This is a genomic window from Streptomyces sp. NPDC096176, assembly GCF_044763255.1.
Lineage (GTDB): Bacteria > Actinomycetota > Actinomycetes > Streptomycetales > Streptomycetaceae > Streptomyces.
On record NZ_JBIWFV010000003.1, the window covers coordinates 596,036 to 650,454 of the forward strand.

Here is a 54,419-nt window from a genome sequence, read left to right on the forward strand (position 1 = left end):
TCGTGCCTCCTGCGTCGGCTCCTTGAACAGAGGGATCCAGGAGCGCAAGCCGGAGGTGTGCGTCAGCAGTTGGCGCACCGTGATGCCCTGCTTGCCCGCGCCCGCGAACTCGGGCACGTACGACGCGACCGCCGCCTCCAGCTCCAGCGCGCCCCGCTCGATCTGCTGCACCGCGAGGATCGAGGTGAACAGCTTGGAGACGGACGCCAGGTCGAACACGGTGTCCTCGACCATGTCGATCTGCTGGTCCGCGGGGAGCTCGACGGCGGTGTCGGTCTTCTCGTCGTACGCCGAGTAGCGCAGCGCTTTGCCGATCGCCCGGTGCAGCGCGACCGTGCCGCCGCGGCCGGCGAGCAGCACGGCCCCCGCGTACCAGGGGTGTTTGGGGGAGGGGGCCAGGAACTTCGCGGCGTCGGTGACCAGTTGGTCGAGAGGGCGAGGGAGCAGACCCGCCCGCTGGGGAGTGCCGTGCCGCAGGGTCGGCCGGTGTCCGGCGCCGCCGCCAGAGCTGCTGACGGCACTCGAGCCCCCCGCGGCCGGGCCGTCGTGAGGCTCGGCCGCCGCCGCGAAGGGGATCGGCGCGAGGGCGAGCGCGCCCCCCAGTGCCAGCATCCCGCCGCCCAGTCTCCGTCTGCTGATCCCTCTGCCCGCCGAGTCGTCGGTCATTCGGACCCCTCTCTGCGCGTCTTTGAAAGTATCTTTCGGATCTTCCACGGCAGGTGAAACTTTCTTGCCGCGTGAGAGGCCTGTCAACCACCGCAAAGAATCTGACGCAGCATCAGAAAATGTCTTCCCTCGTCCGGCGCCCTGCGGCATCCTGCCGCCCATGGAGACGGAGCTGAGCAGACAACTGGGCATCGAACACGCCATCTTCGGCTTCACACCGTTCCCCGCGGTGGCCGCCGCCATCACCCGTGCGGGCGGATTCGGCGTGCTCGGAGCCGTCCGCTACACCGCGCCGGACGATCTGAAGCGCGACCTGGACTGGATGCAGGACCACACCGACGGCAGGCCGTACGGACTCGACGTCGTCATGCCCGCCAAGAAGGTCGAAGGCGTCACCGAGGCGGACATCGAGGCGATGATCCCCGAGGGGCACCGCAGGTTCGTGACCGACACCCTCGCCAAACACGGCGTCCCCGAACTCGCAGAGGGCGAGGCCTCCGGCTGGCGCATCACCGGCTGGATGGAACAAGTCGCCCGCAGCCAGCTCGACGTCGCCTTCGACTACCCCGTCGGGCTCCTCGCCAACGCCCTCGGCCCACCGCCCGCCGATGTCGTCGCGCGCGCCCACGACCAGGGCATTCTGGTCGCTGCCCTCGCTGGAAGCGCCAAGCACGCCCGACGCCACGCCGAGGCGGGCATCGACGTCGTCGTCGCCCAGGGGTACGAGGCGGGCGGCCACACCGGCGAGATCGCCTCCATGGTGCTCACACCCGAAGTCGTCGACGCCGTCGCGCCCCTGCCCGTCCTCGCCGCCGGAGGCATCGGCAGCGGCGAACAGATCGCCGCCGGGCTCGCACTCGGCGCACAGGGCGTCTGGCTCGGCTCCCTGTGGCTCACCACCACGGAGGCGTCCCTCGGCTCTCGTACGCTCACCGCCAAACTGCTGGCCGCCGGCTCCGGCGACACCGTCCGCTCCCGCGCCCTCACCGGCAAACCCGCCCGCCAGCTGCGCACCGAGTGGACCGACGCCTGGGACGACCCGGCGGGGCCCGGCACCCTTCCCATGCCACTGCAAGGACTTCTTGTCGCGGAGGCCGTCTCCCGCATCCAGCGGCACGAGGTCGGACCGCTGCTCGGCACGCCCGTCGGCCAGATCGTCGGCCGGATGAACAGCGAACGCAGCGTTCGCGAGGTCTTCGACGACCTGACCCGCGGCTTCGAGCAGGCCGTGCACCGGATCAACCGCATCGCCGGAAGGAACGGCTCATGACCACCGACCCCACCGCCGGCGGCTTCTGGGCCCAAGCCGCCGCAGACCCCAGCCGTACGGTTCTGACCTGCCCCGACGGTACGCAGTGGACCGCCGGACGGCTGCACGCCGACGTCAACGCGCTCGTCCACGGCCTGCGCGCCGCCGGCCTCGAGCGCGGGGACGCCTTCGCCGTCGTCCTGCCCAACTGCGCGGAACTGATCACCGCCTACCTCGCCGCTGCCCAGGCCGGTTATTACCTCGTCCCGGTCAACCACCACCTCGTCGGGCCCGAGATCGCCTGGATCGTCTCCGACTCAGGAGCCAAGGCGCTCATCGCGCACGAACGCTTCGCCGCCGCGGCCACCCTCGCCGCCGACGAGGCGGGCCTGCCTCCGAGCCACCGCTACGCCGTCGGGACGATGGCCGGATTCCGCCCGTACGGCGACCTCCTCGACGGGCAGCCGGAGACCCCGCCCGAGGGCCGCACGCTCGGCTGGGTCATGAACTACACCTCCGGCACGACCGGCCGGCCCCGGGGTATCCGCCGCCCTCTGCCCGGCAAGCCACCCGAGGAGACCCACCTGGGCGGCTTCCTCGGCATCTTCGGCATCCGGCCCCACGAGGGGAACGTCCACCTCGTCTGCTCGCCGCTCTACCACACGGCTGTGCTGCAATTCGCGGCCGCGGCCCTGCACATCGGCCACCCCCTCGTCCTCATGGACAAGTGGACGCCGCAGGAGATGCTGCGCTTCATCGACACCCACCGGTGCACGCACACCCACATGGTGCCGACCCAGTTCCACCGGCTGCTCGCCCTCCCGGACGAGATCAGGAAGCGCTACGACGTCTCCTCGATGCGGCACGCCATCCACGGCGCCGCCCCCTGCCCCGACCACATCAAACGAGCCATGATCGACTGGTGGGGCAGCTGCGTCGAGGAGTACTACGCGGCCAGCGAAGGCGGCGGCGCGTTCGCGACCGCCGACGAATGGCTGAAGAAGCCCGGCACGGTCGGCAGAGCCTGGCCCATCAGCGAACTCGCCGTCTTCGACGACGAAGGCCGCCGGCTGCCGGCCGGGGAGATCGGCACCGTCTACATGAGGATGTCGACGGGCGGCTTCAGCTACCACAAGGACGAGACCAAGACCAGGAACAACCGCATCGGCGACTTCTTCACCGTCGGCGACCTCGGCCATCTCGACGAGGAGGGCTACCTCTTCCTGCACGACCGCAAAATCGACATGATCATCTCGGGCGGGGTCAACATCTACCCGGCCGAGATCGAGGCCGCCCTGCTCACCCACCCGGCCGTCGCCGACGCCGCCGCCTTCGGCATCCCGCACGCCGACTGGGGCGAGGAGGTCAAGGCCGTGGTGGAACCGGCGGAGGGTCATGCGGCAGGAGACGCCCTCGCGGCCGCGATCCTCACCCACTGCGAACGGCACCTGGCCGCCTACAAGCGCCCGAAGTCCCTCGACTTCATCGCCTCGATGCCGCGCGACCCCAACGGCAAGCTCTACAAGCGACGACTGCGCGCGCCGTACTGGGAGGGACACGACCGCGTCATGTGACCGACCAGCCCGGCGCCCGCGGGGCCGCTCATCGCGGGCGGGCCGTCCGCGGGCCCCTTATCGCGCGAGAGCCGCCCGCCACTGGCAGCCTGGTCCGTATGAGCGCGGTGAACATCAAGTCGATCCTGAGACGGTGGACCGTCTGGGTGCCGCTGGTCGCGGTCGTCGCCCTGGTGTTCAGCTGGGGCCGCGCCCTGCCGCCGTTCGCGGTCGTGGTCGTCGCGCTCTGCCTCGCCGGCGCCGTGCTCGCGGCGGTGCACCACGCCGAGATCGTCGCGTACCGGGTGGGGGAGCCCTTCGGGTCGCTGGTCCTCGCCGTCGCCGTGACCGTCATCGAGGTGGCACTCATCGTCACCCTGATGGTCGACGGGGGAGCGAAGTCGGCGTCCCTGGCCAGGGACACCGTCTTCGCCGCCGTCATGATCACCTGCAACGGGATCGTCGGACTGTCTCTCCTGGTGGCCGCGCTGCGCAACCGGGTGGCCGTCTTCAACGCGGAGGGATCGGGCGCCGCCCTCGCCACCGTCGCGACGCTCGCCACCCTCAGCCTGGTGCTCCCGACCTTCACCACCAGCAAACCCGGCCCCCAGTTCTCCTCGGCTCAGCTGACCTTCGCGGCCGTCGCCTCCTTGGGCCTGTACGGACTGTTCGTCGCGGTGCAGACCGTACGCCACAGGGATTACTTCGTCTCCGTCACCCACGACGGCGACATCAGGGACGAGGTCGACGACGAGCCCGCGCACGCCCCCGGCCGCTCGGCCGCTGTGCTCAGCCTCGTCATGCTGCTCGTCGCCCTGATCGCCGTCGTGGGCGACGCCAAGGCGGTGTCGCCCACCATCGAGTCCGGCGTCGAGTCGGCGGGTTTGCCGCACGCCGTCGTCGGCGTTGTCATCGCCCTGCTCGTCCTGCTGCCGGAGACGCTGGCCGCCGTGCGGGCTGCCCGTCGGGACCGGGTGCAGACGAGCCTGAACCTCGCGCTCGGCTCCGCCATGGCCAGCATCGGACTGACGATCCCGGCGATCGCGCTGGCCACCATCTGGCTGGAGGGACCGCTGCTGCTCGGCCTCAGCGCGACCCATATGGTGCTGCTCGCGCTCACCGTCGTCGTCGGCGCCCTGACCGTGGTGCCCGGTCGGGCCACGCTGCTCCAAGGCGGAGTGCATCTCGCGATCTTCGCCGCCTTCGTCTTCCTCGCGGTGAGCCCGTAGCCCACGAGCCCGTAAGCGCCTGAGCGTGGAACGGTCCCGGGCAACCGTCCGGTGGGTATCCAGAGTCTTGACGTTCCGTCACAGGCCGCACAGGATCACGTCATGACAGGCGCACACAGCAACACGGTCGACGCCGTCGTACGCCGCAGTGCCCGGCGCACACCCGGCCGTACCGCCGTGCGGTACGCCGACCGTACATGGACCTACGCCGAACTCGACGCGGCCGTCTCCACCGCGGCGGCCGTCCTCATGGAGCACGGCCTGCAACCGGGCGAACGGGTCGCCGCCTACGGCCACAACTCCGACGCCTACCTGATCGCCTTTCTCGCCTGCGCACGGGCCGGACTGGTCCACGTACCCGTCAACCACAACCTGACCGGTGACGACCTCGCCTACATTCTCGACCAGTCGGGAAGCTCCCTCGTCCTCGCCGACCCGGACCTCGCACCCCGGGTGGAGGGCAGGGCCCCGGTACGCGCGCTGCGCGGCAGCGACGACTCCCTGCTCGTGGAGCTCGCCCGTCCCCGCCCGTTCACCCAGGACCGGGAGCCTGCGGCCGAGGACCTTGTGCAGCTGCTGTACACCTCCGGCACGACCGCCCTGCCCAAGGGCGCGATGATGACTCACCGCGCGCTCGTCCACGAGTACGTCAGCGCCGTCACCGCCCTCGGTCTGCACGCCGCCGACCGGCCCGTCCACTCGCTGCCGCTCTACCACTCGGCCCAGATGCACGTCTTCCTGCTGCCCTACCTCGCGGTCGGCGCGGAGAACACCATCCTCGACGCGCCCGACGCCGGACAGATCTTCGACCTCGTCGAGGCGGGCCGCGCCGACAGCCTCTTCGCCCCGCCGACCGTCTGGATCGGCCTGGCCAACCACCCCGACTTCCCCACCCGCGACCTCAGCGCGCTGCGCAAGGCGTACTACGGCGCGTCGATCATGCCGGTGCCCGTGTTGGAACGGCTGCGTGCGCGCCTGCCGGGGCTCGCCTTCTACAACTGCTTCGGCCAGTCGGAGATCGGCCCCCTCGCCACCGTCCTCGGACCCGACGAGCACGAGGGCAGGATGGAGTCCTGCGGCCGGCCGGTGCTCTTCGTCGAGGCGAAGGTCGTCGACGAGAACGGCAAGGAGGTGGCGGACGGCACGCCGGGCGAGGTCGTCTACCGCTCACCGCAGCTGTGCGAGGGCTACTGGGACAAACCGGAGGAGACCGAAGAAGCCTTCCGCGACGGCTGGTTCCACTCCGGTGACCTCGCCGTCCGAGACAGCGAGGGCTACTTCACCGTCGTCGACCGGGTGAAGGACGTCATCAACTCCGGGGGAGTGCTGGTGGCCTCCCGGCAGGTCGAGGACGTCCTCTACACGCATCCGGCGGTGGCAGAGACCGCGGTCGTCGGCCTGCCGGACGAGCGTTGGATCGAGGCCGTCACCGCGGTCGTGGTGGCGCGTGGGGAGGTCACCGAGGCCGAACTGATCGCCCACGCACGGGACAGGCTCGCCCACCTCAAGGCCCCGAAGAAGGTCCTGTTCGTGGAGGGCCTCCCGCGCAACGCGAGCGGCAAGATCCTCAAGCGCGAGCTGCGGGACCGCTTCAGTGGCCCTGCTGCTTCCTGAGGTCGACGATCCGCTTGATCTTGCCGACCGACCGCTCCAGCGTTCCGGGGTCGACCACCTCCACTCCGACCGACACCCCGACCCCGTCCTTGACGGCTGCCGCGATGGCCCGCTCCGCCGCCGCCCGCTGCTCCCCGGTGGCCTCCCCGCGAGCCTCCGCGCGCACAGTGAGCGCGTCCAGGCGGCCCTCGCGGGACAGCCGGAGCTGGAAGTGCGGTGCGACATGCTCGGTGCGCAGCACGATCTCCTCGATCTGGGTCGGGAAGAGGTTCACCCCGCGCAGAATCACCATGTCGTCGCTGCGGCCGGTCACCTTCTCCATCCGCCGGAAGACACGCGCGGTGCCGGGCAGCAGACGCGTCAAGTCCCTTGTGCGGTAACGGATCACGGGCATGGCTTCCTTGGTGAGCGAGGTGAACACCAGCTCACCCCCCTGGCCGTCCGGCAGCACCTCACCGGTGAACGGGTCGACGATCTCCGGAAGGAAGTGGTCCTCCCAGATATGGAGGCCGTCCTTGGTCTCGACGCACTCCTGCGCCACACCCGGGCCCATCACCTCCGAGAGCCCGTATATGTCCACGGCGTCGATCGCGAACCGTTCCTCGATCTCGCGGCGCATCTCCTCGGTCCACGGCTCCGCGCCGAAGATTCCCACCTTGAGTGACGTCGTGCGCGGATCGACGCCCTGGCGCTCGAACTCGTCGAGGATGGTGAGCATGTACGAGGGGGTGACCATGATGATCTCGGGCCGGAAGTCGGTGATCAGCTGCACCTGGCGGGCCGTCATGCCGCCGGACGCGGGAATGACCGTGCAGCCGAGCCGCTCGGCCCCGTAGTGCGCGCCGAGGCCGCCGGTGAACAGGCCGTAGCCGTAGGCGACATGTACCTTGTGGCCGGGGCGCGCACCGGCGGCGCGCAGGGAGCGCGCCACCACGTCGGCCCAGGTGTCCAGGTCCCGCTGCGTGTAACCGACGATGGTGGGCCGGCCCGTCGTACCGCTGGAGGCATGGATACGGCGGACCTGCGACTGGTCGACGGCGAACATCCCGAACGGGTAGTGATCGCGCAGGTCGGTCTTGGCGGTGAAGGGGAAGCGGGCCAGGTCCGAGAGCGTACGGCAGTCCTCCGGCCGCAGGCCCGCCTTGTCGAAGGATTCGCGGTAGAAGGCGACGTTCTCGTACGCGTGGCACAGGGTCGCGCGCAGCCGCTCCAGCTGCAGGGCCTCCAACTCCTCGCGGCCGAGCCGCTCAGCCGCGTCCAACAGGTCCGTCATCCGCGTACTCCCGTCCCGCACCGCACATCCCGAACATCCCGAACCGGACGACCGATCATTCGGTCGACCCGTTCGGGATCAGTAATTCAGCCCCTCCCGCCGTCCGTCAAGGCATCGAGGGAAGGGCATTCCCCCTGTGCCGCCGACACGCTGCCACGACCGTGGGGCAGCGCGATCCGCTGGGAACAGGGAAGATGCGGGACAGCAGTTGAAACCCGCAATCAAAATCCGTGAAGGAGCCGCGATGCCCCAGCCCGAGGGAGCAGAGCTAGAGGCCGTACGCGCCCGCCGCGAGGAGCTGCGCAGGCGCTACCTGCGGGACCCGGGCGACCGGCCCAGGACGACGGCGCGAGGCGTCCACCACGTGGCCTTCATCTGCCGTGACGTGGAGGAAACCGTCCGCTTCTACCAGGAGTTCCTGGGATTTCCGTTGGTGGAGATCGTGGAGAACCGGGACTACCGCGGTTCCACCCACTTCTTCTTCGACATCGGCAACGGCAATCTGCTCGGCTTCTTCGACTTCCCCGGTCACGACCATCCGCCGGCGAAGGAGACGATCGGCGGCGTCCAGCACCTGGCCCTGTCGGTGGACGCCGAGCAGTTCGTCGCGGCCCGCAAGGCGCTGGACGAGGCCGGCGTGGAGTACGTCGGCCCGGACCGGGGTGTCGAGGACAGCCTCTACATCCCCGACCCGAACGGTGTGCCGCTGGAGCTGTACCGCGAGCGGCTCGGCGTCTTCAACGGCGAGCGGATCCTGCCGAATGAGTGAGCTGATCCGGCCTTGGGGACCAACGGGACAGCCAGTAACGCTAAGCACTTGATCATGGATGGCCGATAGGGCGTGACGGTCCTTCAGCGCCGCACTCTCCGGCCCCGCGCCGCAAGGCGGATCACGGCTGGCGTACGCGCGCATGAACAACGCCTTCCTCTTCTGGCACAAGATCAGCGACTAGGGAATGCAGCCCCATGAGCCACACCACCGAAACTCCGGCCACCGCGCAGCCGCGTTACTTCACCAAACCCGGAGAAGGCATCCAGGTCGTCCACAACCTCAAGGACCCCACCCCCTACACCGACCTCGGCTACGAAGAGGTGGACGAGGCCGCCTACGAGGCCACTCAGCCCGACCTCGGCCAGCCGCCCGAACTCGGCACGCCCTGCGCCCCGGCCGACTGACCCTGCCGAACCCGGACTGCCCCAGGCAACGCGTCCACGCCCTGTCCCCAGTCCGAGCGAACAGTGCACCGCGAACCGGTGAACCGTCCCCTGTCCGTCAAGAGACACGTCAGGAACACCGAGAACACCGGGAGAACCCCTTGCGGAAGATCCTCACCTCCATCGGCACGCTGGCCGCCGCCGGCCTGCTCACCGTCGGGCTGACCACACCGGCGAGCGCGGCCACGGGAACCCTGTACATCACCCAGAACGGCCAGACGACGGCCCACACCAACCCGACCGGCCGCACCTGCTACGCCAGCGACTCCACCAAGGGAGACGTCACCTTCTCCAACAGGACGGACCAGCCGTCCTACGTGACCGACAACAAATGCAGGAATCTCATCGCCGGAGACCACTTCCTGCGCAGCGGCCAGACCCGCACCCTGCCCGCCGGAACCGCGGTGGTATGGCCGTCCTGAAGATTCAGATGAAGATCTTGAGGGTCTGGCCCTGCCGCACGAGCGGCAGGGCCAGACCCGTTCTGCCGCGATGGACGAGTGGGGTGGGACGACCGTCGGACCGGACGTGCGGGATACCTGTCGGGGTTCGATCCCGAATGAAGCGTGTCCGCGTTCCTGACCGAGCATCGGAAAGCGTCGAGCGTAAGGGCATCGAGGCCGCGCAGCGCCTCCATCGACACGGCCGGACGCTCGATCGGACCATGGCCCGGCTCCACGGCTGTCACCGTCTCGACCGCCGCCTGCTACCGCAGCCCGCCAAACGGGAGGCCTCCTCGGGCGCCGGGGAGCGCCACTCGTGCGGTGCTTGGGCGCCGGTGCCAGCCGATCACTCGCGGCCGGTGTCGGCCTTCCCGCGCGGGCCAAAGGCACGAGCGTTCCTGCGGTGCCGTGGTTTCGAGCGGGCGTTCCTACTGCGTGGTGTCGTCGACGCAAACGGCGTAGGCCTGGACGGTGCCCTCGATGTCGCCTTCGTTCACGGCACGCGCGAGCCACGTATCGGGCAGGTTGGGGTCGGGGTAGGTGATCTCGTTGGTGAAGCTGGCGTCGCTGGGAAGGGTGACGATGCCTCCGCCGGTGGTCACTTTGCCTTCCGGGCAGGTGGCGATGGCGTTGACGGTATTGCCGGGAACCGCGGTCACAGGGTTTCCCACCACGACCTCGCGGCCCGTCACAGTCCCCGGTCCTGTGGCCCCGGTTGCACCCGTCGCACCCGTGTCGCCAGTCGGGCCCGTCGGACCGGTTGCCCCGGTCGGTCCGGTGTCGCCGGTCGGTCCGGCGTCCCCCGCAGGTACGGGGGGCCCTGTGGGGCCGGTTGCTCCGGTGGGGCCGACCGCACCGTCTTGGCATCTGTCGTCGTCGCCCGCTGCCTCGAGGAGGGCCTTGGGGTGGTCGGGCCGTTCCTGGCATTCGTCGTCGGCGCTTGAGGGGCCTGCTGCGGCGGCCGTGTTTGTCGCGGTGCTGTGGCTAGTGGCGATGGCGGGTGTTGCGATGCCGGTGAGGACGAGGGCGAGGGATGCGATGGCGCCGCCGGTCCTGACGTGCCGTCTGGGGATGGGGCCGAGGAAAGTTCTGGGCCTGTTCTCGGGTGTCACGCGCTGCTCCTTGTGAGGCCGGTTCGAGTGAAGCGCCGGAAGCCGGTGGAGGCCTCCTCGGGCGCCGGGGAGCGCCACTCGGGCGGTGCTTGGGCGCCGGTGCCAGCCGATCACTCGCGGCCGGTGTCGGCCTTCCCACGAGGGCCAAAGGAGCGAGCGGTCTCCCCTCGCGCAGGCGATCGGCGACCGGGCTCCGTACGTACCGCGAGTCGGAGTCGGACGGCCTCGCACCCGGCCCGACCGTGTCCTGGCGGACAAGGCCTACACGTCGCGGAGGAACCGCCGTTACCTGCGACGACGCGGAATCGGGCACACCATCCCCGAGCGTCTCGACCAGCGCAGACACCGGCAGAATCGAGGCTCCCGAGGCGGTCGGCCCACCGGTTTCGACAGCGAGCGCTACAAGAAGCGCAACACCGTCGAACGGGCCATCAACCGGTTGAAGGGCTTCCGCGCCGTCGCCACCCGCTACGAGAAACGCGCCTACATCTACCTCGGCACCGTCACCCTCGAGGCCCTCACGATCTGGCTCCGCACATGATCCGAGAAACAGCGCCAATACACCTAGAGCGCTCAGGGGCCAAGTAAAACGCTCATGCACACCACCGAGGGCCCCTTCCGTACGGAGGATCGGACCCTATCTGTCGTCAAACCCTGTCAGCAATCGCCATCGGATCTGATTGGATTCGGGCCGCCGCGAACCCCCGGATTGCGCGGGTTCATTGGACGTCCGCCCCCCTGTCGTCAAACGATGGCGGGAAGCGGCGGGCGGAAGGACAGCGGGATGCTGACCGTCCAGCATCGGGGGCGGGGGCGGTCGTTGTACTTCAAGATCGGGTGGTTTGCCTGTGAATGGAGAGCACAGCACTGAGTGCGGTGGCACCGTCGAGGAGGGCTTTGGATCGAGCAGTGATGTTGACGTCCCTGGCAGCCAGAGCCGAAACGACATCCTCCGATCGGCGGGTGCGCCGCAACTCCGGCATGAGGGCCCGAAGGGGCGTGATGCGGTATCCGGCCTTGCGCAGTTGGTGAACGATCCGCGCATCCCGCACCTGAGTCGGTGTGTATCGTCGCGTTCCGCGCACGGCGTCGCGGTCCGGGATGACGAGAGCCTCCGCATGCCAGTGCCGCAACGTCGAAGGGCGCACACCGAGGGCGGCGGCGAGTTCGGAGACGCTCATCGAGTCCGACGCACGCACGTCCTCGATCGGCTCGCGGGAGATCGCGTGGGCGGCCTCCTGGGCCTGCCTCAGTTTCGCGCGCTCTGCGTCGAGCCGAGCGTGCGCCGCATCGAGAAGGGCAAGCGCCTGCGAGGTGGGGAACTGGTGGAAGGCCCGAACGATCCTCTTGGCCTCAATCGGCCCCACGCCCGCGGCGAGGGCTCGGTAGGCCAGTGCGGACTGCAGATGTACCTCCCCGTAGAGCCGGTAGCCCGTGGCCGTGCGCGTCGCGGGCGGAAGCACACCGTCACGCTCAAGATTGCGAACTTGCTGAACGGAGTACCCGACGCGCCGCGCGACATCAGCGGTACGCATATCCCCTGATTTGAGACCTGGCATCCCGACATCCCTCTATCTCCGCCTCAAAGTCTCCACAAGCACTTCAATGCAACGCTAGAGCACATGACCATCGACGAGATCATCAGCTTCGTGGGCGGCCTCGACGGCGTCCTGACCACGAGGCCCGCGCCCGGCGACGGCACGCCGGAAATCAGCTGGGGCGACACGTTCTTCTACTACGCACCTGACGGCGCCACTCCGGCAACGGCCCAACCGTTCGCGACTGTCGTAACCAAGAACTACCCTGGCGACGAGGCATCGCGTCTGGACCGGCCGGACACCTTCCGTGTGAATATCGCCGCCGGGAAGGAAGCGTTCATCCAGTGGACCGGTCACGCACCACGTGAACCAGCTTCCGTCGAGGTCGACCCCAGCGCCACCGACACCGTGATCGCGCACCCCGTCTACGGCACCGCCAGCTGGCTGGCAGTGGTGAACCCGGGCGAGCGCACTGAAGCGTCAACACGTGAGCTGCTGCGTGCGGCCCATCACCTCGCACGCTCACGCCATGAGCGACGCGCTGAATCAACAACGCGATGAAGGATCTACGGTCCGCGGCGGGAGCGGGCCGAGAAGGCGAAGACGGAGCCGACCACCCCCGCGCAGGCTGAAGTACCCGGCCACACTCGTGGAGAAGGTCAGCAAGCAGCGGTTCGACGCCGAGTTCGCCAAAGCGGTCATGGGCGCCGGCATCGAGCCGCGTGCTCCCCGGGAGCGGATTGCGACCGACGCGAAGCGGTTGAGCGAGGCGGCGGCGCGCAAGCTTGTTACGCGCGACCGTCTCCAGCGGCCCGTACCCGCCGGCCGCTTCGGCGCCGGGCATCTGGGCCTTCCAGAACCGCTGATCTTCGAGGTCCATGAAGCGCGGGGAGAAGCGGTAGCCGAACATCTTGAAGATGCCGAAGACCATGTCGGAGTAGGAGGCGTTGTCGGTGGCGACCATCTCCGGCTTCACGCCGCCCAGGTTGAGCAGGGCGTCCAGGATGAACGGGGAGTCGCGCGGGGTGCCGGGCACCGCCATCTGCCGATGCCGATGACCTGGTCGTTGATGGCGTTCGGCCAGGTGATGCCGGTTTTCTTCGCGAAGTACTTGGGGCTCGGGGCGGCGTTGATGGTGCGGATGGGGAGGACAAAGCGCGGGCCGTCGACGGAGGCGAGCAGGCACTGCCCCGTGTGGACGATGGGCACCTGGGCCTGGGCCTCGATCAGGGCGGCGTTCCCCGCGGCGGTGATGTCGCTACGCAGGTAACGCCTTTGGAGCGGAGCTCCGGATCCGCGCCGCCGCGTGTCGCGGCCGACCGGGCCCCGCCGCCGCTCAGGCCGGATCCCGGCGCTCCGCCGCCACCGTTCGCGCCCAGCGGTAGTCCGCCTTGCCGCTCGGGGAACGCTGGATCTCGTCGGTGATCACCAGTCGGCGGGGGATCTTGTAGCCGGCGAGGCGCGTGCGGCAGTGGGACTGGATGCCTTCCAGGGTTGGCGCCTCGGCGCCTCCGCGGAGCTGGACCACGGCCGCCACCTGGTAGCCCCACCTGCCGTCCGGCACGCCCGCCACCAGTGCGTCGTACACGTCGGGGTGGGACTTGAGCGCCTGCTCGACCTCCTCCGGATACACCTTCTCCCCACCGGTGTTGATGCACTGCGAGCCGCGACCGAGCACCGTGACGATGCCGTCCTCGTCCACTGTTGCCATGTCGCCGAGCAGCACCCACCGTTCGCCGTCGCGCCGGAAGAAGGTCTCCGCCGACTTGGCCGGGTCGTTGTAGTAGCCGAGCGGGACGTGGCCGCGCTGGGCGACGCGGCCCGGCTCGCCCGGCTTCACCGGCTCGTGCGTTGCCGGGTCAACCACGGTCGTACGGGCGTTCACGCGCAGCCGGAAGCCGCGGTCGGGGCCGGAGTCGTCGGTCGCGGTGCCGTTGAAGCCGGACTCGGAGGATCCGAAGTTGTTCAGCAGCAGCACGTTGGGCGCCAGGGCGGCGAACTGGGCGCGGACGGTTTCCGACATGATCGCCCCCGAGCTGGAGACGCTGAACAGCTTGGACAGGTCGCAGCCCTTCAACGGGCCGTTCAGCGCGTCTATCAGGGGGCGCAGCATCGCGTCGCCGACCAGCGAGACGCTGGTGACCTTCTCCCGTTCGATGGTGCGCAGCACCTCGAGCGGCACGAACTTGCGGTGAACGACGACCCGCTGGCCGAAATTGAATCCGATGAAGGCCGTGAGCGTCGACGTGCCGTGCATGAGCGGGGGAGTGGGGAAGAAGGTGATCCCGTCGCCGCCCGCGGCCACCCGCTCGGCCAGCTCCTGAGGTGAGGTCACCGGCTCGCCGGTCGGCGCGCCGCCGCCGAGCCCGGCGAAGAACAGGTCTTCCTGGCGCCACATCACGCCCTTGGGCATGCCCGTGGTGCCGCCGGTGTAGATGATGAACAGGTCGTCGCCCGATCGCGGGGCGAAGCCGCGGCGCGGTGAGCCGGCGGCCTCGGCCCGGGTGAAGTCCACGGCGTCGAGGTGCGGTGCTCCCTCGGGCAGTGTGCCGACCCGCAGCAGATACCGCAGTTTCTCGGTGCGTGGAAGTGCCGCGGCGACGCGCTCCGTGAACTCCGCGTCGAAGACGAGCGCGGCCATGTCGGCGTCACGGTACAGGTGGACCAGTTCCTGCTCCACGTACCGGTAGTTGACGTTCACCGGGACGATGCGGGCCTTCAGGCAGGCCAGCACGGTCTGTAGGTATTCCACGCCGTTGTAGAGATGAAGGCCCAGGTGCTCGCCGGCCCGGATGCCGGCGTCGAGCAGATGGTGGGCGATCCGGTTGGCCGCGGCGTCGAGTTCCGCGTAGGTGAGCCGTCGTTCCTCGCCCGTGCCCGGATGGTCGAGGTAGACGAGTGCCTCGCGGTCGGGTACGACATCGACCACCGATTCGAACAGGTCGGCAAGGTTGTACTCCACCGCTCCTCCTGACCCCGGTGAGAACCCGGCTTGCGCCCGGCGGCCGTCCGACGAACCTTCCGGTGAAGCCCGCCGGATCCCTGCGGATCCCGACGCGCTTCGGCCCGGCCCTCGTCGGCATGGCCCTCGTCGGCATGGCGGTCATTAGAGCGCCGGTCGGCACAACTGGGAAGAGCCCGTGACAGGAAATCTGACTGCCTGTCAGAAAACTATTGAACTGGCCGCCCGGCTACTGCAACCTGTTCCAGATCTGGGGACGGGAGGTTCCGCACATGGAACGACGCAACGGCCACACGGGCACCGAACACCTCACCGTGACACGCGAGGGAGCCACGCTGGTGCTCACCCTGAACAGACCGGAGGCGAAGAACGCCCTTTCGATCGCGATGCTCGTCGGTCTGTACGACGCCTGGCTCGAGGCCGACGCGGACAACACCGTCCGGTCCGTCGTGCTCACCGGAGCCGGCGGCTCCTTCTGCGCCGGCATGGACCTCAAGGCACTCGCGGGCAGGGGAATGGACGGCGAGCAGTACCGCGAGAGGATGAAGGCCGACCCCGACCTGCACTGGAAGGCGATGCTGCGCCATCACCGGCCGCGAAAACCGGTGATCGCCGCCGTCGAGGGGCACTGCGTCGCCGGGGGAACCGAGATCCTGCAGGGCACCGACATCCGGGTCGCGGGCGAGAGTGCCACCTTCGGACTCTTCGAGGTCCGGCACGGACTCTTCCCGATCGGAGGCTCGACCGTACGGCTGCCGCGCCAGATCCCGCGCACCCACGCACTGGAGATGCTGCTCACCGGCCGCCCCTACAGCGCGACGGAGGCCGAACGCATCGGCCTCGTCGGCAGTGTCGTCCCCGCCGGCACCGCCCTCGAAGCAGCGCTCGGCATCGCGGAACGGATCAACGCCTGTGGTCCGCTCGCTGTCGAAGCGGTCAAGGCGTCGGTGTACGAGACGGCCGAGATGACCGAGACCGAAGGACTCGCCGCCGAACTGAAGCGTGGCTGGCCCGTATTCGACACCGCCGACGCCAAGGAAGGCGCCCGTGCCTTCGCGGAGAAGCGCGACCCCGTCTACCGACGCGCCTGACAAGGAGAGCCCCATGCCCGAAGTGCTCCGTGCTCCGCTGGTCGTCGAGTTCCCCTTCACCCGTTCCCTCGGGCCCGTGCAGAGCGCCTTCCTGACCGGCCTGCGCGAGAGGACCGTGCTGGGCGTGCGTACCGGCGACGGCAAGATCCTCGTACCGCCCGTGGAGTACGACCCCGTCACGGCCGACGAGATCCGCGATCTCGTCGAGGTCGGCGTCACCGGCACGGTCACCACGTGGGCGTGGAACCAGCACCCGCGTCGCCATCAGCCGCTCGCCACACCCTTCGCCTGGGCGCTGGTACGGCTCGACGGAGCCGACAGCTCCCTGCTCCACGTTCTCGACACCCCCGGACCCGACGCCGTGCGCACCGGGATGCGGGTGCGTATCCGCTGGGCGGCAGAGCGAACCGGCGCGATCACCGACATCGCCTGCTTCGAACCGTACGAGAGCGAGCCCGCCGGCCCGGGCACCGCACACACGGGCGACTTCCCGCAGCCGGTGACCGGCATCGTGGCCCCTGCCCGGCTCGACTACACCTACTCGCCCGGCCGCGCCCAGAGCACCCACCTCGCGGCACTCGCGCAGCGCAGGACGGTCGGCGAGCGATGCCCCTCCTGCCGCAAGGTCTACGTCCCGCCCCGCGGCGCCTGCCCCACCTGTGGCGTGGCCACCGACGAGCGGGTCGAGGTCGGCCCGCGCGGCACAGTCACCACGTACTGCATCGTCAACATCAAGGCGCGGGGCCTGGACATCGAGGTGCCGTATGTCTACGCCCACATCGCGCTCGACGGCGCCGACCTCGCCCTCCACGGACGTATCGGCGGCATCCCGTACGACCAGGTGCGCATGGGGCTGCGCGTCGAACCGGTGTGGACCGAAGGGGCCCGCCATCCCGACCACTACCGGCCCACCGGCGAGCCCGACGCCGACTACGACACCTACAAGGAGCTGCTGTGATGCGAGACGTGGCGATCGTCGCCTTCGCGCAGACCGACCACCGGCGCCGCAGCGACGAGCTCTCCGAGGTCGAGATGGTGATGCCGGTCCTGCACCAGGTCCTCGCCCGCACCGGACTGCAGACCGGAGACATCGGCTTCACCTGCTCGGGATCCAGCGACTATCTCGCCGGCCGGGCCTTCTCCTTCACCATGACACTCGACGGCGTCGGGGCATGGCCGCCGATCTCCGAGTCCCATGTGGAGATGGACGGTGCGTGGGCGCTGTACGAGGCATGGGTGACGCTGCTGACCGGCGAGGCCGACACCGCGCTCGTATACGCCTACGGAAAGGCGTCGCCCGGTGAAGTAAGAGACGTACTGACCCGCCAGCTCGACCCGTACTACACGGCCCCGCTCTGGCCGGACTCCGTCGCCCTCGCGGCCCTCCAGGCCCAGGCGCTCATCGACGCGGGCGAGGCCGACGAACCCGCCTTCGCCGGCGTCGCCGCCAGAAGCCGCCGCGACGCAGCGTCCAACCCGCATGCTCAACTGAAGGGAGAGACACCGCGCGGCGACCACCTCGTCCGGCCGCTGAGAGTCTCCGACTGCCCGCCCGTGAGCGACGGTGCGGCCGCGGTGATCCTCGCCGCCGGGGAACGGGCCCGTGAACTGTGCGAACGACCTGCATGGATCCGCGGCATGGACCACCGGATCGAGGCCCACGGCCTCGGCGTGCGGGACCTGACCCGCTCGCCCTCCACCCTGCTCGCGGCCGAACACGCGGGCGCATTCGACCGGCCCGTCGACACAGCGGAGCTCCACGCTCCCTTCAGCTCCCAGGAGCTCGTCCTGCGCCGGACTCTCGACCTCGACGACAGCGTGAGGGTCAACCCGTCCGGCGGGGCGCTCGCCGCCAATCCGATGATGGCTGCGGGACTCGTCCGGATCGGCGAGGCCGCCGCGCGCATCCATCGTGGCAAGTCCGACCGCGCGCTCGCGCACGCGACCTCCGGGCCCTGTCTGCAGCAGAACCTGGTCGCTGTTCTCGAGGGCGAAGGCGAGGGCCCAGGCGGACGACGAGTCCGAGGCCCGCACCGAGGCGAAGGAGAAGCGCATGTCCGATAAGAGGCGCGTGTCCAAGCAGCCCGTGGCCGTCGTCGGCATCGGGCAGACCAAGCACGTCGCCGCCCGCCGCGACGTCTCGATCGCCGGACTGGTCCGCGAGGCAGCCCTGCGAGCCCTCGACGAAGCCGGGCTGACCTGGTCCGACATCGACGCCGTCGTCATCGGCAAGGCCCCCGACTTCTTCGAGGGCGTGATGATGCCGGAGCTGTACCTCGCCGACGCGCTCGGCGCGGTGGGCAAGCCGATGATGCGCGTCCACACCGCGGGCTCGGTGGGCGGATCCACCGCCCTCGTCGCCGCCAACCTCGTGGCCGCCCGCCGCCACTCGACGGTGCTCACGCTGGCCTTCGAGAAGCAGTCCGAGTCCAATGCCATGTGGGGTCTGTCGCTGCCGATCCCGTTCCAGCAGCCGCTGCTCGCCGGCGCGGGAGGCTTTTTCGCCCCGCACGTCCGCGCCTACATGCGGCGCACCGGCGCGCCCGACAGCGTCGGCTCCCTCGTCGCCTACAAGGACCGCCGCAACGCTTTGAAGAACCCCTACGCGCACCTCCACGAGCACGACCTCACCCTCGAGAAGGTCCAGGCCTCGCCGATGCTCTGGGACCCGATCCGCTACTCGGAGACCTGCCCCTCCTCCGACGGCGCGTGTGCGATGGTCCTCACCGGCCCAGCCGGCGCGGCACGTTCACCGCACCCGCCCGCGTGGGTGCACGGCGGCGCTATGCGCAGCGAACCCACTATGTTCGCGGGCAAGGACTTCGTCTCTCCGCAGGCCGGCAAGGACTGCGCGGCGGACGTCTACCGGCAGGCGGGCATCACGGACCCGCGCCGCGAGATCGACGCCGTGGAGATGTACGTGCCGTTCTCCTGGTACGAGCCCATGTGGCTGGAGAACCTGGGCTTCGCCGCCGAGGGCGAGGGCTGGAAGCTCACCGAGTCCGGAGTCACCGAGCTCGGCGGCGAACTGCCCGTCAACCCGTCCGGCGGCGTGCTGTCGACCAACCCCATCGGGGCCTCCGGCATGATCCGTTTCGCGGAGGCCGCCCTCCAGGTCCGAGGGCAGGCGGGCGAACACCAGGTCGACGGAGCACGCCGGGCACTCGGTCACGCCTACGGCGGCGGGGCACAGTTCTTCTCCATGTGGCTGGTGGGTGCCGAGCCGCCGGCGACATGATTCGGGACACCCCGTCACGTGCGGCGCTCTGTCCGTGACGGGGTGTCGTCGCTAGGCTGACCCGGGAGACGACTCGGGAGGAGCAGGGACGTGGCCGAGAGCACCACCACTACCGCGCAGATGTTTTCGGGGTGGGAGAAGCCGGACTTGGACCTGAGCCGGGCGGACTGGCAGCCCGGTGCCCAGGGGGCGGGAGATGTGCAGATCGCGTTCGTCGAAGGGTTCATCGCGATGCGCAACGGCGGCAAACCGGAGGGCCCGTCACTGATCTTCACCCCGGCCGAGTGGCGTGCCTTCGTGGTCAACGCGCGCGAGGGGGAGTTCGACCTCACCTGACACCGGCCGCGCCCCCTCCCGTCGGCGCGGGAGGGGGAGACGCCGGCTGTCCGTCTCAGGCGGAGGTCTGCGACACGTCCCGGCCGAGCCCCGTCGTTCCGTTGATCTTCTCGATGGCCTGCCGGGCGTGCTCGCCGGGCGTACGGGCGGTGAGCGAGGAGACGGACGACGCAGCCGGCGGCAGCTGCTGGCTCCCGGCTGGAGCGGTCGGCGGCGCGGTCGCCGGTTTGGAGTGGCCGGCGGACCGGGTTCGGAGCCGGTGTCCCGCGGCCTCGTCGAGACTCACGGGCCGCTGCATCTGTGCGGCCAGCCGGCCCGCCTCCTGCCCGAGACGGGCGACGTCCTCCCAGTGGAGACGGACCACCAGACGGAGTTCCGCCTCGCCGTCGGGCAGAGCCTGCAGGGGAGGAGTGATGGGGTCGTTCATGGACTGATCCTCACGTCGGTACGGAATCTCGCGGACGCTGCTCCTCACAGACGTCAATGCCATGGGCACCCGTCTTCACAGGGATACGGCGACCGGAGCCGGTGCGTTCAAAAGGGCTAAGGCCCTGGCTCCGACGAGGTGGGCCGTACCCGTACCATTGCGGTTATGTCCTTCCTCCGCCGCCGCAGCGCCGCCACACCCGCGGGCCCGGACTTCGATGTCCTGGCCATGGACCCGGGCGACTGGCCCGGCAATCTCGGCGCCGGCCTGCTGCCTGCCCCGGACGGCAGCTGCCAGGGAGTCTTCCTCCGCTACGACCTGTTCGGCGGCCGCGGCCCCGCGATGATCATCGGAAATCTGCCGGAGGGCTCGCCCGCCCGCGAGGTGGAGGAGGGGGAGATTCCCTTCGAGGTGGGTCAGCTGCTCGTCGCCTTGGAGAACGAGGAGCCGGTCCATGTGGTCGGCGCCGAGGACACGCCGGTCATGCAGGGAGACAATCTGCTGATCGTGCGCCGGCTGAAGCTTTCGGAAAGCCGTATCTCCTGCGTGCAGTTCGACCGCAGCGACAATGTGCTCGTCACGATTGCCAGCTGGGACCGACCGATCACCGACGACCTCTACGCGCTGCTGAAGCCCCTGCCCGCGGAGCTGTTCCAGCAGGGCTGAGGGGCCCCGCCACCGACCGACTGCCCGGGATCGCTCCCGGGCAGCGCTCGACATCACCCTGGGCTGGTGGCACGGCCCGCCGCGATCGTCCTCACGGCGGGCCGCGTCGTCCTCACCGGGCACCGGCCGACCGACCCTGGGCTCCACGAAGCGCTCCACGATCTTCCGTGGCGGCGAAGGGTGCTCAGGGGCAGTGCCGGGGCAGCGCTACACCCTGACGGCCGACCGCTGGGCCGGCAGCGACAGTGACAGCCTGGCCGCCGACGTGCCGAGCCCCGTAGGGGCACCGAGCCGCCGCGGGGCAGCACCGCCCCGCAGATCCTCCTCTTTGTAACGACGCACCTTGCGATGCCAGTTGAGGATGCCCGCCAGCCAGTCCTCGAGCTCCCTCACATAGGTGTCGAGCGTCGCCCCGGCCTCGCCGTCGAGGTCGAACTCCGCGCACACCAGCGGCAGTTCATGCTCCTTCACATGCAGAAACTGTTGCAGCCTCGACCTCATCAGGTCGTCGGTCATCGCTGCGGCCGTCGGATAGTCGCAGTCGAAGAACGTCTGCACGACCAGTACCGCGTTGTGCACCTCGCCCTCGAACTCGATCTCCTTCTGGTATGAGAAGAGATCATTGAGCAGACACGCGTAGTCCATGGCCGCGTTCTCCAGGGCGCGCACCGAGCCGCTCGCGTACACCTCCGGCGGGAGTTCGCCCTCGTGGCGCAGCCGGCACAGGCTTATCGTGAGATCCGAGCCGAAGGTCAGCCGACGCATCTCCATGTAGTCGACCGGATCGGGAACCCGGTGCTGGGCCTGGTTGTGCAACTCCCACAGCCAGCTGTCGATCATGACGTCGATGGCGTTGCGCAACGACCGGCGGGCGTACGCCGACATCGGCCCCGCCGTGCGCGCCCACAGGTCGGCGAGGCTGCGCTCCAGGGGCGCGACGGCGACGGCCGCACCGGCCTCGGGGCCGTCCACCGGCATGCAGGCCTTGAGGCGCTCGTTGCAGAGCCTGGCTCCCGCCAGATCGCGCGGAGCTCCGAAGACGACCGGGTAGTAGTCGTCGCCGTACGTACCCCAGGTCAGCCACTCGGCGTTGAGTTCCAGCTCCTCCGGTGTGGCGTCGGGATCGAGCCCCGCCGCGCACAGCGCCAGGTCGAAGCCCGTCAACTTCGCTTCGTCCCAGATGTCGTTCAACAGACCCATGCGGCCCGCCCAGGCGATCGACTTCGTACGCGCGTCGTCCAGGTGCGGGCTCAGCGACAACGGGAACGGAAGGTTGAACTCCGGGAGCAGGGACGGTCCCACCGGACGCGGCCGGTGCGTCAGCGTGCGCAGCCGTGCGGCAGCCGGGCGGCCGAACAGGGTACGGATGTCGAGCGCCGACGTGCCCAGCACACCGGCAACGGACGACGACGCGTCGTCCGCCCGCGCGCCTTCGTTCATGTAGCGGCTGGAGCGCATGTGCCATTCGTGACCGCCGGACTGCCAGTCCTGAAGTCCCTTCGTGTAGGCGGCGACCGCCGCGCACTCCGCCGGCGTCAGTCCCTTCTCCAGGCACAGCGCGGGCACTTCCGTGAGCGCGGTGTTCTCGAACTGCTGGACTCGTGACGTCAGCAGGTCGTTGACCGCTTCGGCCGCCTCCTGCGTCGAACAGCCCAGGAACCGCTCGAGAACCAGCACGCCGTTGCTGTTCTCGCCCTCGTCCTCCACCTCGCGCTGGTACGAGAACAGGTCGTTGCGCAGATGAACGGCGTCCGAGAAGGAGTCGCGAAGCACCCGCAGCGGGCGGGACCCGGCGACCGACTCGGGCACCTCCGCCCGAGCCGCGTACTCCACCAGACCGGCGGACCAGGGGGCGCCGCCGACCTTCCGCCGCATCTCGATGTACTCGAGCGGGTTGGCGACCCGGCCCGCGTCGATGTTGACGAGCTCCCACATCGACTCGTTGAGCAGGTTCTCCGTGGCCTCCGTGAACCGGGCACGCCACGTCGGGGACATGCTCGGCACCGTCCGCGCCCACAGGTCGGCGAGCCCTGCCTCGACCGGGTTCGTCGGCTCGGGCGTTCCCTGCGAGAGGTCCATCGGCATGAACGCCGGCAGCCGGTCCAGATAAGCCTTGCCTCCCACCAGGTCCTGGCTGCGCTTGAAGACCTCCAGGAAGTGGTCGTCGAAGAAGAAGACCCACACGTACCAGTCGGTGACGAGACCAAGGGCATCCGCGTCGCAGTCCGGGTGGGTGTACGCGCACAACAAGGCATAGTCGTGCGCCTCGAGATCGCTCTCCTCCCAGATGCCGGACCCCTCCAGCATCCCCATCCGGCGAGCCCATTCTCTGGTGTGCCGCCGTGCCTCTTCGACGTGCGGGTTGAGGCGTGCCGGATAGGCAACGTAGAAGTCCGGCAGTACGAAGGGCTGTGCCATGTGCGCCAAGGCCTTTCGGTGAGCAGCCGCGCACGCGGGCGCGGAGGATCATGACGGCCCAGCCCTACCCCTCGCCCGTACGGCCCACTCATTCCGCCAATTAGTCGCATAAGCGGATGGAAGAGGCGGGGTGCCACCGGACCCCACGACCGGTGGCACCCCGCAGCCTGATCCACACGAGAGTCCCTACTTCAGCACCCGCACATCGGACGCCTTCACGAACGCCACCCGGTGCCCGAACTGGATCTCGTAGTACATCTCCTCGCCCCGCACCACTTGGTGGCGCGAGGTGTCGAACGTCGTCGCGTAGAGGTACTCACCCGGTACGTGGTCACCGACCACGTACTTCTGTCCCGCGAGCAGCTTGTACGGCAGCGGCGAGACCGCCTGCACAGGTACGCCCGCAGGGTACGCAGAGGCCTCCGGGTACGCCCTGCCGTAGACCGGCACTTCCGCGAGACCCTCCCGCGGCGTCAGCACCGGCTCCCGCGCGCTCACCGCGGTGGGCTGCGTACGGGGGTTGTGGAACCATGCCTTCTGGCCCAGGTACCAGATCGCCGTCCACTCGCCCCGGCGCTCGGCCACGGCGTACTGCTGACCCGTCGACGCACGCGCCCCCGTGTCGTTCACTCCCGTCGTCGAGTCCTCGCCCCCCGGCCGCAGACCCATGTCCTTGACGAGCGGAGCGTCCTCGCTCGGCGCCGTGTGCAACCGCACCGCACCGGAACCGTGCGGCGCACACGCCTCCCCTGCCTTCACGCAGCCCGTGTAGAGCGGCTGGTGCTCGGAGTAGTCGGGACGGATGGTGACCGCAGCGCACTGCGGGTCGGCATGCGGGGTGAACGGCTTGCCGAGGAGCCGGAAGTAGTGCGCCCAGTCCCAGTACGGACCCGGGTCCGTGTGCATCCCGCGGATCGTGGCCGTCGTCGTACCCGGCACGTTGTCGTGGCCCAGCACATGCTGACGGTCCAGCGGAATGTCGAACCGCTTGGCCAGGTACTTCACCAGCCGCGCCGACGTGCGGTACATCGCCTCCGTGTACCAGGCATCCGGTGACACCAGGAAGCCCTCGTGCTCCAGACCCACCGACTTGGCGTTCACGAACCAGTTGCCCGCGTGCCAGGCGACGTCGTCGAGCGGCACATGCTGGGCGATGTGACCGTCCGACGAGCGCAGCGAGTACTGCCAGGACACATACGTCGGGTCCTGTACCAGCTGCAACGTGGTGTCCCAGGACGCCTCCGTGTCATGGACGACGATGTAGTCCACCGACGGGGACGCCGGGCGGTCGGCCTTGTCGTGGTTGCCGTAGTCACCCTCGCCGAACTCCTTGTACGGCGCAGGGATCCACTCGCACGCCACCGTCAGCGGGCACTCGGTCCTGCCCGCGTCCGCAGTGCGCAGCCCCAGCCGGCGGACCTGCGACCGCTCCGGAGAAAGTGTCGGGTCCGCGGCGAGCTCCACGCGCTGACCGCTGTCCGTCGTGCGGGACTGGCCGGTGCGGATGACGTCGAACACATCGTCGGCGTACGTCGTCGCCGTCGCCACGTCGTCCGCGCCGGAGAACTTGGCGACCGCGCCGTACCAGTCCGCCGGGTCCTCGCTCGCCGGCCCGCCCAGCTCCCGCTGCGCCGCGGCGAGCAGGGCCGCACCGCCCCGTACGTTGGCCGCGGCGTTGTCACGCAGCTGCTCCGAGCCGATACCGGACACCTTCGCCGCCTGCTCCAGCGTCCGCAGCCGCGGCGGCAGTGCACGGGGCTCGGGCAGCGGTGCCCCGGTCACCGTACGTGCGGGGCGCGTGTCGTCGCCGCGGGCGTCCTCCGTCCCGTGCGCATGGTGGGGCGCCTCCGCCAGCGCGGTCCGCGCGTCCGTCAGATGCATCGGACCGTAACCACCGGTGACGCTTGCCGCGCCACCGTGCGCGTCCCAGCGGGACTGCAGATAGGAGACACCGAGCAGCACACTCTGAGGCACGCGGTACTCGGCGGCCGCCGCGGCGAAATCCCGCTGCAGCGTATCGGCCGACGCCCGTTCCGCGGTGGCGGACGGCCCGGCCGAGACCAGCGGAAGCAACAGGGCGGCGCACGCCACCGCGCCCCCGGCCGTCCATGCGCGACGGCGGGCGCTTCTCGAACGTGCGGGAGTGAATCCTTGCAATGCAGCCTCCAGTGACGGGTGATGCGCGACGGGACCTGCGGGCCGGGACACGACCCATGGGTATCGGCTTCCGGACGATCCGTCAATCATGCTTCGGGCGCGGAAGTTTGCACGTCAACGTGCATATGGAGGCGTTTCGCGGCAGCGGCGCCCGGGCCTGCGGCGCGTCAGTGGCGTGGACCAATCTCCGAACTTTCAGTCGACTTGGACCGCCAGCAGACACGCGTCGTCGTCATGGGCCGCGCGGACGTACTCCTCCGCCAGCCGGTCCACCACCTGCTGCGGCGAACAGCGCCGGCAGGCAGTCAGCGACCGCGTCAGCGCGTTGATCCCGTCGGTGATGTCCCTGTCCCGCCGCTCCACCACCCCGTCCGTGTACAGCAGCAGCACATCACCCGACTCCAGCGGGAAGTCCGCAGCCTCGTACGTATGGCCGGCGAGGGCCCCCAGCAACGGCCCGCGATGCCCCGCCGGCAGTGCGAACGCCTCGCCGCCGCGCAGCAGGAGCGGTGCCGGATGGCCCGCGCACGCCCAGCGCAGGATCCGGTCGGTGGCGAGGTGACCGACCACCATGGTGGCCGTGGAGGACGCCGGTTCGCCGGAGAGCAGATCGTTCAGCCAGGTCGCGACTTCACCCGGCCCTGCCCCCGTCTGGGCGAGTCCCGCCATCGCGTGACGCTGCTGCGCCATCCGGGCCACCGCGTCCAGGCCGTGACCGCTGGCGTCCCCGATGGCGATCAGCGCCTGCCCGCTGGGTAGCGGGCGGCACTTGTACCAGTCACCACCGACGGCGGCGTCCGGCTCGGCCGGCAGATACGCGGCCGCGGCCGTGAGACCCAGCTCGGCCAAGCCCTCGGTGTATGTCGGCAGCAGCGCCTCACGCAGCACGGCGGCGACATGGTGCTCCGCCGCGGCCTGCTGACGCAGCTGTTCCGTCTCCGCCTGCTTCTCCACCAGTCGTCGACGACTGCGCATCTGCGGTGTCAGATCGCGGGCCACGATCTGCAGCGCCCAAGGCCGTCCGTCGGTTCCGGCCACCGGCCTGCCCAGCAGGTCCAGAGTCCGCACCTCACCGAGCACCATGAACCGGATCCGGGTCCAGGCAGGCTCCTCCCCGGCCAGGACCGACGCGATGAACTCGCCGAAGGGCCCCGCGTCTTCGGGCACCAGGGCGTCGCACAGGTCGATCAGTGTTCACGGCAGCGCGGGGTCCGCACGGAAGATCCGCTGAAGCCCCTCCGACCAGGAGACCTGACCCGACAACAGATCCCATCGCCCCCAGCCCAACGACGCCAGATGCTGCGCGTCGATCGTCAGCAACTCCGCCTGACTGCGCACCGGGCTGCCAGGTGGTCAGGATCTGATCGCCGCACGACGCCGCGTAGTGCACGAGCTGCACCCGCTTCAGCCGGCCGTGCCGCTCCTCCGTGTAGTCCACGACCAGGCCGTTCAGCGAGCGCCCGGTGGCCAGCACATCGCTCAGCGCAGCCAGCAGTCCGCTCGAGGAGGCGCCGGGCCGGGCCACGATCAACCGCTCGCCCACCTGCTGGTGGGAGCCACGAAGCCGAACGGACATGGTTGCCGGCCCGGATGATGAAGTCGGTGATCTCACCCGTCTCGTCCCGCATCGGTGCCAGTAGCGCGGCGGAGACCGGGATGGCGGGCAGTGTGGAGCAGAGACAGGCCCAGGGGTCATGGTCCTCGCCCGCGTCCCGGCAAGCGTGCCCTCTCCCGCTGCCCTGACCGCACGGACACCGGGTCGGCTGCCCAGCCGTGTCGGGGGGTGGAGCCGGATCGGGCTGGGGCGCCGGCTCGGTCTTGCTCCGCACATCCGCCCGGAGACTGACGACCTCACGCTCGATGAATGCCTTGAGCGATGCGACGTCGACGGGATGCGGCAGCTGCATACGGGCTCTTTCGTCGCGCTGCACGCACAGCGGTCCGGATCTGGATCACGTGCCGCCGATCCTAGAACGGGACAAAGAGCACAGGGCGCTGCGCGCCGGGTGTGTGGGCACCGGGCGCGCAGCGCGCTTCCCCCTCTGTGGCGGCTCGTCAGCGTGTGCCGACCGCCGCGCGCACGGCCCGTCGGGCCATTGCGCAGTCGTCGTGCAGCCGCCTCAGGAGCAGCCGCTGTTCCTCACCCGCCGTCGGGGCGGTGGCCTGCGTCTGCCCGCCGGAGACCGGCGACGCCTCGCGCATCGTGCGCTGCACGGCCGTCTCGTACGTGCGGATCTCCCGGGTGAGCACCAGCATCAGGTTCACCAGGAAGGCGTCCCTGGCGGCGGTGCCCGCCTGCTGTGCCAGCTGGCTGATCTGTCGGCGCGCCACCGGAGCGTCGCCCAGTACCGCCCAGAGCGTCGCCAGGTCGTAGCCGGGCAGATACCAGCCGGCGTGCTCCCAGTCGACGAGCACCGGACCCGTGGGCGACAGCAGGATGTTGGAGAGCAGTGCGTCACCGTGACAGAACTGCCCCATGCCGTGCCGGCCGCCGGCCTGCGCCAGACCGTGCAGCAGCTTCTGCAGGTCACCGAGGTCCCGGTCGGTGAAGAGCCCCAGTTCGTGGTAGCGCGAGATCCGGGAGCCGTAGTCGAGCGGGGCGTCGAACATCCCTGCCGGTGGCCGCCAGGTGTTGAGGCGGGCGATCGCGCCCAGTGCCGCTCGCACGTCCGCGCGCGGGGGCGCTTCGAGCGGGTGTCGGGTCAGTGCCGCGGCCCTTCCGGGCATCCGCTCGATCACCAGGGTGCAGTTCTCCGGGTCCGCCGCGATGAGCCGCGGGACCCGGACCGGTGGGCGGTGCCGTACGAAAGCGCGGTACGCAGCTATTTCGTGCCTCAGCCGCTCGGCCCACGCCGGCGAGTGGTCCAGTAAGCATTTGGCGACCGCTGTGGTACGCCCCGTCGTGCCCACGATCAGGACGGATCGTCCGCTGCGGCGCAGTACCTGCACCGGGTTGAACTCCGGGCAGATCCGGTGCACCGACGCCACAGCCTTGCGCAGCTGTGCGCCCTGGGGACCGGACAAGTCGATTCTCCCACTGAGGGACTGGCCGACCACGCCGGCCGGCCTGCGTGCCCGGCCGGCGTGAGTGGGGTCGAGATACGGTCCGGTGCCGGCCGGGAACGAGGTGCGCTGCTGCAGCCGGGGCGGGGCGGACACGGAGGACGATGCTGTGTACATGGGAGATACAGATCCCTTCGTGTGCCGACAAGTTGCGTGCGCGCCCCCGCCCCATATGCCAGAGGAAACACCCTGGGGAATGTGCCCCGACAGACGGGGCGAGGTGGCGCGTTCCTACCTGACACCGCGTCGCGGGTGGCAGACCATCTGGCGGACCCTGGCGAACCGTGGCGAATAGTCGCCCGCCCCATGACAGCGGGTTACTGTCAACTCAGCCGAGAACCTGGGGGCTTGACGTGAGCAGAGAACCCAACACCCGCCTGTGCGACCTGTTCGGCCTGGCCGGCTGGTCCAAGGGCGAACTCGCAAGACTCGTGAACCGGCAGGCGGCGGCCATGGGCCACCCGCAGCTGGCGACCGACACTTCGCGGGTGCGGCGCTGGATCGACCTGGGGGAGACCCCGCGCGATCCCGTGCCCAAGGTGCTGGCAGCTCTGTTCACCGAGCGACTCGGTCGTGTCGTGACCATCGAGGACCTCGGGTTCGCACGGAGCGGGCGAGCGGGTAAACGGCGGGACGTCCAGGGCGCAGACAACCCTGACGATCTGCCCTGGGCGCCCGACCGTACGGCGGCGGTCCTCACCGAATTCACGGGAATGGACCTCATGCTCAACCGACGCGGCCTGGTGGGCGCGGGCGCGGCACTCGCCGCGGGCTCAGCACTCAGCAGCGCCATGCACGACTGGCTCAAGACCGATCCGGCGATCTCCCAGGACGCCGTCCGCACCTCCGATGCCCTGCACGCCGACCCCGCTGGGTACGACCGTTACGAAGCCGCCCCCATCGGGTCGCAGGAGATCGAGGCGCTGGAGCGTTCCGTCGAGGTGTTCCGCGCCTGGGACGCCGCCCGCGGTGGCGGCCTGCAGCGGAAAGCAGTGGTGGGACAGCTGAACGAGGTCGGCGGCATGCTCGCCTACCGGCACCCCGACCACCTCCAACGGCGCCTGTGGGGCGTCGCCGCCAATCTGGCCGTCCTCGCAGGCTGGATGTCCCATGACGTCGGCCTGGAGCCGACCGCCCAGAAGTACTTCGTCATCGCCGCACACGCGGCCCGCGAGGGCGGCGACCGCCCACGCGCCGGCGAGGCCCTTTCCCGGGCGGCGCGCCAGATGGTCCACCTCGGCCGTCCCGACGACGCGCTGGACCTGATGAAGCTCGCCAAGTCCGGCTCCGGGGAGCAGACGCTGCCCCGCACCCGGGCGATGCTGCACACCATCGAGGCCTGGGCGCAGGCCTCCATGGGCCGCGGCCAGGCCATGCGCCGCACGCTCGGCGAGGCCGAGGAACTGTTCGTCTCCGACAAGGGGGATGTTCCGCCGCCCAGTTGGATGCAGATGTTCGACGAGGCGGACCTCCACGGCATGCAGGCCCTGGCCTATCGCACACTCGCCGACCACGACCCCTCGGCCGCGAGTATCGCGCAGAACCACGCCAAGCAGGCGCTTCATCTGCGCGAGGGCGGCAGGCAGCGGTCGAAGATCTTCGACTACATCTCGCTGGCCTCCGCGTGCTTCATTGCGGACGACCCCGAACAGGCCGATCGTTACGCCCGGCTCGCGCTGGTGTCGATGGGGGAGACCTCCTCCCACCGGACCTGGGACAGGCTCCGGGAGATGTACCGGCTGACCGGGCATTACGCCGGCTACACCAAGATCGAGGACCTGCGGGAGGAGATCGAGGTCGCGCTGCCGGGAAGCCCCTCGACGAAGGCGCGGAGAGCTTAGCTCCAGCAGCCCTGCGGGCTGTGGCCCGGCTCGATATCCGGCGGCTCGCTACGGGGCTTGCGACCGGCACCCGGCTTCGGGGCTTCGCTCAACCCCGGCTTCGGACAGGCCCCGGGCTTCGGACCGGCCCACGCGGGTCAGGCGATGACCCTCGCCACCATCACGCAGGCGTCGCCCTCCCGCTCATGCTCACCGACCTCCTCCACAATCACACGGACGCATTCCTGGGCATCCCTGGCCCGGGCGAACCGCGCTGCCAAAGCCGTCAGCCGGTCCGCACCGTCGTCGGACGTCGCACTCGTTCGTGTCAGCCCGTCCGTGTGCAGGACCAGCAGATCGCCGGGCCGCAGGGTCAGTTCGGCCTGCTCGTACGCCGCTCCGCTCGTGGCGCCGAGCAGCACCCCGTCCGGTGCCATGAGCGCCTGCCCTGCCCCGTCGCGGAACAGCAGCGGGGAAGGGTGTCCGGCCTGCGCCCACGAAAGCGTCCTGGTCCCGGGCGTGTAGCGGCAGCACACCGCACTGCCCAGAGCGGGCTGCGGAGACGTCTCGAGCAATTGGTTGAGGTGTGTCATCAGCGCACCCGGCCGGATGCCCGCGACGGCCATCCCGCGCAGAGCGCCCAGCAGCATCGCCATGGCGGAGGTCGCGGAGACCCCGTGACCGGTCAGGTCGCCGACGCTCAGCAGCGAGTCACCGGCGGGGAGTTGAAGGGCGTCGTACCAGTCGCCGCCGATGAGCGCGCCGCTCGCGGAGGGGAGATAGTGCGCCGCGACGTCCAGCGAGGTCGGGCCGTCGTGCGGGAATTGCAGCGATCCGCGCCACGGGGGCAGCACGGCTTCCTGCATTTCGACCGCGAGCCGTCGTTCCGTCTGTTCCATGTGCTGCTGCCGTTGCAGCCAGTCCCGGGTCTCTCGTACCGCCCGCTGGCTGCGACGCAGCTCGCTGACGTCCCGCAGGACGGCCCACATGGACGCTGTGGACCCGTCGGCGTCGAGTACGGGCTCGCCCATCATGTGCACGGTGCGTACTCGCCCGTCGGGCCGCACAAGACGGAACTCGCCGTCGATGGGCCGACCGTCGACCAGACAGTCCGTCACCGTCGCGGTCAGCAGCGGCTGGTCCTCCGCGAAGACGAGAGAGGGCATCTCGTCCAGGGACATGGGGCCGCTTCGAGGGTCGCGGCCCAGGATGCGGTACAGCTCGTCGGACCAGCTGACCTCGTCGGTGAGGAGGTTCCACTCGGCGCTGCCGACACGGCTGAGCAGCGATCCGGCGCCGGCTGCGGCGCGATCCGCCTCGTACTCTGCGAGTTCGTCGGCGATCGCCTCCGCCGTCTCCTGCGGGAGTCCGTCTTTCAGCTGCCCCAAGTGGGAGCCGAGGTCGTCGAGATGATGGAGCGCCAGGTCACACAGGGCCCGCCGCCATCGCTCCTGTGGGTCGTCCTCCGCCACTTCGGGGTCGGGGCGCACCGCGTCGACGTCTCCGCGCAGTCTGCGCGTCCGGGTGATCAGCGCGTCTACGGTTTCGCGCTCAGGCGGCTGTGCGGGACGGTCCGCGAACACATGGGACGGCATGTCGTACTCCGATACAGGCGCGGCCACGGCCAGGGTCTGGAACAGGGACCGGTTACGACTGTTGCACAGGGAGCGAGGGGCCGTAAGCCATTTGGCAACACTCGATCCGGTGGTGCCTTCGACATATGCCACAGGCGTCGTGGTCCGGGGCCGTTGTCAGTGGTGGACGGCAGTATAAGAACCATGACGACGACTTCCCCCGCAGCTCTTGCAGCTCCAGCAGCTCCCGCCGCCACCCTCGCCGACGCCGCGGCGTACGCCGCAGCGGTCAAGACTGCGACGCGGGCGGCCGCAGAGTACTACGCGACGGGCGAGAGCACCCTGGACGACGACGCGTACGACCGCCTGGCGCGCGGTATCGCCGCGTACGAGCAGGAGCACCCGGACGAGGTGTCGCCCGCCTCGCCGACCGGGAAGGTCGCGGGCGGCGCGGCCGTCGGGGACGTGCCCCACACGAGACCGATGCTGTCCCTGGACAACGTCTTCTCCGCGGAGCAACTCGCCGCCTGGACCGCCTCGGTGGAGCGGCGGATCGGCCGGACGGTCGAGGCCTGGAGTGTCGAGCCCAAGCTGGACGGTCTCGCGATCGCCGCTCGATACGAAGGGGGGCACCTGACCCGGCTGGTCACCCGCGGTGACGGCACGGCAGGGGAGGACGTGTCGCACGCCATGGGCACCGTCGTCGGCCTTCCGCAGCGGTTGTCCGAGGACATCACGCTCGAGATCCGCGGTGAAGTGCTCATGACGGACGAGCAGTTCGAGCGGGCGAACGCCGTGCGTACCGAGCACGGCGGCGCGCCGTTCGCCAACCCGCGCAACGGCGCGGCGGGCACCTTGCGTGCCAAGGAACGCGCCTACACGGTGGAGATGACCTTCTTCGGCTACGGCGCACTGGCACTGCCCGCTTCCGGTGCGGAGCTGGCGGCCCGGCTCGGCGACTGGCCGCACAGCCGCGTGATGGAGTACGTCGGCGGGCTCGGCGTGCACACCGCCGACGGCACGGCTGTCGCCCCGCGCACCCTGACCACGGCAGACGACATCCAGGCACGGATCGAGGAGATCGCCGCAGCCCGCCCCGGCCTGCCGTTCGGTATAGACGGCATCGTGATCAAGGCGGACAGCGCGGTGGACCAGGCCGCCGCCGGCTCCGGCTCCCGGGCGCCCCGGTGGGCGATCGCGTACAAGCTCCCCGCCGTGGAGAAGGTCACCACCCTCCTGGGTGTCGAGTGGAACGTGGGCCGCACGGGGATCATCGCCCCGCGCGCCGTTCTCGAGCCGGTGGAGATCGACGGATCGACCGTCACGTACGCGACCTTGCACAACCCCGCGGACATGACCCGCCGCGATCTGCGCATCGGCGACCGGGTGACGGTCTACAAGGCGGGCGACATCATTCCGCGCATCGAGGCGCCCGTCGCCCACCTGCGCACCGGCGACGAGCAGCCCATCACCTTTCCCGAGGTCTGCCCCCAGTGCGGCTCCGACATCGACGTCTCCGAGCAGCGCTGGCGCTGCGTACGCGGACGCAACTGCCGCGTCGTCGCCTCCGTCTCCTACGCCGCCGGGCGAGACCAGCTCGACATCGAGGGACTCGGCGTCACCCGCGTCGTCCAGCTCGTCGACGCGGGCCTGGTCGACGACTTCGCGGACCTGTTCACCCTCCGGCGCGAGCAGCTGTTGCAGCTGGACCGGATGGGCGAAACGAGTACGGACAACCTGCTCGCGGCTATCGACACGGCAAGGAGCCGGCCCCTGTCACGGGTCTTCTGCGCACTCGGTGTCCGTGGCACCGGCCGTTCCATGTCCCGCCGTATCGCACGGCACTTCGCGACCATGGAGCACATATGCGCCGCCGATGCCGACGCCCTGCAGCAGGTCGAAGGCATCGGCGTCGAGAAGGCAAGGACGGTCGTGGCCGAGCTCGCGGAGCTGGCCGGTCTGATCGACCGGCTGACCGCCGCGGGCGTCAACATGAGCGAACCGGGGGTGCCTGTGCCCGACGCGAGGACCACGGAGGGCATGGGCTCTGACACCGCGGCCGCGTCAGCTGCGGAGACGGGCGGCGATGCCGGCCCGCTCGACGGCATGACCGTCGTCGTCACCGGCGCGATGACCGGGCCGTTGGAGAAGTTGAGCCGCAACCAGATGAACGAACTCATCGAGCGGGCAGGCGGCAAGTCCTCCTCGAGCGTCTCCAAGCGCACCGCGCTGCTCGTCGCCGGGGAGGGTGCCGGCTCCAAGAGGGACAAGGCCGAGCAGCTCGGCACCCGGATCGCCACCCCGGACGAGTTCGCCGCGATGGTGTCGGGCTTCCTCGACACGGCGCTCTGAGCCGACCGCCCGGTCGACGGCCCGGGCCCGATGATCAGGCCCGGCGGTCCGGGCCGCCGGGCCCGGCACCGCATCACTGCGGCCGCCCGGCTTCCGTGATCCGCGGGAGTCGGCAGGCCGATGGAAGCGGTGGTCGCCGGTCCTCGGGTGCGTAACCTGTCGCGGTGACCGACGACGACCTGCTGATCCGTGCCCTCCACGACCCCGGCGACCCGCCAGTGCGTCCGCTGCCGCCCGAGGCGGCCGAACTGCTGCGGAAACTGGCCGCGCCCCCAAGGCTGGCGGCGCATCTGCGCGCCGTCCATGACGTGGCGTACCAGCTGGCCGACTGGCTGGACGGGCACCATCCAAGGCTGCGCTACGACCGGCGGGCGGTCCTCTTCGGTGCCGCCACCCATGACGTGGGCAAGGTGGTCCACACCGCGGAGCTGTCGGGTGCCGGCGGCCGGCACGAGGAGGCCGGCCGGCAACTGCTCCTGGACCACGGCGTCGCCCCTGACCTGGCCCGCTTCGCGGCGACCCACGCAAGCTGGTCCCAGCTGCCGACGGGGGCCGGTGTCGAGGACCTGGTGGTCGCGGTCGCCGACAAGGTGTGGAAGAACAAGCGGGTCACGGATCTTGAAAATCTGCTGGTCGCACGCCTGGCCGGGGCGAGCGGCCGGGAGACGTGGGAGGAGTTCATGGCACTCGACGACATCCTCACCCGTATCGGCGAAGGGGCGGACGCCCGGCTCGAGTTCCAGGGGGCCTACCCCGTCGTGGCGTGACCCGGCGGTCGGCATCGCTGGGGAGAGCCGTTCGGACCGGCGGTGCGTCATACTCGAGGTATGAGTTCAGCCCTTACATCGGCCGGCGGGCCCCAGCGGCCGCCCGCGCGTCCCGACGCCACGGGCGTACGGCGTGCGGTCGCACGGGACGCGAAGCGGCTCACCCGGCTGGTGCGCGGGTCGAGCGCCTATCAGGGGCATTACGCGCCAATGGTCGCCGGATACCGGGTGGGGCCGGACTACATCGAGGCTCATGAGGTGTTCGTCGCGGCGGACGGGAGCGACAGGGTGCTCGGCTTCTACGCCCTGGTGCTCTCACCTCCCGAGCTGGACCTCATGTTCGTCACCGACGACGCCCAGGGGCTGGGCATCGGGCGGCTCCTGGTGGAGCACATGACCGAGCGAGCCCGTGCGGCCGGTCTGGACGCCGTACGGGTCGTCGCCCACCCGCCCGCGGAGGGCTTCTACCTGAGCGTGGGCGCGCGGCGCACCGGCACGGCCCTGGCCCGACCGCCGGCCGTCATGTGGGACCGCCCGGAGCTGCTGTTCCCGATCGACTGAGTGCCGGGCTGACGGAGCGGCGTGCGTGCCGGAGAGTTTCCGCCCTTGAGCGCGTTGAACCCCGGCTCGGACGTGAGATTGAGTTCCGCGGGCACTTCCGCCCGGCACGCGGAGCCGACCGGCGTGGGGATGCCGCCGACCTTCAGGTCCTTGAGTTGCAGGACCGGTTCCGTTCCGAAGTGAGCGACGAGTCCGCTCTGCGGCCGGAGGCCCGGCCACCGGGATGAACGGACCGTACCGACCCGGCGCCAGAGAGGACCACGGAGGAGATTCATGATCAATGAGGTCGAACTGGCCCATCTGAAGCGGTGCGTGGAGCTGGCGGCCGAGGCTGTGGCAGCCGGCGACGAGCCGTTCGGTTCCGTACTCGTCGGGGCCGACGGCACCGTCCTCGCCGAGGACCGCAACCGCGAGACGTCCCTCGCCGACCAGACGCGCCACCCGGAGTTCGCGCTCGCCCGGTGGGCCGCCGAGAACATGAAGGCCGAGGAACGCCGCGCGGCCACTGTCTACACCTCGGGCGAACACTGCCCCATGTGCGCCGCCGCGCATGGCTGGGTCGGCCTCGGACGCATCGTGTACGCCGTCTCCTCCGTACAGCTCGGCCGCTGGCTCGCCGACCTGGGGGTCGGGCCGTCCCCGGTGGCCGCCTTGCCGATCCAGGACGTCGTCCCCGGCCTCGAGGTGGTGGGACCGGTGCCGGAACTCGCAGAGCGGGTGCACGAACTCCACCGCCGCTTCCGGGCGGACCGGAGCTGAGCCGCCGCGCGTGCGCGCCCCGCCGCCCGCGGGGCGCGCACGTCATCCGACGGCGTCAGGCGTCCGCACGGCCGGCTGCTCGGCGGGCAGGGGCTGTTCCGTCCAGATGACCTTCCCGTCGGCCGTGTACCGCGTGCCCCAGTGTTCGGCGAACTGAGCGACCAGGAACAGCCCGCGGCCCCCCTCGTCGGTGGTGGCCGCCTGCCGCAGATGCGGTGATGTACTGCTCTGGTCGGCGACCTCGCAGATCAGCGCCCGGTCGCGGATGAGCCGCACCCGGATCTCTCCGGAGGCGTAACGGATGGAGTTGGTGACGAGCTCGCTGAGGATCAATTCGGTGGTGAAGGCCTCCTCGTCCAGGCCCCACTCGGCGAGCTTCTCCGCCACCGCGGCCCGCACCCGTCCCACCGCCGACGGGTCCGGCGGCACGTCCCACTCCGCGACCTGGCTCGAGTCCAGTACACACGTACGTCCGACGAGCAGCGCGATGTCGTCGCGGGGACGCTCGGGCACGAGCGCGTCGAGCACCGCCTCACATGTCTCCTCGGGGTCGGAGCGGGCGTGTTCGGCCAGTGTGCGGCGCAGCAGCTCCAGGCCCTCGTCGATCTCCCGCTCCCGGTCCTCGACGAGCCCGTCCGTGTAGAGCACGAGGCGGCTGTCCTTCGGCAGCCGCACTTCGAGGGTCTCGAACGGCAGACCGCCCAGACCCAGCGGCGGCCCGCCGGGCACGTCCGCGAACTCGGCCGTGCCGTCCGGGTGGACGACGACCGGCTGCAGATGACCGGCCCTGGCCATGCTGCAGGTCCCCGACACCGCGTCGTAGATCGCGTAGATGCAGGTGGCGCCCGTGACGCCGGCGTCTGCGCCGTCGTCGGTCTCGTCCTGGTCGATGCGCGCCACCAGCTCGTCGAGGTGGAACATCAGCTCGTCGGGCGGCAGGTCCAGGCTGGAGAAGTTGTGGACCGCGGTACGCAGCCGGCCCATGGTCGCGGCGGCGTGCAGCCCATGGCCCACGACATCCCCGACGACGAGCGCCACCCGGGCCCCGGGCAGCGGGATGATGTCGAACCAGTCCCCGCCCACACCGCCCAGCCCGCCGAGTCCGGCCTGCGCGGGGCGGTAGCGGTAGGCGACGTCGAGGGCGTTCTGCTCGGGCAGAGTCCGCGGGAGGAGGCTGCGCTGCAGCGTGACCGCCATCGTGTGCTCACGCGAGTAGCGGCGGGCGTTGTCGACGCTGACCGCGGCACGGGCGACCAGCTCCTCCGCGAGTGACAGGTCCTCCTCCTCGAACGGCTCGGGGTTCTGCGCGCGCCAGAACATGGCCACGCCCAGAATCACGCCCCGGGCACGGAGCGGAACGGCGATCATCGAGTGGATCCCGTACTCGAGAAGCTTCTGCGCCCGTACCGGATCCTGCTCCTGCCACCCTCCGAGAGCTGTGAGATCCGCCTGCAGGACCGCCTCGCCCCTGCCCAGCCCCGTACCCATCGGCGTGGTGGGGACGAAGCGGATCACCTGTCCCAGCGGGTACAGCTCCGTCTCCGTCGGGCCGGCGAACGCCGACCGCCGCATGTCGGTGTCCGCGCCGGTCGCAGTCGGCTCCTCGCCGCGCAGCACGGCCTCCACCAGGTCCACGGTCGCGAAATCGGCGAACCGGGACACCGCGAACTCGGCGAGCTCCTCACACGTGCGCACCACGTCGAGGGTGGTCCCGATCTCCATGCCCGCGTCGTACAGCAGCCTGAGCCGACCCCTCGCCACGTCGGCACGACCGGTCAGGGACTGCAGTTCCGTGGTGTCCCGCAGGGTGGCGACGCTGCCCGGCGGCCCGCCGTGCTGGTCCGTCGAGCGCTGGTTGACGGCGATCAGTCGCTCTCCCACGGGGAAGACCTCGTCCGTCACGGTCCTTCCCGAGGACAGCAGATGTCCTGTGAGCGGATCGAGGCCCAGTTCGGTGACCGGGGCGCCGTCCACGTCCTGCGGCAGGTTCAGCAGCCTGCGCGCCTCGTCGTTGGCGAGCAGCAGCCGGCCGTCGCCGCTCACGATGATGACCCCCTCGCGCACCGCGTGCAGAACAGCGTCGTGATGTTCGTACATCCGGGTCATCTCGGCAGGACCGAGCCCGTGCGTCTGGCGGCGCAGCCTTCTGCTCACCAGCGCCGTGCCCCCCGTGGTCAGGAGCAGCACGCCGCCCGCAGCGCCGAACAGCAGAGGGAACTGCTCCTCCACGAGACCGCTCACGCGTTCGATGGTGATGCCGGCGGAGACCAGGCCCACCACGGTGCCCTTGTCGTTGGTGACCGGGACGACGGCCTGGACGAGCGGTCCGATGGTGCCGACGATCTTCTCGGTGAGGACCTTGCCGTTCTGGGCGGGGGCCAGATTGCCGACGAACTTCTTCCCGATCCGGTCCGTCAGCGGGTGGGTGTAGCGGATGCCCTCGGTGCTCATCACGACGATGAAGTCCACGCCGGAACGCTCGCGCGCGGCTTCGGCCTTGGGCTGAAGCACCGCGGTGGGATCCGGACTTGCCAGTGCCTGCTCGATCCCGGGGGAGTTGGCGAAGGTCTCGGCCACGGCGACCGACCGGTTGCGAGCTTCGCGGTCGCTGTCGGTGCGTGACTGGAACACCAGCGCCGCCATGGCCGCGGCGACGAGCAACACCACGATCGCCACCTGCAGGAGAAAGACCTGACCTGCGACAGTTCGCATCCGAAGAACCGAGCGCGGGCGGCCGTAGCGTCCGGCCATAAGCTCTTTCTACACCTCCGCCATGAGCTGGGCGAACCGCGCAAAGCGGGGGCAGGGGACATCATGCGCCCAACCGGACCGCGGGTCGCTCAAGCATGCCAACGAAGATGATGATGCCCAAGGTCTTTGTTGAATTCGGCGGAATGCAGAATCCCAGGGCGGGCTCTGCGCACCGGAGGGCGTTGATGTCCCCGAAGTCCCCGCCGAACGAGGCGTTTGACAACCTGTTCATACGGGAGACGAGGGCCGGTTCCCGTACTGCCCTGCCCCGTCAGGGAGCTGCGGCGTATCTCCGCAGTATGGCGACCACTTCCTCGTCACCGACCTGGTCGAAGTCCTCGTACCACTGCCCCACCGCGTGGAACAGCGACGGCCGGTGGGGACACAGCACTTCGTCCGCTTCCGCGGTGAGCGCCTCGGCCGCTTCCTGCGAACCCACTGGAACAGCGAGCAGCAGCCGGCCGGGCCCCATGCCGCGGACCGCGCGCAGCGCCGCTCGGGCCGTCACGCCCGTCGCCAGTCCGTCGTCCACGACGACGACCGTCCTGCCGCTCACCTCCGGCGCGGGGCGCCCGCCGCGGTAGAGATCCTCGCGGCGGTGCATCTCCGTGCGCTCCCTGGCGACCTGCGGAGCCAGCCGGTCGGCCGTCAGGTCGAGCATCGCGAGCGTCCGCTCGTCGAAGAGCGGAGGCCCCTCACCCGCCAGCGCGCCGACACCCACCTCGGGGTTGTACGGGGCCCCGATCTTCCGTGCCACCACGACGTCCAGTGGGGCGCCCAGTGCTCTGGCGATCTCGTCGCCGATCGGTACGCCGCCGCGGGGCAGCGCCAGCACGAACGGGCTGCCGAGCGTTCCCTCGTCCAAGCGCCGGGCGAGGAGGCCGGCGAGTTCGCGTCCCGCCTCCCTGCGGTCATGGAAAAGCATGCCTCGCACCTTCCGTCGCTGGTCCGGCGCCGGGTCGTCAAAGGGTTCCGGCGAGGACCACGGCACCTGCTACCGGTCCTCCATGTCCGTGTCGTAGGCAATGTGCATCGCGGCCTCCTCGGCCGAGGCAGCACCGCCGTCGATGCCCACGTCACGGGCCACCACGTCGCTGGGCCGCCTGGGGGAGGGGTCGTACGCGGCCGTGAGACGACCGGCCCGCTCCTCGCCCGCCTCCTTGTCGACCAGTTCGCCGTCACCGTCCACCAGATCCCCGATGCCGTTGTCCTGGGGCGCCTCCACCTCCGGGTCCTCCTGGGCGAGGCGCTGGTCGAGGGTCTCGCCGCGCATCTGCTCCTCCCCGGTGGTGCCGTACTTGGTGACGCCCAGAGGACGCTCGGGCGGCGAGTACCCCTCCGCCATGGTGTCGTCCAGCCCGCGCTCATCGATGACGTTCTCCAGGTCGAGATCACCGCTCGGGCGGTTCTGCACGTCGGAGTTCTCCGGCTGGTAGACGTCGTCACCCCGTCCCTGGTCACGCTGAGCTGCTTCGTCGGACATGGCGTCTTCCCTTCTGGGGCGTGTTCGGGCGCATCGTCGCGGCGGGGCGTGCGGCGAAGGGGACCGGCGGGGCGCGCGGGGCATCCGTCAAAAGATCATGATCAGCGCGTAGGCCAGGAAGAACGCCGCGAAGAGCGCGACAACGATTCCGATGGCGATCAGCGGCCCCTTCGCCCAGCCGCGCGACTGGTCGCCGCGCGGACCGGTCTCGGAGCCGGTACTGCCCTCACCGGGCGGCGTCTCGCCAGGTGGCACGCCGTCGCCGGGGCGGATACCGGATGTGTTCCTGGGGTCGGAATCCGGGGTGTGACTGTTCATAGCGGTCGAGTGCCCGGATTCTCCCGAATCAACAGTGTGGATTTCGCGGCTCGCGGCCGACCACCACCGTGGCTCAGCGGCCCGGCTCGAGTACCGCCGGTCGGCGCGGGTACTCGCCGCGCAGGAGCGCGAGCCCGCGCGAACCCGCCGGAAGACGAGAGAGCCGCAAGCCGGGGGCGAGGACAGTGACCACCAGCAGCAAGAAGGAAGCAGGTCAGGGCTACGACGCGAGTCCGTTCGTCCCACCGCGAGGCGGCCTGCCGGCGCTGCGCCGTGCCGCGGCCGGTTGCGAGGGCTGCCCCCTGTTCCGTGACGCCACCCAGACCGTGTTCGGAGCGGGGGCGTCCTCGGCACGCATCGTCATCGTGGGGGAGCAGCCCGGTGACCAGGAGGACCGGCAGGGCGAGCCCTTCGTCGGACCGGCAGGAAGGCTCCTGCGGGAAGCGCTCGAGGAAGCCGGGATCGACGAGAACTCGGCCTACTTCACCAACGCCGTGAAGCACTTCAAGTTCGAGCCCGCGGCGCGGGGCAAACGCCGCATCCACAAGGCACCGAGCCTGCGTGAGATGTCCGCCTGCCGCCCCTGGCTGGCGGCGGAGCTGCACAAGGTCGATCCCGAACTGGTGATGGCGCTCGGCGCAACCGCCGGGAAGGCAGTACTGGGCACCTCGTTCAAGGTGTCCCAGCAGCGCGGGCTGCTCCTGCCGATGCCCGCCTGGGACGCCCTCGGCCACAGCGATGCGCCCGGCGCCGACGGCATGCCGGTGGGCGAGGCCGCCGCCCACGGCTGTGTGGTCGCGACGATCCACCCGTCTGCGGTCCTGCGGGCCGACGACCGCGAAGCTGCGTACCGGGGGCTGCTCTCCGACCTGCGCGTGGCGGCCGAGGTGCTCGGGAGCGGGGCGGAGCGGGCGACCGCCGGCTGACCTGAGCCCCTCCGGCGCCGGCGCGGTGGTTACGATCATGGCCGCCGACTGTGAGGGCAGACGGCCCCCGATCCCGTCCCTGACGGCCTCCCCGATCCCCTTCTCCGACGGAACCGGCATGTCCGCCGGCGTCACGCAGAAGACCACCGATGTGGCCCGCCGGGTCACGGACGTGCTTTAACCCCCGCAACGTCCTGCTCGTCGGCATGCTCGGCATCGCATCGGCAATGCGCAGCCGACAGCTGGACCGGGCTTGCGTGGGGCCTGCTGGGCGCGCTGTGAGCGGGAATCGCCCCCGCCGCCTATATCGAGCGGGAACGCCGGCGGGGCACGGGGGGCGACCGGCACGTCGTGGACCGAAGACAGCGCGCCCCGAACTTCTTCGTGATCTCGGCTCCACAGGTCTCGGCTCCCTGGTGATGGTCCTCGGGAACGCTCCCGCCCATATCCTCGCCGTGTGCTGGTCACCCGTCGCACTCGGTTACCAATCGGTCGCCGAGACCGCCGCCGGTGCCGGCGTCGGAGCCGCCACGGCGATGGCGTTCCTGCTGACGTAGCCGCTTCGACGCTGCGCGTGAGAGCGGGAACTGATCGCCCGTCGGCCCCGAGCCGGCCCTCACTCGCCGCGGGGGAGCAAGGGCCCCAGAGGGCCGAGGTCGATGTTGAGGTCACCGGGCTCCAGGCCGAACTTCTCCCGTAGTACGTCCATCCGGTCCTCGAGCAGCATCAGCGTCATGCCGATGCGCTCCTCCTGGTCCTCGGTGAGCTCTCCGGTGTCGACCCGGCGCAGTGCCTGCCGCTCCATCAGCTGCCGCAACAGTTCGACCACCGTCAGCACAAGCCTGGCGAGGTCGCGCTCCACGGTGTCCGGGTCGAGTTCCACCCGGCGGCGCGCCGTCCCGCTCATCCGTCCTCCTCCCACGACGACCACGGTGACGCCACCCGAGGACCGACCGAAGTGATCAGCGCCTTCAGATCGATCCGTACGAGATCCACGTCCGCGATCCGCAGCGTGATGTCGCCCGCAACGACCACGCCGCCGGCGAGCAGCCTGTCCAGCAGGTCGACGAGGGCGAGCTCCCGCCGTGCGAGGGGCGAGGTGTCGTCGGCCACGGTCATGTCCCCGTCCGTCCCTCGTCCTGATCCTCCCGGCTCTCCCGCTGCTGCGGTACATGGACGTCGGCGAACGAGTACGGGGCCCACGGGCCGGTCAGTTCGGCCCGAAACCCGGACTCCTGCGGAGCGAGCCGCTCGAAGAGCCCGACGAAGGCGTCACTCTCCTCGCGTCGCACGAGAAAAGCGGCGTTGAGCACGTTGACGCCGGGCCCTTGGGCCAACTGACCGCTCTGCGGACGGTGCAACCGTTGGGCCTCCGCGCACCCGGCGAGTTCCGCGTGCAGGCGCTGCGCGAGAGCGTCAGCGCGCGCCCAGCTCTTCTCCCGGGTCTGCCGGCTCCTCAGCCGCCGCCGCAGATAGTCGCGGCCGGAGGTTGCCGTCTCGGGGCGTGCCGGTGCGGCGGCCGGCTCCGGGTGGGTGTCGGGTTCGGGGGCTGCGTCGGGCTCGGCGTACAGCTTCACGCCCCATTCGACCCTGCCGTCGAGCCTGGCAAGGCTCGCCGTGAAACGGTCGTGCCCCTCGTCGAGCAACCGGCGCACCCCGCTCTCGTCGCGGCACACGGTGGCCAGCCTCAGCGGCACCACATTCGTGATGCCGCTGAAGGCGCCGACCACCGACTCGTGCGCCCGGGCGGTGTCCGCCAGCCAGTCGAGATCCTCCAAGTGCGCGCGCAGCGGGGCTTCCTCGAAGTCCTCGGCCCGCACGTGGCTCACTACGGCGGCCAGGCCCCGGTGTTCGGCAAACCGTGCCGGAGCACCGCCGACCCCCGCTGCCGCGAAGGACGCCGCGTCGTCGACGGGCCGGGCCACGGCGTACACATAAAACAGTTGCTTCATGCCCGGTCCCGGTGATCGTGCTGGGGCTCGTTCTCGCCGGCAAGGCCGCGTCCCGTGACGGACACGGCGGACTGCAGCTCGGCGACCTTGCGCTCCAGCTCGGCGTTCTTCTCCTCGAGTTCGCGCCTGCGGGCGCCGGAGGAGAGTGCCGGGTCGTCCTCCCACCAGTCGATGCCCATCTCCTTCGCCTTGTCCACCGAGGCGACGATCAGCCGCAGTTTGATGGTGAGCAACTCGATGTCGAGAAGATTGATGCGGATGTCACCGGCGATGACGATGCCCTTGTCGAGGACCCGCTCGAGAATGTCCGCGAGATCGGCCCCGCCGCCTGAGTCGTAGGTGCCGGGGAACCGGCCGGTCGCTGTGGTCATCGCGGATCACCTCTCCTCGCCAGACGCTCAAGCAGCTCGTCCTCGCGGCGGTCGAATTCGTCCTCTTCGATCTCTCCCGCTTCGAACCGCTCAACGAGTTCGGCGAGTTCACGCTGCACGGCAGCGGGGTCGTAGTACTGACGCTCCGCCTCAGCCACGACCTGCTGCAGCACCCACGCGGTGCCGCGGACCGGTGCGACGGGCAGGAGCAGCAGCTCTCCCAGCAGGCCCATCACATCACTCCACGAAGCTGTACGGCGGCAGGGGACCGCTGACCTGCAACCGGAGCTGGGGGTTCGCCCGCTGGAATTCGGCGACGGCCGACAGGAATTCCTCGGCGTGGTCACGTTCCACCAGGTAGGACAGGTTCGCCACCCGGCCGGTACCGTCCGGGCCGGGCGCGGAGTCCACCGCGGCGGACGAGAGCGCCTGGTGAATCTCGGCGCGGTCCAGTTCCTCCCGCCGCTGCACAGCGGTGACGATCAACTCGCCCAGCCGGAGCTTGTCCTCGTGGCTCCCGCCGCCGGCGTTCTGCTGCGCCACGCCCATCGCACGCAGATCGGGATCGTCGGCGAGCACCCGGTGCAGCACCGCCTCCTCGTCGTGGTCGGCCTTCACATTGAACTCGGCCCTGCCGTCCACCGCCTCGAGCCGCTGGAGGTAGTGCTCCTCGCGCTCCGCCAGCACGGCCGCGACCGCCCCGTCGTCGGGCGACACACCACCGAACCGCAGCGGCAGCACGGGGCCCGCCGCGCCCGCCTCGGTCAACACGTTCTGATGCGCCAGCAGATCCCGGCGCTTGGGCCGAAGACCCTCCGGCGCGTCGCTGACGAGCGCGGCGAGTCTTCCCTCGCCCACCACCCGCACGGGCTGCGGCGGTTCGCCCACGCCGGACGGCCGCGAGGAGAGATACGCATCGAGGTTCGTGTCCGGGGAGTTGCGGGTGATCCCGTAGACGTACGTGCTCACTCCTGCTCCTCCTTACGGCGGGAGCTGCTGGTGCGCCGGGTGCGCGACGCGGGCTCCTTCTCCTTCTTCTCGTCGTCATCGCCTCCGCCGAAGGCATCCGAGATGCTCTGTGCGGCTCCGGCGAGTACGCCCTTGGACTTGCCGCGGGCGCCGGACTCGGTGATCTGGCCGACGAGGTCGGGAAGTCCGGGGTCCTTGCGGGGTCCGGCTTCCAGATCGAGCCGGTTGCACGCCTCCGCGAACCGCAGATAGGTGTCGACGCTGGCGACGACGACCCTGACGTCGATCTTCAGGATCTCGATGCCGACCAGTGAGACGCGCACGAAGGCGTCGATCACCAGCCCTCGGTCGAGTATCAATTCCAGTACGTCGTACAGTCCGCTGGATCCGCCGCGGCTTGCCGTGCTCTGCTGTGCCGGGACAACAGTCATTGCTTGATGACCTCCCTGAGTCATGCTTCGGGTGGCGTTCTCCGCCCGTTCGTCGCAAGAGAACGGGGGCGGGCGTGTGGGCCAGGTCGGGGCCCGCGTTCAGGGCCCGGGGTTCAGGACCCGGCCGGGGACGGGCGATCGGCCCGCCCGCGCTCATAACGCCGTGTCCGCCGGTACGAGGTCAGTTGGCCCTCGGTGTCCACCTCGACCTCATAGGAGGCGAGGAGACTTCCTGTGTCGGGGACACGGGCCAGCTCGAGTACTTCGACCACGAGCTGCCAGCCGTCCTCCGTCCTCGCGAACGACGACACGGTCTCCGCCGTCATTCCCGTCAGTTCGGTGAGCTCGGCGCGCGCCGCGCGCAGTACGTCCACCGAACGGAGGGGCCGACCGCCTTCCTGGTCCGGATTCTTCTCTGCGTTCTCGTTCTCTGGGTTTCTTGTCATAGATGCCTCGACAAGCGGGTTGCCGGGCCGGGCGTTCCCAAACCCCTATGGGGGGCATCGGTTTCCTTCGCAGGCACCACGATGCCCTGGGGCCGGTCGACTCCACACGCAGGGTCGATGCTGCCCAACTACGTGGGAGGGGACGACACCCAGCGCCGCGAACCGTAGTCGTAGTCGTACATTTGACCTGCCGTCAGAGCGCTGGTACGGAAAGGCCGGCCGTCGTCGTCGATCCGCACGGTGCCCGACCTGCCGCCGCTGGACCACCGCAGCTGCAGATACCAGTCACAGTCGCACGCGACCGTACGGCCGGTGACGAGCAACACCTCGGGATCGGTGGCCGAGATGCGGTACGGGAACGAGACGGCCGGAATTGCCTCCCCAGCGTCGTTGCCCGCCTTGGCGTGGGCGACGGGCCGGGGCATGTCCAGATCCACATCGAACAGCCGCGGCGTGAGCGACCCCCCGCAACCGGAATCCATGCGGTACACATTGCGCCGCTCCGGAGCCCGGCGCGCGGTCACACGCACCTGCAGCGACTCCAGCACTACGGTCTCCGGGCCCGTGCCCTGCAGTGTGATCCGCACCCCCGTCTCGGCGCCGTGCCGTGCGCGCAGCGACCGGGCCCACGACTCGGCGTCGGCCTCGGCCGGTGGCGGCGGCACGTCGCCCGGCGCCCGGTCGACGAGGTAGGCATGGTCGCATCCGTACCTCCAGACGTGATCGTCGCTCACCCACGTGAACGGCGCTCCGGCGGACGGGTCGGTTGGCGCTGCCGGGGACGAGGGCCCCCGGGGGCCGGGCGAGACGGTGTTCCGTGGCGCGTTCCTCTGACTGCCCCTTGGAGGGGAGGCTTCGGCACGCGGCTCGGTAGGGCGCGGCGAGGCGGACGACGGTACGGACGCGCCGGCGCCCGCGCGGGGAGGGCCGGGTTCGCCGCGTTCCGCTTCCGTCGAGGCGTGTTCCTTGCCCGAGGTGAGCGTGAAACCGCCGAAACCGAGGACCAGCGTGAACGCGACGCCCGCCGCGCCGCATGCGGCGGCGTACGCGGCACGCCGGCTGCGCGGCGGTGCGGACGTGGTGGTGGCGGTGGCCTTGGTGTCGGTGACGGTGACGGTGGCAGCCGGGGCGGTGGGCCGGGGCGCCTCGTCATCGGCCGGCCGGCTCGCGGTAGCGGCAGCGCGAGCGGGAGGGCGGCCACCGGGAACGTCGTCCTGTGCGCCCGCCTTCTCCGTGACCGCTCCTGCCTTGTCCGTGGCCGCTTTTGCCGCACGTTCCTGGCGCATGGCCCGGTCCGCGTCCGCCAGGACCCACAGCCGGTGCAGCGCCACAAGGTCTTCGCCCTCGCACCCGCACAGCCGGGCCAGCCGCTCGACCGGCGCGAACTCCATCGGAACAGTGCGCCCGGAGCAGTACCGGTGCAGCGTCGAGGCGCCGACGCCCACCCGTCGCGCCAGCGCCCCGTAAGTCCGGCCGGAGCCCTCCCGCAGCTCGTTCAGCCTGCGTGCGAACGCCTCGGTCGCGTCCTCCATCGGCGCTTCCACCACTCCCGCTCCTCCCGGCCGGCCGTTTCAGGAGGCGTTTCACCCCGCTCAACAAAGCCCACGTCAACCTGGGTGGAATGGTTCCACCGTTCCCGAACGGGCCTCAGTCCTTGCAACTGCCGTGCGCGCCGCTCAATCTGGCGTTCGTTCAGCACGCCACCGAACTGGGGGAAGAACTTCCATGAAGCCCATCCGCTCCGCCGCCCTGGCCGCCGCAGCCGTGGCCGCGACCGTCACCTCGCTCACCATGTCCACCGCCGCGGCCGCCCCGGCCCCGGCTTTTCTGTCCGCGGCGCAGCTGCCGGCCTCCTCCACCCCGTGGCAGGCCGACCCGGTCCAGCAGGGGCTGCCCGACTTGGGGTCGGTGTGCACAGCGGGCGTCACACCGAAGGCTGCGACCAGGTACCGCGACTTCAGGACGGACCTCGACACGAACGCCCGCCAGACCACCACCGTCGCGTCCACCACCGCCAAGGCGAAGGCACTCGCCGCCAAGCTCCGCTCTTCCATCGAGACCTGCCTGGACCGCCTCAAGGCCGAGTACCCGGGACTCGAGGGCGAGGCCGTCTACCACGGGAAGGTCAATGTGGAGGAGGGCGCGCACGTCTACAGCATCGACACGTCCCTGCCCGACGTCGGCTCCAGCGACATCGCCCTCTACTCGGTCGGCTGTGACGGCCGGGCGGTGACCGTCGTCGAGTGGGGCCAGATGGGCGACCTCGACGGTGCACCCCTCGAGGGCTTCAAGAAGACGACCGGCATCGCCGTCGCGAAGCTCTACTGAACCCGGCCCCAAGGTGTCCTCGCGGGGCGGCCCCCGCACCACGGGGGTGGGGGCCGCCCCCGGAGACGACTGGGCCGACACGACACTGCCCGACCGGGACGGGTCCAACTCCCCCCGAGGGGAGCGGGACGCGACCGGCCGGGCGGTGCGGTCGGCCGGCGCCCTGGGGCAGCCGGCCGTCGAACGGGGCCTACTTCGACGGGTAGATGTCGCCGCCGCCCATGCTGCTCTCCTGCTCGCTCTGCGACTGCAGCCGCTTGGCCTTCTCCTCCAGGCGCTGACGCTCCTGGGGGTCGGTGGCGCGCTCCGCGGCCTGCTTCAGCTCCTGTGCCTTCTCACGCATCTGGCGGGCACGGCCGCCGGACTCACCTGCAACGCTCATGATCATCGCTCCTTGCGGTAGTTCGGGAGAGCGGGCCCGACCAGCGAACCAGCGCCGGGCCGCAACCGCATCCCGGAGCGTCACCCACGGTAACCGTCACAGTCGGTGGTGGTCTGCGATGTCGCCCGATGTGCCGAGCCACGGGCGTGGGAAGCCTGGTGTCCACGGCCACTGTGAAACCCTCTGCCTCGACCGCCCGCGCGCCGAGCATCTCCCGCCCGGGCCGTTCGCTGTCGCGGAAGGAGAACAGGTCATGCGAGTGGGCTGGAAAGGTCACCGGTTGTGGCCGTGGCGGGCTCTCCTGGCTCTGGCCGCAGGCATGATGTTGATCGCCGCCGTCATCGCGGGGGAGCTGCTTCTCGGCTCGACAGGCGGTACGGGAGGCACGGCCGGTACAGGAGCGGACCTGGGTTCCGACCCTGGTGCCGACGTCGGCCCGAGCCCTGCGGAGACCGCCGTCGCCCTGCCGCCGGCCACCGGACGTGCCGCCGCCACTCCGCAGGCGCGGATCGCCGCCCTGGTGAATGCGGAACGTGTCAAGGCAGGTTGCCCGCGGCTGGCCCTGGACGAGCAGTTGCAGACTGCGGCGCTGGCTCACGCCGACGACATGGCAGCCCGCGGCTACTACGAACACGTCGGCCCGGAAGGTAGCGACGCCGGGGATCGGATGAAGGCGGTCGGCTACGACTGGAACCGTTGGGCGGAGAACCTCCACCGAGGGCCTGACGACCCCACAGCTGTGGTGGCCGACTGGATGCGCAGCCCCGAGCACCGCGCCAACCTTCTGAACTGCCGTTTCACGGACATGGGCGTGGGAGTGAACTTCCGGCCCGACGGGCCTTGGTGGGTCCAGGCTCTTGCGGCCCCGAAGAGTGCTCGGTAGGGCGTTCCTCGGGACGCTCAGCAGAGATCAGTAGTAACCCTTTTCGCCGTCGAGCAGTTCCCGGATCGCGTCCATGTGACCTGCGTGCCGGGCGGTCTCCTCGACCATGTGGATCAGCATCCAGCGCAACGAAGCAGAGGCGGAACGGAAGTCGGGGTGCCGACCGGTCTGGTCCAGTGGATGTGCCGCGACGATCTCATTGGAGATCGCGCACTGTTTCACGTACTCGTCGAGCAGTTGTGCCAGCGGGATGCCCTCGACCCGCATGTCGGCGGCCTCAGGCTCCTCCACGAACTGCGGTCCATCGGCCGGCCGGCCCAGGAAGAGGACCTCGAACCAGGTGTTCTCCGTCCAGCGGAGATGAGAGACGACACCGGCCATCGTCATCAGAGGAGAGGACGGGAGGAGGGGGCGGTGGGCGTCCTCGTCGGAGAGGCCCTCGCACTTGTAGTGGACGATCGCACGCTGCATGTCGAGCCATCCGACAAGCTGCGTCCGCTCGTCGGCCGAAAAGGGAGGGCGAGTGCGAGAGGGCGTCATGGGCGCCGACCGTACCTGAGCGGACCCACGGGCACGGCACTTTTTTCGTGATGCCAAGACCCGTCGGTCGGTACTTCCACGCGGAACGCCGACGCCCGCCCCGACGGAGCGGGGCGGGCGTCGGCCTAAGCGGTTCAGGCGGGGGTGATGTTCTCCGCCTGCGGGCCCTTCTGGCCCTGGACGACGTCGAAGTTCACCTTCTGGCCTTCCTGGAGCTCACGGAAGCCAGAGCTTGCGATGTTCGAGTAGTGCGCGAAGACGTCCGGGCCTCCGCCGTCCTGCTCGATGAAGCCGAAGCCCTTTTCCGAGTTGAACCACTTGACGGTTCCGCTGGCCATTTGCCCTCCAAGGGGACTGATGAGCGGTTTCCGCACCGTGCGGAAACCGGAGGTGATCGCCTTGGTCCTCAGAGGCTTTGAACAGCAAAACGCCCGCGAACTCGCGCTCACGGGCGACCGGTACTTCGGAACCATGACAGCTGCCACTGACGCTACACGGCCCCCACCCTCTTCACCACTCGGAACACCCGGTTCAAGGCGAAGGAGTGAAACGGACCGTCCGGCAGCGCCAGGATGGGGAACGGTGCTGCGCTACTTCGCTGTCCCCCGGAACCGATCACCGCGCCCGCGAGGAGTAGAACGCCGCGTCGCGGCCCACGTCGTCCGGCGCAACGCCCGCGCCGGACCGAAGACCAACTTCGCCCACGAGTCACTCATCCGTCAGTGGACGCAATACCCGGCCCACGCGGCGTGACAAGCGGTTACGCAAGGAGCAGGAGCATGCTGACCGCCAGCATCACCACAGCGGTGGTCCCGTGAATGCCGTAAACGGCCGCCCTGGGCCCGTTGCTGCGCAGCACGATCAGCGCGTCGCCGACGGGTATACCGGTGGCGGCCAGCAAGAACCAGCCCAACAAGTGAGGTGTCGCTCCAGCCAGCAGGATGAAGATGAAGAGCCCCGAGGCCATGTCGCGCACGGCCTTGACGGACAGCCAGGCCTGGGAGGTCCGGTCCGCGGTCGGCGTGTCGGGGATGCCGAAGCCAACCGCGGCCTGCGGTGCCCAAAAGGCGCGCGCGCCCATGAAGATGATGCCTGCGCCGATCAGGCCGACGAGCACGTTGGCGATGTTGGTGAGCATGGATTGCCCCCTCCCGGTGGCAGCGCCCGCAGCGATTCCTAGCGGCGCTAGTAGTGATAGCGACGATAGTCCTAGCGTCGACAAGATGTCTAGCATTGCTAGGATGTCGTCATGTCCGCCATCAACGAGCGCCGTGAACGTGATCGCGCCCACCGTCATCAGCTGATCGTCACAGCCGCGCGCGAACTGGCGGAGGCCGAAGGCTGGGAGGCGGTGACGACGCGACGGCTCGCTGAACGCGTCGAGTACAGCCAGCCGGTGCTGTACAGCCACTTCAACGGCAAGGACGCCATCGTGAGCGCCGTCGCCATCGACGGCTTCAGCGAACTCGCCGCCCACCTGCGCCGCGCGCGACAGGCCGCCCCCGAGCCCAAGCAGGCCCTGCGCGCCGTCTGCCGCGCCTATCTGGATTTCGCCACCGATCGGCCTGCCCTGTACCAGGCCATGTTCGTCCTGCCCACCGGCATGAAGTTCGCGAGCGCCGAGACACCACCCCCGCTACGGGCCGCTTTCGACGAGTTCGTCAGCTGCTTCCGACCGGAAAACGAACGAAGCGAACTGTTCGCCGAAGTCACCTGGAGCGCATTGCACGGCATGGCTGTCCTGTCCGACAGCGGCCGCATCCCCCCGGACGGCCAGGAGGAACGGCTCGATTTCCTCGTCACTCAGATCGCCGGCTTGCCAGCGGGCTGACCACGCAGCAAAGGGGCAACTGAAAGGCCAAGGATCTGAGCCGAGCCGCTAGCAGTGGAAGTCACCTTCGGCAAGCCGGCGGCCGAGGTGGCCTACTGGACCGCGCGCACGCTCGCGGGAGGGGAGTGGCACCCCGCCTGCGAAGTGGCTGAGTTGCTCACGCCGCGAGCGGGGCGTCTGCCGCGAGACGCCCTCTTCAGCCTTCCGGTGGCCAGTGCTCGAAGGCGCTCACATCCCCGGGCTCGGTCTCGAGCGCCCCGCGGTCGGTTTTCAGCATGAGGAGGAAGAAACAGCCTGCCCGCGACGAGCAAGCCGACCACGCTCACGCCGGTTGTGGCTCGGCGACCGGCGCTTCCTGATTCCTGATCGGCCTTGTCCCCTGTTTCGCCACGCACGGCGGCATCCCCGCCGCAGCGCCCGCAGCGCCCATTGCGCTGCGTCGGTAGGCGCCGGGCGACATGCCGACCAGCTCCGTGAAGCGGGTGCTGAAGGTGCCCAGCGATGAGCAGCCGACCGCGAAGCAGACCTCGGTGACGCTCAGGTCGCCACGACGCAACAGCGCCATCGCTCGCTCGATGCGGCGCGTCATCAGGTACGCGTACGGCGACTCGCCGTATGCCTGCCGGAATTGGCGGCTGAGGTGCCCGGCGGACATGTGCACGCCGCGGGCGAGCGCCTCGACGTTCAGCGGCTGCGCATGCTCCCGGTCGATCCGGTCGCGGACGCGGCGCAGGCGCGCGAGGTCGCTCAGGCGCTGCGCCGCGGCGCGTGCACGCCCCCACGAGGGATGACACATGAGGGAACTCCCTTTCATCGATGTCCGCGAGCACCTGATTGCATACCGACATATGCGGCGAGGTGCTCGACGGTGATGACCGGCTTGCCGTGGTCGACGAGCGGGGCGAGCGGCCGGGCAACGGCGTCACGGCCGCGGGACGGAAGCCGGCGGTCGGCCTGGTGCGCATGCGGGCGGCCGCGCTTGGGGGCGGCGGGTGCGCGCCGCCTCGGCCTCGGCGGCCGACCTCGCGAACACCCCTGCGCTGCGCGCGGCTTTGAGGGGTGGTCGAGGACGGCGGCGGCCAAAGAGCGCAGGCCGCCGTATGCCTCGCAGCTGGTCACGACACCTGCCGACACAGTCGGATCGGTGACCGGCACCAGGGCTCAGCGACGTTCCTGGATGCGGACCAGGTTGCCCGCGGGATCGCGGAATGCGCAGTCGCGGATGCCGTACGGCTGCTCGGTCGGCTCCTGGACCACCTCGGCGTCCCCGGCCTGCACCTTCTCGAAGACGCCGTCGAGGTCCCGGGTGGCCAGCAGAATCCAGCCGTAGGTCCCCTTGGCCATCATCTCGGTGATGGTGCGGCGCTCGTCCTCGGTGACCCCGGGGTCGGCGGCCGGCGGCGCCAGGAGGATGGACGTGTCGGGCCGGCCGACGGGGCCGACCGTGATCCAGCGCATCTTGCCCTGCCCGACGTCGCTGCGGACCTCGAAGCCGAGGACGTCGCGATAGAAGGCCAGGGAAGCGTCCGGGTCGTCGTGCGGGAGGAAGCTTGTGTGAATGGTGATGTCCATGGCCTCAAGGCTAGGCGCGGCTCCACGACCCGCGCTTCTCGAATCCTGATCGATGTGGGCATGTGGCGCACCGACGAAGGGGGCGACGACCACCCAGGCCGGTTCGCCCGCGGACGCTCCCGGTCACCCCACGTGACGGACGCCGATGAACGGCGACACCTTCCTCTCCTTTGGTGCGCGGCACAGGGCTGCACGCGCCGGTGGACGGGAGGCACGGACGTGCGGCGTCACGTCAGGGGCCGCCCGGTCCGCCGATCGGCCGACAAGGCCGGCTCCGTAGGGCAGTTGACAGCTCGAACACCGCACGTCAGAGTCCCGGCGTGAGCGCGATCAACGATCTGACGCCGGCCGAGGCGTGTGTATGGCGGGCCTTTCCACGAGGCGAGCCCGTGGACTTCCGCGCCTCCGAGAACGAGGATCAGGCGCTCGGCGACCCTTGGGGCGCCGAGCGGACCATACGGGCGAGTGTGCTGCGGACGCTGCTGCTCAAGGCTCCGCAGGAGGAGGGGGAGATCGCCGCGCTCAAGATCACGGGTGCGCGGATCACGGGCGAACTGGACCTGAACTACGCCACGATCGACGCTGTCATCCGGCTGCGCCACTGCCAATTCGACGCCGCTCCACGCCTGTACGGGGCCCAGCTGCGCCAGCTCGATCTGAGCAAGTCCGTTCTACCGGGCCTGAGCTCGGGGACCTTGCGGGTCGAAGGGGCGCTGCGGATGACGGACTGCCGTATGCGGGGGCCGGTGCGGCTCGGCGGGGCGCAGGTCTCCGGGGCGCTGTTCATGGAGCGGGCGGAGTTCACGGCGCCGGACGACTCCGAGCCTGTGCTGATGCTCAACCAGGCGACGATCGGGGACGACTTGTGGGCCCCCGAGATGCGCGCGCACGGACAGGTACGACTCACCGGCGCCTCCGTCGCCGGGCGGATCAACATTCAAGACGCCGAGTTCAACAAGCCCGACGGCACTGCGCTGGACGCGCAGAATCTCCATGTAGGAGCACATGTACGGGCGCGGTGCGTCCGTACGCTGGGGCGGGTCGAGCTCCGAGGCTCGCGCATATCGGGCCGTCTCGACCTGCTCCACGCCCGCCTGTCGCATCCGGGTGACACGGCACTGCGGGCGAGCAGCTGTGTCATCGGTGAACTCTG

At 70.0% G+C, this 54,419-nt stretch carries 54 protein-coding genes and 3 pseudogenes (2 of these 57 running past the window's edge); 26 read left to right on the forward strand and 31 right to left on the reverse strand.

Annotated elements, in window-relative coordinates; all coding sequences use genetic code 11:
* On the reverse strand, positions 1-666 hold the 5' end (the start) of the coding sequence (locus tag ACIQ7Q_RS11425) for a serine hydrolase (RefSeq protein ID WP_403859003.1). 1,170 nt of this gene lie to the left of the window's left edge; 666 of the gene's 1,836 nt are visible here — the first part of the coding sequence; it begins with the start codon at positions 664-666; the stop codon falls past the left edge of the window.
* A 160-nt stretch (positions 667-826) separates the two neighbouring features.
* Here ACIQ7Q_RS11425 and ACIQ7Q_RS11430 point away from each other — a divergent pair, with 160 nt between their 5' ends.
* From ACIQ7Q_RS11430 to ACIQ7Q_RS11445, 4 genes are all read left to right on the forward strand, one after another.
* A complete protein-coding gene (locus ACIQ7Q_RS11430) occupies positions 827-1,936 on the forward strand; it encodes an NAD(P)H-dependent flavin oxidoreductase (protein ID WP_403859005.1) in 1,110 nt (369 codons plus the stop codon).
* The gene (locus ACIQ7Q_RS11435) at positions 1,933-3,489 is read left to right on the forward strand and encodes an acyl-CoA synthetase (RefSeq protein ID WP_403859007.1); all 1,557 of its coding nucleotides are present in this window, start codon (positions 1,933-1,935) and stop codon (positions 3,487-3,489) included. The genes ACIQ7Q_RS11430 and ACIQ7Q_RS11435 overlap by 4 nt, the downstream gene beginning before the upstream one ends.
* Positions 3,490-3,587: 98 nt before the next feature.
* Positions 3,588-4,697, forward strand: coding sequence for a calcium:proton antiporter (locus ACIQ7Q_RS11440; protein ID WP_403859009.1), 1,110 nt, complete (start codon positions 3,588-3,590; stop codon positions 4,695-4,697).
* A 102-nt stretch (positions 4,698-4,799) separates the two neighbouring features.
* Complete coding sequence (locus ACIQ7Q_RS11445; RefSeq protein WP_403859011.1) at positions 4,800-6,311, forward strand: acyl-CoA synthetase; 1,512 nt, start codon at positions 4,800-4,802, stop codon at positions 6,309-6,311.
* On the opposite strand, the gene paaK is transcribed toward ACIQ7Q_RS11445, so the two are convergent.
* Positions 6,289-7,584, reverse strand: a complete 1,296-nt coding sequence (gene paaK / locus ACIQ7Q_RS11450) for a phenylacetate--CoA ligase PaaK (protein ID WP_403859013.1) — start codon at positions 7,582-7,584, stop codon at positions 6,289-6,291. The two genes, ACIQ7Q_RS11445 and paaK, sit on opposite strands and share 23 nt — an antisense overlap.
* A gap of 244 nt (positions 7,585-7,828) precedes the next feature.
* On the opposite strand from paaK, the gene ACIQ7Q_RS11455 reads away from it, so the two are divergent.
* From ACIQ7Q_RS11455 to ACIQ7Q_RS11465, 3 genes are all read left to right on the forward strand, one after another.
* Positions 7,829-8,353 carry a VOC family protein gene (locus tag ACIQ7Q_RS11455; RefSeq protein WP_403859015.1) on the forward strand — a complete coding sequence of 175 codons (525 nt, stop codon included), beginning with the start codon at positions 7,829-7,831 and terminating at the stop codon, positions 8,351-8,353.
* 197 nt (positions 8,354-8,550) lie between these two features.
* Entirely contained in the window at positions 8,551-8,760 is a 210-nt protein-coding gene (locus tag ACIQ7Q_RS11460; RefSeq protein WP_403859017.1) for a hypothetical protein, read from the forward strand.
* Between the two features lie 140 nt (positions 8,761-8,900).
* Positions 8,901-9,221 (forward strand): hypothetical protein, encoded by a 321-nt coding sequence (locus ACIQ7Q_RS11465; protein WP_403859019.1) that lies wholly within the window; start codon positions 8,901-8,903, stop codon positions 9,219-9,221.
* 449 nt (positions 9,222-9,670) lie between these two features.
* On the opposite strand, the gene ACIQ7Q_RS11470 is transcribed toward ACIQ7Q_RS11465, so the two are convergent.
* Complete coding sequence (locus ACIQ7Q_RS11470; protein WP_403859021.1) at positions 9,671-9,934, reverse strand: hypothetical protein; 264 nt, start codon at positions 9,932-9,934, stop codon at positions 9,671-9,673.
* Between the two features lie 619 nt (positions 9,935-10,553).
* On the opposite strand from ACIQ7Q_RS11470, the pseudogene ACIQ7Q_RS11475 reads away from it, so the two are divergent.
* Positions 10,554-10,895 (forward strand): annotated as a pseudogene (locus tag ACIQ7Q_RS11475) (transposase); the annotation flags it as partial.
* Positions 10,896-11,181: 286 nt separating this feature from the next.
* On the opposite strand, the gene ACIQ7Q_RS11480 reads toward ACIQ7Q_RS11475, so the two are convergent.
* Positions 11,182-11,913: a MerR family transcriptional regulator gene (locus ACIQ7Q_RS11480; RefSeq protein WP_403859023.1), complete on the reverse strand. Its 732-nt coding sequence runs from the start codon at positions 11,911-11,913 to the stop codon at positions 11,182-11,184.
* Between the two features lie 63 nt (positions 11,914-11,976).
* Here ACIQ7Q_RS11480 and ACIQ7Q_RS11485 point away from each other — a divergent pair, with 63 nt between their 5' ends.
* Positions 11,977-12,453: a DUF6194 family protein gene (locus ACIQ7Q_RS11485; RefSeq protein WP_403859025.1), complete on the forward strand. Its 477-nt coding sequence runs from the start codon at positions 11,977-11,979 to the stop codon at positions 12,451-12,453.
* A 220-nt stretch (positions 12,454-12,673) separates the two neighbouring features.
* Here ACIQ7Q_RS11485 and ACIQ7Q_RS11490 read toward each other — a convergent pair.
* Together ACIQ7Q_RS11490 and ACIQ7Q_RS11495 are read right to left on the reverse strand one after the other, a co-directional pair.
* A pseudogene (locus tag ACIQ7Q_RS11490) lies at positions 12,674-13,140 on the reverse strand (Tn3 family transposase); the annotation flags it as partial.
* Between the two features lie 88 nt (positions 13,141-13,228).
* Positions 13,229-14,854 carry an acyl-CoA synthetase gene (locus ACIQ7Q_RS11495; protein WP_403859027.1) on the reverse strand — a complete coding sequence of 542 codons (1,626 nt, stop codon included), beginning with the start codon at positions 14,852-14,854 and terminating at the stop codon, positions 13,229-13,231.
* Between the two features lie 272 nt (positions 14,855-15,126).
* Between ACIQ7Q_RS11495 and ACIQ7Q_RS11500 the strand changes: the two genes are divergently transcribed.
* From ACIQ7Q_RS11500 to ACIQ7Q_RS11520, 5 genes are all read left to right on the forward strand, one after another.
* Positions 15,127-15,945 carry a crotonase/enoyl-CoA hydratase family protein gene (locus ACIQ7Q_RS11500; RefSeq protein ID WP_403859029.1) on the forward strand — a complete coding sequence of 273 codons (819 nt, stop codon included), beginning with the start codon at positions 15,127-15,129 and terminating at the stop codon, positions 15,943-15,945.
* 13 nt (positions 15,946-15,958) lie between these two features.
* Positions 15,959-16,903 (forward strand): Zn-ribbon domain-containing OB-fold protein, encoded by a 945-nt coding sequence (locus tag ACIQ7Q_RS11505; RefSeq protein WP_403859031.1) that lies wholly within the window; start codon positions 15,959-15,961, stop codon positions 16,901-16,903.
* Positions 16,903-18,009, forward strand: a complete 1,107-nt coding sequence (locus ACIQ7Q_RS11510; RefSeq protein ID WP_403859033.1) for a thiolase domain-containing protein — start codon at positions 16,903-16,905, stop codon at positions 18,007-18,009. Before ACIQ7Q_RS11505 ends, ACIQ7Q_RS11510 begins: the two co-directional genes overlap by 1 nt.
* Positions 18,010-18,016: 7 nt before the next feature.
* A complete protein-coding gene (locus ACIQ7Q_RS11515; protein ID WP_403859187.1) occupies positions 18,017-19,183 on the forward strand; it encodes a thiolase domain-containing protein in 1,167 nt (388 codons plus the stop codon).
* Between the two features lie 120 nt (positions 19,184-19,303).
* Positions 19,304-19,519: a DUF397 domain-containing protein gene (locus ACIQ7Q_RS11520; RefSeq protein ID WP_403859189.1), complete on the forward strand. Its 216-nt coding sequence runs from the start codon at positions 19,304-19,306 to the stop codon at positions 19,517-19,519.
* A gap of 55 nt (positions 19,520-19,574) precedes the next feature.
* Here ACIQ7Q_RS11520 and ACIQ7Q_RS11525 read toward each other — a convergent pair whose 3' ends face one another.
* A complete protein-coding gene (locus tag ACIQ7Q_RS11525) occupies positions 19,575-19,946 on the reverse strand; it encodes a hypothetical protein (protein ID WP_403859035.1) in 372 nt (123 codons plus the stop codon).
* 165 nt (positions 19,947-20,111) lie between these two features.
* Between ACIQ7Q_RS11525 and ACIQ7Q_RS11530 the strand changes: the two genes are divergently transcribed.
* Positions 20,112-20,612 (forward strand): hypothetical protein, encoded by a 501-nt coding sequence (locus tag ACIQ7Q_RS11530; protein WP_403859037.1) that lies wholly within the window; start codon positions 20,112-20,114, stop codon positions 20,610-20,612.
* A 207-nt stretch (positions 20,613-20,819) separates the two neighbouring features.
* On the opposite strand, the gene ACIQ7Q_RS11535 is transcribed toward ACIQ7Q_RS11530, so the two are convergent.
* The 4 genes from ACIQ7Q_RS11535 to ACIQ7Q_RS11550 form a co-directional block, all read right to left on the reverse strand.
* Positions 20,820-23,030 (reverse strand): germacradienol/geosmin synthase, encoded by a 2,211-nt coding sequence (locus tag ACIQ7Q_RS11535; RefSeq protein WP_403859039.1) that lies wholly within the window; start codon positions 23,028-23,030, stop codon positions 20,820-20,822.
* A 186-nt stretch (positions 23,031-23,216) separates the two neighbouring features.
* On the reverse strand, positions 23,217-25,187 hold the full coding sequence (locus tag ACIQ7Q_RS11540; protein ID WP_403859041.1) for an N-acetylmuramoyl-L-alanine amidase: 1,971 nt from the start codon (positions 25,185-25,187) through the stop codon (positions 23,217-23,219).
* A 195-nt stretch (positions 25,188-25,382) separates the two neighbouring features.
* Positions 25,383-26,354: a PP2C family protein-serine/threonine phosphatase gene (locus ACIQ7Q_RS11545; protein ID WP_403859043.1), complete on the reverse strand. Its 972-nt coding sequence runs from the start codon at positions 26,352-26,354 to the stop codon at positions 25,383-25,385.
* Between the two features lie 888 nt (positions 26,355-27,242).
* Positions 27,243-28,367: an aminoglycoside phosphotransferase family protein gene (locus tag ACIQ7Q_RS11550; RefSeq protein ID WP_403859045.1), complete on the reverse strand. Its 1,125-nt coding sequence runs from the start codon at positions 28,365-28,367 to the stop codon at positions 27,243-27,245.
* A gap of 236 nt (positions 28,368-28,603) precedes the next feature.
* Here ACIQ7Q_RS11550 and ACIQ7Q_RS11555 point away from each other — a divergent pair, with 236 nt between their 5' ends.
* On the forward strand, positions 28,604-30,091 hold the full coding sequence (locus ACIQ7Q_RS11555) for a hypothetical protein (protein WP_403859047.1): 1,488 nt from the start codon (positions 28,604-28,606) through the stop codon (positions 30,089-30,091).
* Positions 30,092-30,228: 137 nt separating this feature from the next.
* On the opposite strand, the gene ACIQ7Q_RS11560 is transcribed toward ACIQ7Q_RS11555, so the two are convergent.
* Positions 30,229-31,665, reverse strand: coding sequence for a PP2C family protein-serine/threonine phosphatase (locus ACIQ7Q_RS11560; RefSeq protein ID WP_403859191.1), 1,437 nt, complete (start codon positions 31,663-31,665; stop codon positions 30,229-30,231).
* Positions 31,666-31,848: 183 nt separating this feature from the next.
* On the opposite strand from ACIQ7Q_RS11560, the gene ligA reads away from it, so the two are divergent.
* From ligA to ACIQ7Q_RS11580, 4 genes are all read left to right on the forward strand, one after another.
* On the forward strand, positions 31,849-33,996 hold the full coding sequence (gene ligA, locus ACIQ7Q_RS11565) for an NAD-dependent DNA ligase LigA (RefSeq protein WP_403859049.1): 2,148 nt from the start codon (positions 31,849-31,851) through the stop codon (positions 33,994-33,996).
* A gap of 164 nt (positions 33,997-34,160) precedes the next feature.
* Positions 34,161-34,763, forward strand: a complete 603-nt coding sequence (locus ACIQ7Q_RS11570; protein WP_403859051.1) for an HD domain-containing protein — start codon at positions 34,161-34,163, stop codon at positions 34,761-34,763.
* A gap of 60 nt (positions 34,764-34,823) precedes the next feature.
* On the forward strand, positions 34,824-35,324 hold the full coding sequence (locus ACIQ7Q_RS11575) for a GNAT family N-acetyltransferase (RefSeq protein WP_403859053.1): 501 nt from the start codon (positions 34,824-34,826) through the stop codon (positions 35,322-35,324).
* A gap of 273 nt (positions 35,325-35,597) precedes the next feature.
* Positions 35,598-36,083 (forward strand): nucleoside deaminase, encoded by a 486-nt coding sequence (locus ACIQ7Q_RS11580; protein WP_403859055.1) that lies wholly within the window; start codon positions 35,598-35,600, stop codon positions 36,081-36,083.
* A gap of 42 nt (positions 36,084-36,125) precedes the next feature.
* On the opposite strand, the gene ACIQ7Q_RS11585 is transcribed toward ACIQ7Q_RS11580, so the two are convergent.
* From ACIQ7Q_RS11585 to ACIQ7Q_RS11600, 4 genes are all read right to left on the reverse strand, one after another.
* Positions 36,126-38,834 (reverse strand): SpoIIE family protein phosphatase, encoded by a 2,709-nt coding sequence (locus tag ACIQ7Q_RS11585; RefSeq protein WP_403859057.1) that lies wholly within the window; start codon positions 38,832-38,834, stop codon positions 36,126-36,128.
* Between the two features lie 271 nt (positions 38,835-39,105).
* Positions 39,106-39,759 (reverse strand): phosphoribosyltransferase, encoded by a 654-nt coding sequence (locus tag ACIQ7Q_RS11590; RefSeq protein WP_403859059.1) that lies wholly within the window; start codon positions 39,757-39,759, stop codon positions 39,106-39,108.
* A gap of 69 nt (positions 39,760-39,828) precedes the next feature.
* Positions 39,829-40,317: a DUF5709 domain-containing protein gene (locus ACIQ7Q_RS11595; RefSeq protein ID WP_403859061.1), complete on the reverse strand. Its 489-nt coding sequence runs from the start codon at positions 40,315-40,317 to the stop codon at positions 39,829-39,831.
* A gap of 87 nt (positions 40,318-40,404) precedes the next feature.
* Entirely contained in the window at positions 40,405-40,635 is a 231-nt protein-coding gene (locus ACIQ7Q_RS11600; RefSeq protein WP_403859063.1) for a DUF6480 family protein, read from the reverse strand.
* A 185-nt stretch (positions 40,636-40,820) separates the two neighbouring features.
* On the opposite strand from ACIQ7Q_RS11600, the gene ACIQ7Q_RS11605 reads away from it, so the two are divergent.
* Positions 40,821-41,561 (forward strand): UdgX family uracil-DNA binding protein, encoded by a 741-nt coding sequence (locus ACIQ7Q_RS11605; RefSeq protein ID WP_403859065.1) that lies wholly within the window; start codon positions 40,821-40,823, stop codon positions 41,559-41,561.
* A gap of 118 nt (positions 41,562-41,679) precedes the next feature.
* Positions 41,680-42,118 (forward strand): annotated as a pseudogene (locus ACIQ7Q_RS11610) (hypothetical protein).
* 59 nt (positions 42,119-42,177) lie between these two features.
* Here the strand turns inward: ACIQ7Q_RS11610 and ACIQ7Q_RS11615 are convergent.
* The 9 genes from ACIQ7Q_RS11615 to ACIQ7Q_RS11655 all read right to left on the reverse strand — a co-directional run bounded on the left by ACIQ7Q_RS11615 (position 42,178) and on the right by ACIQ7Q_RS11655 (position 47,277).
* On the reverse strand, positions 42,178-42,468 hold the full coding sequence (locus tag ACIQ7Q_RS11615; RefSeq protein WP_403859067.1) for a gas vesicle protein K: 291 nt from the start codon (positions 42,466-42,468) through the stop codon (positions 42,178-42,180).
* Positions 42,465-42,680 (reverse strand): gas vesicle protein, encoded by a 216-nt coding sequence (locus tag ACIQ7Q_RS11620; protein ID WP_403859068.1) that lies wholly within the window; start codon positions 42,678-42,680, stop codon positions 42,465-42,467. The genes ACIQ7Q_RS11615 and ACIQ7Q_RS11620 overlap by 4 nt, the downstream gene beginning before the upstream one ends.
* On the reverse strand, positions 42,677-43,513 hold the full coding sequence (locus ACIQ7Q_RS11625) for a GvpL/GvpF family gas vesicle protein (protein WP_403859070.1): 837 nt from the start codon (positions 43,511-43,513) through the stop codon (positions 42,677-42,679). Before ACIQ7Q_RS11625 ends, ACIQ7Q_RS11620 begins: the two co-directional genes overlap by 4 nt.
* The gene (locus ACIQ7Q_RS11630) at positions 43,510-43,884 is read right to left on the reverse strand and encodes a gas vesicle protein (RefSeq protein WP_403859072.1); all 375 of its coding nucleotides are present in this window, start codon (positions 43,882-43,884) and stop codon (positions 43,510-43,512) included. Before ACIQ7Q_RS11630 ends, ACIQ7Q_RS11625 begins: the two co-directional genes overlap by 4 nt.
* Complete coding sequence (locus ACIQ7Q_RS11635; protein WP_403859074.1) at positions 43,881-44,117, reverse strand: gas vesicle protein GvpG; 237 nt, start codon at positions 44,115-44,117, stop codon at positions 43,881-43,883. Before ACIQ7Q_RS11635 ends, ACIQ7Q_RS11630 begins: the two co-directional genes overlap by 4 nt.
* A gap of 4 nt (positions 44,118-44,121) precedes the next feature.
* A complete protein-coding gene (locus ACIQ7Q_RS11640) occupies positions 44,122-44,853 on the reverse strand; it encodes a GvpL/GvpF family gas vesicle protein (protein WP_403859076.1) in 732 nt (243 codons plus the stop codon).
* A complete protein-coding gene (locus ACIQ7Q_RS11645; protein ID WP_403859078.1) occupies positions 44,850-45,284 on the reverse strand; it encodes a gas vesicle structural protein GvpA in 435 nt (144 codons plus the stop codon). Before ACIQ7Q_RS11645 ends, ACIQ7Q_RS11640 begins: the two co-directional genes overlap by 4 nt.
* Positions 45,285-45,397: 113 nt before the next feature.
* Entirely contained in the window at positions 45,398-45,730 is a 333-nt protein-coding gene (locus ACIQ7Q_RS11650; protein ID WP_403859080.1) for a gas vesicle protein, read from the reverse strand.
* 128 nt (positions 45,731-45,858) lie between these two features.
* The gene (locus tag ACIQ7Q_RS11655; protein ID WP_403859082.1) at positions 45,859-47,277 is read right to left on the reverse strand and encodes a helix-turn-helix domain-containing protein; all 1,419 of its coding nucleotides are present in this window, start codon (positions 47,275-47,277) and stop codon (positions 45,859-45,861) included.
* Between the two features lie 178 nt (positions 47,278-47,455).
* Between ACIQ7Q_RS11655 and ACIQ7Q_RS11660 the strand changes: the two genes are divergently transcribed.
* Positions 47,456-48,058, forward strand: coding sequence for a hypothetical protein (locus ACIQ7Q_RS11660; RefSeq protein ID WP_403859084.1), 603 nt, complete (start codon positions 47,456-47,458; stop codon positions 48,056-48,058).
* A gap of 190 nt (positions 48,059-48,248) precedes the next feature.
* Here ACIQ7Q_RS11660 and ACIQ7Q_RS11665 read toward each other — a convergent pair whose 3' ends face one another.
* Positions 48,249-48,440: a DUF6381 family protein gene (locus tag ACIQ7Q_RS11665; RefSeq protein ID WP_403859086.1), complete on the reverse strand. Its 192-nt coding sequence runs from the start codon at positions 48,438-48,440 to the stop codon at positions 48,249-48,251.
* A gap of 253 nt (positions 48,441-48,693) precedes the next feature.
* On the opposite strand from ACIQ7Q_RS11665, the gene ACIQ7Q_RS11670 reads away from it, so the two are divergent.
* Positions 48,694-49,323: a CAP domain-containing protein gene (locus ACIQ7Q_RS11670; protein WP_403859088.1), complete on the forward strand. Its 630-nt coding sequence runs from the start codon at positions 48,694-48,696 to the stop codon at positions 49,321-49,323.
* Positions 49,324-49,350: 27 nt separating this feature from the next.
* On the opposite strand, the gene ACIQ7Q_RS11675 is transcribed toward ACIQ7Q_RS11670, so the two are convergent.
* The 3 genes from ACIQ7Q_RS11675 to ACIQ7Q_RS11685 form a co-directional block, all read right to left on the reverse strand.
* A complete protein-coding gene (locus ACIQ7Q_RS11675) occupies positions 49,351-49,863 on the reverse strand; it encodes a DinB family protein (protein WP_403859090.1) in 513 nt (170 codons plus the stop codon).
* A 134-nt stretch (positions 49,864-49,997) separates the two neighbouring features.
* A complete protein-coding gene (locus ACIQ7Q_RS11680; RefSeq protein ID WP_100105551.1) occupies positions 49,998-50,201 on the reverse strand; it encodes a cold-shock protein in 204 nt (67 codons plus the stop codon).
* A gap of 422 nt (positions 50,202-50,623) precedes the next feature.
* Entirely contained in the window at positions 50,624-51,001 is a 378-nt protein-coding gene (locus ACIQ7Q_RS11685; protein ID WP_403859092.1) for a DUF4267 domain-containing protein, read from the reverse strand.
* 111 nt (positions 51,002-51,112) lie between these two features.
* Between ACIQ7Q_RS11685 and ACIQ7Q_RS11690 the strand changes: the two genes are divergently transcribed.
* The gene (locus tag ACIQ7Q_RS11690; RefSeq protein WP_403859094.1) at positions 51,113-51,694 is read left to right on the forward strand and encodes a TetR/AcrR family transcriptional regulator; all 582 of its coding nucleotides are present in this window, start codon (positions 51,113-51,115) and stop codon (positions 51,692-51,694) included.
* A gap of 322 nt (positions 51,695-52,016) precedes the next feature.
* On the opposite strand, the gene ACIQ7Q_RS11695 is transcribed toward ACIQ7Q_RS11690, so the two are convergent.
* Together ACIQ7Q_RS11695 and ACIQ7Q_RS11700 are read right to left on the reverse strand one after the other, a co-directional pair.
* A complete protein-coding gene (locus ACIQ7Q_RS11695; protein WP_403859096.1) occupies positions 52,017-52,490 on the reverse strand; it encodes a helix-turn-helix transcriptional regulator in 474 nt (157 codons plus the stop codon).
* Positions 52,491-52,855: 365 nt separating this feature from the next.
* Positions 52,856-53,266 (reverse strand): VOC family protein, encoded by a 411-nt coding sequence (locus ACIQ7Q_RS11700; RefSeq protein WP_403859098.1) that lies wholly within the window; start codon positions 53,264-53,266, stop codon positions 52,856-52,858.
* A 320-nt stretch (positions 53,267-53,586) separates the two neighbouring features.
* Here ACIQ7Q_RS11700 and ACIQ7Q_RS11705 point away from each other — a divergent pair, with 320 nt between their 5' ends.
* Positions 53,587-54,419: the 5' portion of a membrane-associated oxidoreductase gene (locus tag ACIQ7Q_RS11705; RefSeq protein ID WP_403859100.1), read on the forward strand. The gene runs 631 nt beyond the window's last position; only the first 833 of its 1,464 coding nucleotides appear in the window; it begins with the start codon at positions 53,587-53,589; its stop codon lies beyond the right edge, outside the window.

Coding starts and splice junctions, on each gene's coding strand:
- ACIQ7Q_RS11580 (WP_403859055.1), top strand. CDS start 35,598: ATGATCAATGAGGTCGAACTGGCCCATCTGAAGCGGTGCGTGGAGCTG.
- ACIQ7Q_RS11675 (WP_403859090.1), bottom strand. CDS start 49,863: ATGACGCCCTCTCGCACTCGCCCTCCCTTTTCGGCCGACGAGCGGACG.
- ACIQ7Q_RS11435 (WP_403859007.1), top strand. CDS start 1,933: ATGACCACCGACCCCACCGCCGGCGGCTTCTGGGCCCAAGCCGCCGCA.
- ACIQ7Q_RS11680 (WP_100105551.1), bottom strand. CDS start 50,201: ATGGCCAGCGGAACCGTCAAGTGGTTCAACTCGGAAAAGGGCTTCGGC.
- ACIQ7Q_RS11595 (WP_403859061.1), bottom strand. CDS start 40,317: ATGTCCGACGAAGCAGCTCAGCGTGACCAGGGACGGGGTGACGACGTC.
- ACIQ7Q_RS11635 (WP_403859074.1), bottom strand. CDS start 44,117: ATGGGCCTGCTGGGAGAGCTGCTGCTCCTGCCCGTCGCACCGGTCCGC.
- ligA (WP_403859049.1), top strand. CDS start 31,849: ATGACGACGACTTCCCCCGCAGCTCTTGCAGCTCCAGCAGCTCCCGCC.
- ACIQ7Q_RS11510 (WP_403859033.1), top strand. CDS start 16,903: ATGCGAGACGTGGCGATCGTCGCCTTCGCGCAGACCGACCACCGGCGC.
- ACIQ7Q_RS11445 (WP_403859011.1), top strand. CDS start 4,800: ATGACAGGCGCACACAGCAACACGGTCGACGCCGTCGTACGCCGCAGT.
- ACIQ7Q_RS11505 (WP_403859031.1), top strand. CDS start 15,959: ATGCCCGAAGTGCTCCGTGCTCCGCTGGTCGTCGAGTTCCCCTTCACC.
- ACIQ7Q_RS11585 (WP_403859057.1), bottom strand. CDS start 38,834: ATGGCCGGACGCTACGGCCGCCCGCGCTCGGTTCTTCGGATGCGAACT.
- ACIQ7Q_RS11575 (WP_403859053.1), top strand. CDS start 34,824: ATGAGTTCAGCCCTTACATCGGCCGGCGGGCCCCAGCGGCCGCCCGCG.
- ACIQ7Q_RS11615 (WP_403859067.1), bottom strand. CDS start 42,468: ATGAGCGGGACGGCGCGCCGCCGGGTGGAACTCGACCCGGACACCGTG.
- ACIQ7Q_RS11440 (WP_403859009.1), top strand. CDS start 3,588: ATGAGCGCGGTGAACATCAAGTCGATCCTGAGACGGTGGACCGTCTGG.
- ACIQ7Q_RS11535 (WP_403859039.1), bottom strand. CDS start 23,030: ATGGCACAGCCCTTCGTACTGCCGGACTTCTACGTTGCCTATCCGGCA.
- ACIQ7Q_RS11590 (WP_403859059.1), bottom strand. CDS start 39,759: ATGCTTTTCCATGACCGCAGGGAGGCGGGACGCGAACTCGCCGGCCTC.
- ACIQ7Q_RS11700 (WP_403859098.1), bottom strand. CDS start 53,266: ATGGACATCACCATTCACACAAGCTTCCTCCCGCACGACGACCCGGAC.
- ACIQ7Q_RS11630 (WP_403859072.1), bottom strand. CDS start 43,884: ATGACCACAGCGACCGGCCGGTTCCCCGGCACCTACGACTCAGGCGGC.
- ACIQ7Q_RS11625 (WP_403859070.1), bottom strand. CDS start 43,513: ATGAAGCAACTGTTTTATGTGTACGCCGTGGCCCGGCCCGTCGACGAC.
- ACIQ7Q_RS11485 (WP_403859025.1), top strand. CDS start 11,977: ATGACCATCGACGAGATCATCAGCTTCGTGGGCGGCCTCGACGGCGTC.
- ACIQ7Q_RS11685 (WP_403859092.1), bottom strand. CDS start 51,001: ATGCTCACCAACATCGCCAACGTGCTCGTCGGCCTGATCGGCGCAGGC.
- ACIQ7Q_RS11665 (WP_403859086.1), bottom strand. CDS start 48,440: ATGAGCGTTGCAGGTGAGTCCGGCGGCCGTGCCCGCCAGATGCGTGAG.
- ACIQ7Q_RS11620 (WP_403859068.1), bottom strand. CDS start 42,680: ATGACCGTGGCCGACGACACCTCGCCCCTCGCACGGCGGGAGCTCGCC.
- ACIQ7Q_RS11455 (WP_403859015.1), top strand. CDS start 7,829: ATGCCCCAGCCCGAGGGAGCAGAGCTAGAGGCCGTACGCGCCCGCCGC.
- ACIQ7Q_RS11500 (WP_403859029.1), top strand. CDS start 15,127: ATGGAACGACGCAACGGCCACACGGGCACCGAACACCTCACCGTGACA.
- ACIQ7Q_RS11480 (WP_403859023.1), bottom strand. CDS start 11,913: ATGCCAGGTCTCAAATCAGGGGATATGCGTACCGCTGATGTCGCGCGG.
- ACIQ7Q_RS11560 (WP_403859191.1), bottom strand. CDS start 31,665: ATGCCGTCCCATGTGTTCGCGGACCGTCCCGCACAGCCGCCTGAGCGC.
- ACIQ7Q_RS11645 (WP_403859078.1), bottom strand. CDS start 45,284: ATGACTGTTGTCCCGGCACAGCAGAGCACGGCAAGCCGCGGCGGATCC.
- ACIQ7Q_RS11525 (WP_403859035.1), bottom strand. CDS start 19,946: ATGAACGACCCCATCACTCCTCCCCTGCAGGCTCTGCCCGACGGCGAG.
- ACIQ7Q_RS11670 (WP_403859088.1), top strand. CDS start 48,694: ATGCGAGTGGGCTGGAAAGGTCACCGGTTGTGGCCGTGGCGGGCTCTC.
- ACIQ7Q_RS11460 (WP_403859017.1), top strand. CDS start 8,551: ATGAGCCACACCACCGAAACTCCGGCCACCGCGCAGCCGCGTTACTTC.
- ACIQ7Q_RS11695 (WP_403859096.1), bottom strand. CDS start 52,490: ATGTGTCATCCCTCGTGGGGGCGTGCACGCGCCGCGGCGCAGCGCCTG.
- ACIQ7Q_RS11520 (WP_403859189.1), top strand. CDS start 19,304: ATGTTTTCGGGGTGGGAGAAGCCGGACTTGGACCTGAGCCGGGCGGAC.
- ACIQ7Q_RS11550 (WP_403859045.1), bottom strand. CDS start 28,367: ATGTACACAGCATCGTCCTCCGTGTCCGCCCCGCCCCGGCTGCAGCAG.
- ACIQ7Q_RS11660 (WP_403859084.1), top strand. CDS start 47,456: ATGAAGCCCATCCGCTCCGCCGCCCTGGCCGCCGCAGCCGTGGCCGCG.
- ACIQ7Q_RS11530 (WP_403859037.1), top strand. CDS start 20,112: ATGTCCTTCCTCCGCCGCCGCAGCGCCGCCACACCCGCGGGCCCGGAC.
- ACIQ7Q_RS11690 (WP_403859094.1), top strand. CDS start 51,113: ATGTCCGCCATCAACGAGCGCCGTGAACGTGATCGCGCCCACCGTCAT.
- ACIQ7Q_RS11600 (WP_403859063.1), bottom strand. CDS start 40,635: ATGAACAGTCACACCCCGGATTCCGACCCCAGGAACACATCCGGTATC.
- ACIQ7Q_RS11650 (WP_403859080.1), bottom strand. CDS start 45,730: ATGACAAGAAACCCAGAGAACGAGAACGCAGAGAAGAATCCGGACCAG.
- paaK (WP_403859013.1), bottom strand. CDS start 7,584: ATGACGGACCTGTTGGACGCGGCTGAGCGGCTCGGCCGCGAGGAGTTG.
- ACIQ7Q_RS11430 (WP_403859005.1), top strand. CDS start 827: ATGGAGACGGAGCTGAGCAGACAACTGGGCATCGAACACGCCATCTTC.